Origin of the sequence: Noviherbaspirillum pedocola (genome assembly GCF_016632335.1) — a bacterium.
Classification (GTDB): Bacteria; Pseudomonadota; Gammaproteobacteria; order Burkholderiales; family Burkholderiaceae_D; genus Noviherbaspirillum_A; species Noviherbaspirillum_A pedocola.
In genome coordinates this window covers 169298-224293 of sequence record NZ_JAEPBG010000005.1, presented here as the reverse complement: position 1 = coordinate 224293, position 54996 = coordinate 169298, and the positions used below count along the sequence as shown (strand labels likewise).

Below are 54996 nucleotides of genomic sequence, written 5' to 3'. Positions count from 1 at the left end.
CGCTGATCGAGGCCATCCATGCCAGCGGCCTGCCGGCGCAGTATCCGCAGCTTGCGCTTGACGCGTGCAAGCTCGGCATTTTCGGCAAGCTGCGCGAAGCGTCGACAGTGCTGCGTGAAGGTGACCGGGTGGAAATCTACCGGCCGTTGCTGGCCGATCCCAAGGAAGCGCGTCGGCGACGCGTGGAGAAGAAGCGCGCCGGCGCGTGATGCGACCTCAGTTGCAGGCTTCGAGCGTGCGCTGTATGTCACGAAGCTGGGCGGCGCGATCGGCATCCTCAAGGTAACGTCGTTCGCCGTTTGCGTCGATGCGCCACAGTCTTTCGCCGGAGTCCAGCGCCCGCTTCTGCGCGCGGGCGGCTTCGCACACCGATTTTTTCGTCGTTTCCAGTTTTGCCTGCTGCTCCTCGGCGCGGCGCTTTTCCTCTTCGGCGGCGCGGCGTTTCTGAAACTCCGCTTCGCGTTCGGCGACGCTGGGTGTCGCTGAAGGGGAGGCATCCGGCGCCGGCGCCGCTGGCTGGGCGGCCGCGGCGCCAGGCGTCTTCAGAATGCGGGAAGCGGGCACAGAGGATGGCGGCGGCATGTCGGAATACTGCTTCACGCCGTTCGCGTCCATCCACACGTATTGGGCGAAGGCGGCGCAGCACGCGCTGGAAAGCAGCATGGCAAGGGCAAGGCGAACGAGGGACGGGCACATGGCGGGCTCTACATAGTGACGAAGGGCAACAGTTTCCCCATGGCTGCCTATAGATGTCAACTGCAAGCGGTGTGACGGGAACTTCGACGCAACGTCGCCCATGACGATTTCTGTATAATTCGCTTTTGCGCCTACAGGAATCCCCATGCGTCTACTGCAAAAAGCACTCACGTTCGATGATGTGCTCCTCGTTCCCGCCTTCTCGGACATCCTGCCCCGGGACACTTCCCTGAACACTCGCTTGACCCGCAACATCTCGCTGTCGATCCCGCTGCTTTCGGCCGCGATGGATACCGTCACCGAAGCGCGGCTGGCGATTGCGATGGCGCAGGAAGGCGGCATCGGCATCGTGCACAAGAACCTGACCGCGAAAGAGCAGGCGCGCGAAGTCGCCAAGGTCAAGCGTTTCGAATCCGGCGTGGTGCGCGATCCGATCACGATTCCGCCGACGATGAAGATCCGCGACGTAATTGCGCTGTCGCAGCAGCATGGCATCTCGGGCTTTCCGGTGGTGCAGGGGCGCGAAGTCATCGGCATCATCACCAACCGCGATCTGCGCTTCGAAGAAGACCTGGAAGCGGAAGTGCGCGCGAAGATGACGCCGCGCGAAAAGCTGGTCTATGTGCGCGAGGGCGCGGACCTGTCCGAAGCCAAGCGGCTGATGAACAAGCACCGCCTGGAGCGGGTGATCGTGGTCAACGAGGCCTTCGAGCTGCGCGGCCTGATCACGGTGAAAGATATCCAGAAGGCGACCGAGCATCCGCTGGCTTCCAAGGATGAGCATGGCAAGCTGCGCGTAGGCGCGGCCGTCGGCGTAGGCGCCGACAATGAGGAGCGCATCGATCTGCTGGTGCAGGCCGGCGTCGACGTGATCGTGGTCGACACCGCCCACGGCCATTCGAAGGGCGTGCTGGACCGGGTGCGCTGGGTCAAGGACCGTTATCCGCAGGTCGAAGTCATCGGCGGCAACATCGCCACCGCGGCCGCGGCCAAGGCGCTGGTGGATCATGGCGCCGACGGCGTGAAGGTCGGCATCGGCCCCGGCTCGATCTGCACCACCCGCATCGTCGCCGGCGTCGGCGTGCCGCAGATCACCGCAATCTCCAACGTGGCCGCGGCGCTGGAAGGCACCGGCGTGCCCTGCATCGCCGACGGCGGCATTCGCTTCTCCGGCGACATTTCCAAGGCGCTGGCCGCCGGCGCCTCGAGCGTGATGATGGGCAGCATGTTCGCCGGCACCGAGGAAGCGCCGGGCGAAGTGATCCTGTTCCAGGGCCGCAGCTACAAGTCCTATCGCGGCATGGGCAGCCTGGGCGCGATGTCCGAGGGTTCGGCCGACCGCTATTTCCAGGACGCGGCCAACAACGCCGACAAGTTCGTGCCCGAAGGCATCGAAGGACGGGTGCCTTATAAGGGCAGCGTGATCGCGATCCTGTATCAACTGGTCGGCGGCGTGCGTTCCTCGATGGGTTACTGCGGTTGCGCCACGATCGACGAGCTGCGCCAAAAGGCCGAGTTCGTTGAAATCACCTCGGCCGGCATGCGCGAATCGCATGTGCATGACGTGCAGATCACCAAGGAGGCGCCGAACTACCGGGCCGAGTGATCGCAGGCGTACGCATGACTGGCCGCCAAGCATCGCCTGGCGGCCTTTCTCATTTCTTCCATCCCACCAATCCCACCATTTCCACGGCACCCAACCATGCATGCCAACCATTCCAAGATACTGATCCTGGATTTCGGATCCCAGGTCACCCAGCTGATCGCGCGCCGCGTGCGCGAAGCGGGTGTGTTTTCCGAGGTTTTCCCTTACGACGTCAGCGATGAATTCCTGCGCGGCTACGGCGCGGCCGGCATCATCCTGTCCGGCGGTCCGGCCTCGGTGACCGAAGGCGACACGCCGCGCGCTCCGGCAGCGGTATTCGAGCTCGGCGTGCCGGTGCTGGGCATCTGTTACGGCATGCAGACCATGGCGGCGCAGCTGGGCGGACGCGTCGAGAATGGCGCAGTGCGTGAATTCGGCTACGCCGAGCTGCGCGCCCGCGGCCATACCGCGCTGCTGAACGGCATCAACGACTTCGTCACCAGCGAAGGCCACGGCATGCTGAAGGTGTGGATGAGCCATGGCGACAAGGTCCTGGACATGCCGCCCGGCTTCAAGCTGATGGCGTCCACCGACAATTGCCCGATCGCCGGCATGGCCGACGAGGATCGTCGTTTCTACGCGCTGCAATTTCACCCGGAAGTCACGCACACGCTGCAGGGCAAGGCGATCCTCACCCGCTTCGTGCACGAGATCTGCGGCTGCAAATCGGACTGGAACATGCCGGACTACATCGCCGAGGCGGTCGAAGCCATCCGCGCGCAGGTCGGCAAGGAGGAAGTCATTCTCGGCCTGTCCGGCGGCGTCGATTCCAGCGTCGCGGCGGCGCTGATCCATCGCGCCATCGGCGACCAGCTCACCTGCGTGTTTGTCGACCATGGCCTCTTGCGCCTGAACGAAGGCAAGATGGTGATGGACATGTTCGCCAAGAACCTCGGCGTGAAGGTGATCCAGGTCGACGCCAGCGAACAGTTCATGGGCAAGCTTGCCGGCGTGACCGATCCGGAAGCCAAGCGCAAGATCATCGGCGCTGAATTCGTCGAAGTGTTCCAGCGTGAAGCCGGCCGGCTGACGAATGCGCGTTGGCTGGCACAGGGCACGATCTATCCGGACGTGATCGAAAGCGCCGGCAAGGGCAAGAAGGGCGCGCACACGATCAAGAGTCATCACAACGTCGGCGGCCTGCCGGAAACCCTGAACCTGAAGCTGCTGGAGCCGCTGCGCGAACTGTTCAAGGATGAAGTGCGCGAACTCGGTGTGGCGCTCGGCCTGCCGCATGACATGGTCTACCGTCATCCGTTCCCGGGTCCGGGGCTGGGCGTGCGCATCCTTGGCGAGGTCAAGCGCGAATACGCGGACCTGCTGCGCCGCGCCGACGCGATCTTCATCGAGGAACTGCGCAACACGGCCATCCCGCTGCCGGCGGAGCTGGCTGAAGGCCGCGAGGTCGGCTACTTTCACAAGAACTGGTACGACGCCACCAGCCAGGCTTTCGCGGTGTTCCTACCGGTGAAATCGGTCGGCGTCATGGGCGACGGCCGCACTTATGAATACGTGGTGGCGCTGCGCGCGGTGCAGACCCAGGACTTCATGACGGCGCACTGGGCGCATCTGCCGCATGATCTGCTGGGCCGAGTGTCGAACCGGATCATCAATGAAGTGCGCGGCATCAACCGCGTCGTGTACGACATCTCGGGCAAGCCGCCGGCGACGATCGAGTGGGAATGATCCTTCCCTGAACCATGCCAAAAAGGGCCGGCCTTATCGCCGGCCCTTTTTTCATCGCTAGCTGCGTTGACCCAGCAAGCTGGCGAGCTTCAGAAAATTGCCGTCGCGCGCCATGTCGGCGGCGGTCTTGCCGCGATTATCCTGCAGGCGCGCATCCGCGCCCCGGTCCAGCAGGAAGCGCACCGTATCTTCCCTGCCGTAGCCGGCGGCCCACATCAGCAGCGTCAGATCATTGGCGCCGCGCGCATTCAGCTGCACGCCATGCTCCATCATCAGGCGCAGGCATTCGGTGCAACCGCTGCCGGCGGCGTAGACCGCCGCGCTCTTCTTCACCCGGTCGACCGGATCAATGCGCGCGCCCGCGGCCAGGAGCTTGGCGACGATGGCCGGCTTGCCGTTGAAAGCCGCGCCCATCAGTGGAGTGACGCCGGCGATATTGGCCAGGTTCACGTCCGCGCCATGCTGCAGCAGCAGATCCACCAGCGCTTCATTGCCCTTGGCCGCCGCCATGTTCAGTGGCGAGTCGCCGAGACGGTCGCGTGAATTGACGGCCGCGCCTTCGGCCAGCAGCGCCGCGGCGCGCTGGGTCTGGCCGGCCTTGGCCGCAAGCACGAATTGTCCGTTGGTGTTGATCAGTCCGGCGCCTTGCTGCGCAAGGGCGGCGGGGATGGCGGGAAGCTGCAACAGGGCGACAAGCATGGCTTTGCTAATCGTCGCTTTCATCATGAAGGTGTCTCCGGGAAAGAAATAGAGCAGTTATCGGGCCAGGCATTGCGCAATGCGAGTAAACAATGCCAATCGTTATGTGTGGAACAAAAAATTAAGTATCAATGATTGCTGAGTATCCGTACTGAAAATTATACTAATTAAGTATTTGCATGGGCTCAGTCATGCAGATCGAAAAAAAGAATGTTGGCCCACCCACAGGAAGAGGAGTCGAGACATGGACAGGCATCATCGCAGTCTTATACTGGCGGCCGCTATTGCCGCTTGCTATGCCGGCAGCGCCTACAGCGCGGATGAAATTCAAAACCAGGACAAGGCGGACAACGTCGGCATCGTCGGCAAGGAAATCAGCGTCAACCAGAAGGCGCTCAACGGCGCCGACGGCCAGTCCAAGGACTGGCTGCACACCAATGGCGGCTATGCGCAGACGCGCTTCTATCCGGGCAGTCAGATCAACACCGGCAATGTTTCCAAACTGCGTCCGGAATTCACCTTCCAGACCGAAGTGCGCGAATCGATGGAAACCGCGCCGATCGTCGTCGATGGCGTGATGTTCATGACCACCGCCTACAACCATGTGTATGCGCTCGACGCCGCCACCGGCAAGGAGTTCTGGCATTACAAGCACAAGATGGGGCCGATCACCACCTTCTGCTGCGGACCGAACAACCGCGGCGTGGCCATCGAGGGCGGCAAGCTGTTCATGGGCACGCTGGACGCCAAGCTCGTGGCGCTGGATGCCAAGACCGGCAAGCTGCTGTGGGAAACCGAGATCGCCGATCCCGAGAAGGGCTACAGCGAAACCATGTCGCCGACCGTCATCGACGGCAAGGTATTGATCGGCACCAATGGCGGCGAATACGGCATCCGCGGCTTCGTCAAGGCATTCGACGCGGCCAACGGCAAGGAATTGTGGACCTTCTACACGATCCCCGAAAAGGGACATGAAGGCGTCTGGGCCGAGAAGGATGCGACAGGTCGTGACATGCATCGGGACATCAAGGCCGAGAAGGAACAGTTCGCCAGGAACCCCGACTTCTATCAGACCCTGGGCGGCGGTGTCTGGATGAATCCCGCGGTGGACCTGAACACCCGCACCATCTATTTCGTGGTCGGCAATCCGTCTCCCGACCTGTACGGCGTAGAGCGCCCGGGCGACAACCTGTACACCGACTCGCTGGTCGCAGTCGACCTCGACAGCGGCAAGTACAAGTGGCACTACCAGTACATCGCGCATGATGTGTGGGATCTGGATGCGGTCAGCCCGCCGATCCTGGTCGATGTGAAGGACAAGAGCGGCAAGACCATCCCCGGCATCATCCATGGCGGCAAGACCGGCCATGTGTATGTGCACGACCGTCGCGATGGCAGCCTGATCCGCTACTCCGAAGCGATGATCCCGCAGGAAAACATGTGGACCCTGCCAACCCCGCAGGGCGCGCGCATGCTGCCCGGCGCGAACGGCGGCGTCGAATGGTCGCCGATGGCGGTGAACCCGAAGACGCATGTGGCTTTTGCGCTGAACCTGCACCAGCCGATGACTTACCAGTACGAAGCGGCGCAATACCCGGGCGGCAAGCTGTGGCTGGGCGGCGCGTTCAAGACCATCGCCAGTGAAAAGCAGTGGGGCCGTGTTGCGGCGGTGAACTGGGATACCGGCAAGATGGTGTGGAAGCACGATACCCCGGAACCGCTGATCGGCGGCGCCATGGCTACCGGCGGCAACCTGCTGTTCTACGGCGAAGGCAACGGCGAAATCCGCGCGCTCGATACCAGGAACGGCAAATCGCTGTGGCAGTACAACTGCGGCGCCGGCGCGAATGCGATGCCGGTGTCCTATACCGTGGCCGGTCGCCAGTATGTGGCCATGGGCTGCGGCGGCAATACGCAGCTCGACTTCAAGCGCGGCAATTCCCTCGTGGTCTTTGCGCTGCCGAAGTCCGACGCAAAGTGAAATCCTAAGCATAAGCAGCCAAGCGCCGGGCTGTCCGATGTCGGGCAGCCCGGCGGTATCCGGGAGACGTACACATGAAGCGGTATCTATTGGGCATGGCGCTGCTGGCAGCGTCGTTCACAGCAACAGCGCAAGACGCAGGACAGGATGTTTCGGCCGGCAAGCAGAAGGCTGAGGCTTGCGCCGCCTGCCATGGCGCCGACGGCAATTCGACCGCGCCGAACTTCCCGAACCTCGCAGGCCAGAACTGGCGCTACATCTACATGCAGCTCAAGGACTTCAAGGAAGGTCGGCGCAAGGACCCGGTGATGAGCCCGATGGCGGCGAACCTGAGCCGGCAGGACATGATCGACCTCGGCAATTATTTCGCCGCGCAGAAACCCAAGCCGAGCGATTTCAAGGTCGATGATGCCAAGGTCAGGCTCGGCAAGGCCAAGGCCGACGAAGTGCTGTGCGCGATGTGCCATCTTGCCGGCTTTGCCGGGCAGAACGAAATTCCGAGCGTGGCCGGGCAGAAGTATGACTACGTGGTCAAGCAATTGAAGGACTTCCGCGCGAAGAACCGCACCAATGATGCCGGCAACATGACCAGCGTCAGTGCGAATCTGACCGACGCCGACATCGATAACCTGGCGCAGTACATCACCAGCCTGCGCTGAAAATGCGTTTCCGGATGTCATGCCTCGTGGCGGCATCCGGGCGCAAATTGCGCTAAAGTCCGGTTGCCGAAAATATGTGCGCTATTCGTAGCAGGCCTTGCTGCTTTGCGCCCGGCAACTTTTCCGGATTTGCATGGATATACGTCGCCTCCCGATTTCCCCGGTACTGCCTGGTCTGCTGGCGCTGCTGCTCGGACTGAGCGCCACCGCGACGCTTTATCTCTGGACCCGCAGCCAGGAACGGGCGAATGAGCAGCTGCTGTTCGAGCGCCGCGCCGGCTTTCGCGTGCAGACGATACGTCAAGGTCTCGATGACGTGATGGAAGCGCTCGACATGGTGAACCGCGTCGTCGTGACCTTTCACCCGGTGAGCCGCGAGCAATTCGTTGGCTTTACCGATCCGGTGTTGCAGCGCCATCCCTTCATCAATGCCATTTCCTTCCTGCGCATCGTTCCCGGCGCGCAGCGCGTTGCCTACGAGCGGGATATCCGGCGCCGTCTGCCGCGCTTTGTAATCAGCGAATTCATTGACGGCAAGATCCGCCCGGCGCCGCCGCGTCCCGAATACCTGGTCGCCGAGATCATGGCGCCGCAGCACGACTGGGATCCGCTGCTTGGTTTTAATGCGACATCCGAGCCGGCAATCGCACGCACGCTCGAGCGCGCGCGGGATACCGGACTTGCTGCTTCCACCGGACTGTTCCGCCATGCCAGCGACCAATCGCAGCCCTTGCGCTTGGTGATCGTCAAGCCGGTGTTCCGGGCTGGTGCGCCAACGACTACGACGCCAGAGCGCCGCGCCGCGCTGATCGGCTATACCAGCGTCGGCATGCCGGCGGAAATGCTGGTGGAGCGCATCCTCAGCGACGCGCAGCTGCTGCCAGCGCCGGGGCTGCACCTTGCTGTGCATGTCGGCGCGAGCGGCACGCCGCAGAACCTGGTGTACCGGGACGCTGAAAATTTTCCGTCGGCAGGCAAGCCTGACTGGCTGGCATGGCTGCCCGGGCCCGCTACGCTGCGCTTTGTGCAGAGCTTCGAACTGGCCGGTGTGCCGTGGACGGTCCAGGCTACGCAGGACGCGCCTTCGGCCATCGGCCTGGAGTCCGGTTCGCTGCTGGTGGCCGTATTCGGCACACTGCTGAGTCTGTTGGCCACCGGCTATCTGCGCCTGCTCGGCACCCGCACCGTGCGCATACAGAGCCTCGTGCGCGAACGCACGGCGGCGCTGCACGCTGCGAACAGCCGGCTATCCGCCGACATCGATGTGCGCGAGCGTATCGAGGCAACGCTGCGCCGCACGCAACAGAGCCTGACCAATGCACAACGCATCGCCCATGTCGGCAGCTGGGAGCTTGATATCGACAGCGGCGTGCAGTACTGGTCGGAAGAGTGTTTCCGCATTTTCGGTCTGCAGTACGACGCGAGCGCCGTTCCGGCGCTGGGGCAATTGCCGCAGGCCACGCTCATCGCCTGGCGCCAGGCCTTGTCCTGTCTGGTCGCGGGCATTGCGAGTGCGGGCATCGAATGCCGCATCCTGCGCGCAGACGGTTCGGAGCGTCATCTCCAGGTCCACGGCGAAATCCTGCCGGAAACCGCCGGGCAGACGCCTATGCTTGCCGGTACTGTGCTCGATATCAGCGACTTCAAACGGGTCGAAACCGAGCTCCGGCAATCGCAGGCCTCGCTGCGGGACCTGGCATCGCACCAGGAGCGCATCAAGGAGAGCGAGCGCAAGCGCATTGCGCGCGAAATCCATGACGAGCTTGGCGGCTTGCTGACCGGCATCAAGGCCTATGTCTCGGTCGCCGCCGACAAGACCCGCGGCAAGCCGGCCGAGGCGCTGCTGTCCGAGGCCGCCAGCCTGGCCGATACCGCGCTGGACACGGTGCGTCGCGTGATTTCGGATTTGCGCCCAAGCGTACTCGACCAGCTCGGCGTATGGGAGGCGATCGCATGGCAGGCCAGCCAGGTTGAGGCGCAGACCGGCATTCCCTGTCGTTGCGTCCTCGACCCCGAGTTGCCATCGGTGGATGGCGACGATGGCGCGATGCTGTTTCGCATCGTGCAGGAAGCACTGACCAATATTGCCCGCCATGCACAGGCTACCTCGGTGGAAATCCGCGCGTGGCAGGCGGGGCGACAGCTTGTGCTCGAAGTGGAGGACGATGGCGTGGGTTTCGGCGCCGAGGCCGAAGATGCCGGTCCGTCGTGGGGCTTGCGTGGCATGGAGGAAAGGGCGCGTTATCTCGACGGCACGCTGGCGTTTTGCGCACGCCCGGAAGGCGGCACCCTGATTCGCCTGGCGATGCCGGCTCCTGCCTCGCGGGAATTAACAGAAACCTGAAGTCTGGTATATCGGAAACCGCTTCTTCCTCGTGTAGGGGATCCACTACATAAAATTTCCAATTTCACCGATATCCGCACGCGCCTGAGTTCCGGATACTTGTCAGGCGTCAAGAATGCATCGTCCTGATCACCGCTGACGCCGCCTACGACAGGGGGCTGAATCATGGCCAATGCCCAAACTGTGAATGCCCGCAACCCGGGTTTATGGATTTCCATCAAGATCAATGCCGACGAATTCGTCGTGCTGCTGTCCGATGAGGCGCTGCGCAAGCGTTTCATGGATCAATCGGTCGGTGCAACGCCGCGCGCCGCCTACCGCAAACACCGCAAGCTGATCGATGAAGTGGCTCGCCGCAAGTTCCTGCAGGGCTGCCCGCGACCGATCACCGTTGGCGTCGACGATTTCAATTAAGCGCGCTTTGTACTTCTGTCGGGCGGCGGCAACAGCCGCCCGTCTTTTATTCCACTGCAAATACCGCATCCTCGGCGGTAACGAACAGCCGGTCACCCGGTTTCGGCCGTACCGGATGTCCGCCGGTGAAAGCGCCGAAGGAGGGCAGCAGCCCGACCCGTGCACCGAAAAGAAAGCATGGCAGGCGCAGTGCGTCGCCGCCCGCAGCAAGCCGGTAAACCGGGTGCACATGCCCGGCGAACACGTAGGCGTCGGCTTGAGGTTCCGGATGGTGAGCGAAGGCGAACGGACCAATGCGATGCGGTTCGTCCACGACCGCAATGTTCAGTTCGGTGGGCGGATCGCCGGCATGACGGTCGTGATTGCCGCGTACCAGCGTCAGCGCAAGCTCGGCGTGCGACGCGCGCCACTTGGCCAGATCGTCCAGGGTCTCCCGCGCGCGGCCAGTGCGGTGATGCAGAAAGTCCCCGAGAAACAGCAATTCGCGCGGCCCATGATGCGTAATCAGGCGATCCATGGCATCCAGGTTTTCCATTGTCGTGCCGCGTGGCACCGGGATGCCGTGGGCGCGAAAAGTGGCCGCTTTGCCGAAATGCACATCGGCCACGACCAGGAGCGACTGACGCGGCCAGAACAGCGCGCGCGGCGCCAGCAACAAGGTTTCTCCAGCGACGTCCACGGCCAGGGTATGCATGTTCAGGCTCCGCGGGTTTTCGCTGCCGCGCCTTCGAGTCCGCGCAGCATGCGCGCAATGCGATCGGCAAGTTTCTCGGTGGAGAGGCGTTCGCGGTAACGCTCGACCATCAACGCAAAGCCGAAAGGCGTGACCCGTGCCGGACTGCACAGCCGCAGCCGCCAATCCTGCAGCGCCGCAAGCGTGGCCGCCAGGCGCGGCAGATCCAGTTCCTGCTCCAGCACCTCGCGCCGCGCCTGCGCCAGCAGCAGGTTGCCCGGGTCGTGCTTCTTGAACACTTCGAAGAACAGGCTTGACGACGCCTGCAGCTGGCGGTTGCTTTTCTTCTGCCCTGGATAGCCAGTGAACAATAGCCCGGCGATGCGGGCGACTTCGCGAAAGCGCCGTTGCGCCAGTTCGCCGGCATTCAGGCTCGCCGCCAGGTCGATTTCCAGGTCGGCCGGTGACAGCAGCGCGGCGACGCCGGCCGTGCCCGCAACGGGATCACCCAGTAGCGCGGCGTAGTCGATGTCGTCTGGCGAGACGAGTTCGATGCCGTAATCGTTTACCGCGATGGAAAACGTCGCCGGCCGCTGCCGCGCAATGCGCCAGGCCAGAAGCGACGCGAGGCCAAGATGCACCGAGCGACCGGCGAACGGATACAGGAACAAGTGCCAGCCGTCGCGGCTCTTCAGGGTTTCGACCACCAGCTCCCCCGGCTGCGGCAACGCCGACCAGCGCTGCTGCAGCCGCAACAGCGGCGCGATCGCCGCGAGCTCGGGCGCGTCGGCAGCATCGGCGCGACCTGCGGCGAACTCGGCAAGCTGCTCCAGCATGGCCGCGCCGAGCTGCGGCGACAGCGGCGTGCGTATGCCTTGCCAGCGCGGCGCCGCGCCGCGGCCATTCTGCGCACGCCGCACCCAGGCCGTCATGTCATGCAGCCGCACGAATTCCAGCAGGCGTCCGCCGAACAGGAAACGGTCGCCGGGAGACAGCCGCGCGACAAAGGATTCGTCAACCGTACCGATCGCGCCGCCTTGCAGGAACTGCACCCGTACGCCGGCTTCCGAGACGATGGTGCCGATATTCATCCGGTGCCGCCGCGCCAGCGTGGCATCGCTCATGCGCCACACACCGTGCTCATCCGGCGCCACGCGGCGGTATTCCGGGTAGGCGGTCAGGCTGGCGCCGCCGCGGTTGAGGAAATCCAGCGCCCACTGCCATTCGATCCGGGACAGGTCGCGATAGGCCGGCGCGCGCCGCACTTCCTCAAACATGGCATCCGGCAGGAAGCCGCCACCGAGCGCCGCCGTAGCCAGGTGCTGCACCAGCACATCGAGCGGCTTGTTCGGCGGCAGCCGCGGCTCGATCGCGCGCTCCGCCACCGCCTCGCGCGCCGCCGCGGCTTCGAGCAGTTCCAGGCTGTTGGTCGGCACCAGCGTGACCCGTGAGCTGCGCCCGGGGGCATGGCCACTGCGTCCGGCGCGTTGCAACAGCCGCGCTACGCCCTTGGCGCTGCCGATCTGCAGCACCCGCTCGACCGGCGCGAAATCCACGCCCAGGTCCAGGCTCGAGGTGCAGACCACTGCCTTGAGCGAACCATCACCGATGCCGGCTTCGACCCAGTCACGCACCGAGCGGTCCAGCGAGCCGTGATGCAGCGCGATGAGCCCGGCCCAGTCCGGCCGCGCTTCCAGCAGCGCCTGGTACCACAGCTCGGATTGCGCACGGGTGTTGGTGAATACCAGGGTGGAGCGGCTGGCATCGATCTCGGCGGCCACCTGCGGCAGCATGCGCAGGCCGAGCTGGCCGGACCAGGGAAAGCGGCCCGGCTCATCGGGAATCAGGGTGTCGATGGCGATGCGCCGCTCCGAGCGGCTTTCGATCAGCACGCCATCGGCCGCGCCGGGCAGCCACGCCTGCGCCTGCTGCAGATTGCCGATCGTCGCCGACAAGCCCCACACCAGCAACTGCGGCCGCCAGGTCAACAGGCGCGCCAGCGCCAGCTGGGTCTGCACGCCGCGCTTGCTACCCAGCAGTTCATGCCATTCATCGACGATGACCGCGTCCAGCCGGGCGAAGCGCTCGGCCGCGTCGGCCATCGACAACAGCAGCGACAGGCTTTCCGGCGTCGTGACCAGGAACTGCGGCAGCGACTTGCTCTGGCGCGCGCGTTCGGCCGAGCCGGTGTCGCCGCTGCGCAGCGCGCCGTTCCATGCCGGCAGCAGATCGCGCGCCGGCGCCTGCAGCGCGCGCAGGGTGTCGGCGGCCAGCGCGCGCATCGGTGTGATCCACAGCACCCGCAGCCCGGCACCGGGCGCGGACTGGCCGCGCATGCCGCGCAGCAGCGCGCCCAGCCACAGCGCATAAGTCTTGCCGGCGCCGGTCGGCGCATGCAGCAGACCCGATTTGCCGTCGGCAAAGGCTTGCCAGACTTCACGCTGGAACGGGAAGGGCGCCATGCCGCGTGCATCGAACCAGGCGTCGACACGCGACTCCGGAGCCTCTTGCACCGCGCTCATGCGAGCATGCCTTTCAGTGTGTCCAGGGTGTCTGCTTCCTCGATGGGCTTGTCATCGCGGATGCGCAGCATGCGCGGGAAGCGCACCGCGATGCCAGCCTTGTGCCGGCTGCTGGCGGCAATGCCTTCGAAACCGATCTCGAACACCATCGTCGGCCGCACGCTGCGCACCGGGCCGAATTTCTCGACCGTAGTGCGGCGAATGATCGCATCCACGCGCGCGATCTCGGCATCGGTCAGGCCCGAATAAGCCTTGGCGAAAGGCACCAGGCGGCGCTCGCCATCCGGGCCTTCGTCCCAGACGGCGAAGGTGTAGTCGGTATAAAGGGAAGCGCGGCGACCATGGCCGGCCTGCGCATAGATCAGCACCGCATCCACGCTGAACGGGTCGATTTTCCACTTCCACCAGGTGCCGACATCGCGGGTGCGGCCCACGCCGTATTGGGCCTCGGCGCCCTTGAGCATCATGCCTTCGACCGCGCGGCTGCGCGATTCGGCGCGTATCGTCTCCAGGCTTTCCCAGTCGGGCGCTTCGATCAGCGGCGACAGCACCAGCTGCGGCGCGCTTGTCGCCGCAGTCAGCGTTTCCAGTCGCGCGCGGCGCTCGCGCTGCGGCAGCTGGCGCAGGTCCACGCCATCCTGCTCCAGCAGGTCGTAAGCCACCAGCGAGGCGGGAAGTTCCGCCAGCAATTTCGCCGACAGCGTCTTGCGGCCGATGCGTTTCTGCAGCTCGGAAAACGGCGCCGGGCGGCCGTCGCGCCAGATCAGCACTTCGCCATCGACCACGGTGCCTTCGGGCAGCGCGATGCCGGAAATTTCCGGGAAACGGTCGGTGATCAAGTCTTCGCCGCGCGACCACAGCCAGGTTTGCCCGTGGCGCCGCACCAGCTGCGCGCGGATGCCGTCGTACTTCCATTCGGCGAGCCAGTTGCCGATGTCGCCGAGCGTGTCCGGCGCGGCTTGCAGCGGATGCGCAAGAAAAAATGGATAAGGCTGTCCGCCGCGCTCCGCGACATCGGCGTCCACGTCGGTTGCGATCAAGGCCAGGTAGCGCTCGGCGCTCGGGCGCTTGCGGCCATCGGTCCAGCCCATGAGGCGCTGCGCGATGTGCTTGGCATCGATGCCGGCCACCGCGCCCAGCGCCCGGGTCACCAGCAGGCGCGACACGCCGACGCGAAAGCCGCCGCCGATGAGCTTCATCAGCAGGAAGCGCTCGCGCCACGCGGTTTCCTCCCACCAGGTGAACAGCGCCGCGCGTACCGCTTCAGGCTCCGCGCCGCGCAGCGGCAGGATGCGTTCGTCCATCCAGGTCGCCAGCCCGATGTCCGATTCGCGCAGCGGCGGCGGCAGGATGTGGGCGACGGTTTCGGCGAAGTCGCCGACGGCATCATGGCATTCGTCGAACAGCCATTCATCCAGCGCCGCGCGCTCGATCGCGAACTGCCGCAACAGCCGGTTCGGCACCGCCTGGCGCGGCTTGCCGCCGGCGAGAAAGTACACCGCCCAGGCCGCATCGGCCGGCGGCGCCGCGCCGAAATAGGCTTCGAGCGCGGCGAGCTTGCGGTTGGTAGCGGTGGTGGAATCGAGCTCGGTGTAGAGGCGGGCGAATTCACGCATGCTTCGCATCCTCCGGCGCGCCTTCGGCTGTTTGTTCCGGCGCGGCCGTCACGGCTTCATCGTCGTCGCCGTATTCGGTGTTGAAGGAGCCGGCTTCCAGGCCGTTCTGCCGCAGCCAGCGCACCAGCACGCCGACCTGGCCATGGGTGACAATGACGCGTTCCGCGCCGGTGGCAGCGATGGCCGACATCAGGCCGGGCCAGTCCGCATGGTCAGACAGGATGAAACCACGGTCGACCGCGCGCCGCCTTCTCGCGCCGCGCAGCTGCATCCAGCCACTCGCGAAGGCGTCGCTGTAATCGCCGAAGCGGCGCATCCAGGTGCTGCCGGCGGCCGAAGGCGGCGCCAGCACGATCGCGTCGGAGAAAACGCTCTTGCCCTTGCCGGCCTCGGATACCAGCAGCGTTTCCGGCAGCGCTACGCCGCTGGCGCGATAGGCGCGATTGAGCGGCTCGACCGCGCCATGGCAGAAGATCGGACCGATCGACGGATCGAGCCCGGACAGCATGCGCTGCGCCTTGCCGAAGGAATAGCCGAACAGCACGCTGGCGCGGCCTTCCTCGGCGTTGGCGCGCCACCAGTCATTGATCTCGGCATAAATCTCTTCCTGCGGCTGCCAGCGGTAGATGGGCAGGCCGAAGGTAGATTCGGTGATGAAGGTATGGCAGCGCACCGGCTCGAAGGGCGTGCAGGTGGCATCCGGTTCGACCTTGTAATCGCCGGAAGCGACCCAGACTTCGCCGCCGCATTCCAGCCGCACTTGGGCCGAGCCGAGCACATGGCCAGCGGGATGCAGCGAGATGGTGACGCCGTTGTGGATGATGCGTTCGCCATAGTCGAGTGTATCGAGGCGGATCTCGCCAAGGCGTGCGCGCAGCACATTCTCGCCGGCGCTGCTGGCGAGGTAGTGGCCATGGCCGACGCGGGCATGGTCGGCATGGGCATGGGTGATGACGGCGCGTTCCACCGGCCGCCACGGGTCGATATAAAAATCGCCTGGCACGCAATACAGGCCTTCCCTTCTCGCCACCACCATGTCCGGCATCGTCTGTCCTCGCTGTGGATTGAATATTGCAGATGAGGATGGTAGCCGCAAAGGCAACGCCTCGCGCTTTGATCGGATCGGTATCCGCGGGCAGCGCGTGAAAGCGACGCCGGAAACCAAAAAATGCGAAAATAATGGCCCTTTGCGAGCCAAGCGCCGCGATCCTTCTCCCATCTGATTCCGGAATCCCCGTTTTGACTTACAGCGTCAAGGAAATTTTCTACACCCTGCAGGGCGAGGGCGCGCAGGCCGGCCGGCCGGCGGTGTTCTGCCGCTTCTCGGGCTGCAACCTGTGGTCCGGCCGCGAAAGCGACCGCGCCTCGGCGGTCTGCCAGTTCTGCGACACCGATTTCGTCGGCACCGATGGCGAACGCGGCGGCAAGTTTGCCGAAGCCGCGCAGCTCGCCGATGTAATCGATAGCCTGTGGCCGGCGAGCCATGCGCCGAGCAAGTATGTGGTCTTCACCGGCGGCGAGCCGCTGCTGCAGCTCGATGCTGCGCTGATCGATGCGATGCATGCGCGCGGCTTTGAGATTGCCATCGAAACCAATGGCACCATTCCCGTGCCCGATGGCGTGGACTGGATCTGCGTGAGCCCGAAGTTCGGCTCCGAGCTGAAGGTGAAAAAGGGCAGCGAGCTCAAGCTGGTGATACCGCAGCTGGGCCAGCGCCTGTCCGACTATGAAGGCCTGGACTTCCGGCATTTCTTCCTGCAGGCGATGGATGGCCCGCAGGCCGAAGCCAACACCCGGCTCGCGATCGAAACCTGCAAGGCCAATCCGAAATGGCGGCTGAGCCTGCAAACCCACAAACTGCTGCAGATACCGTAACCACTATGCTGACCATCACCCGCAAGCTGGAGTTCGACGCCGGCCACCGCATCCCCGATCACAAGAGCCAGTGCCGTAACCTGCATGGTCACCGCTACACCGTGGAAATCACCTTGACCGGCGCGGTCATCGATGTCGAAGGCAGTTCCGACAACGGCATGATCATGGACTTTTCCGATGTAAAGACGCTGGCCAAAGAGCACCTGGTCGATGTCTGGGACCATGCCTTTCTGGTTTATGAGAAGGACCATGCGGTGCGCGAATTCCTGCAATCGCTGCCCGGGCACAAGACCGTGGTGATCGATCGCATCCCCACCGTGGAAAATCTTGCGCAGACCGCGTTCGACATCCTGAAGGCTGCCTTCCATGACCGTTACGGCACTGGATTGAAACTCGCACGCCTAGTACTGCACGAAACGCCTAATTGCTGGGCCGAGATCACGGCCGAGGCATGAGCGCAGCGGACCGCGACATCGACTTGCAAGCTATCGACGCGCAGCACATGGCGCAGGCCATCGCGCAGGCGCGCAATGCCGAAGCGCTCGGTGAAGTGCCGGTGGGCGCGGTCGTGGTCAAGGATGGGCAGATCATCGCCACCGGCTATAACCATCCGATCGGCGCGCATGACCCGACGCTGCATGCCGAGATCGTTGCGCTGCGCAATGCCGCGCGCGCGCTTGGCAATTACCGCCTGCCGGGCTGCGAGCTGTACGTGACGCTGGAGCCCTGCGCAATGTGCGCCGGCGCGATGATGCATGCGCGCATTGCGCGCGTGGTGTATGGCGCTGCCGATCCGAAGACCGGTGCCTGCGGCTCGGTGCTGGATCTGTTCGCGCAGGAAAAGCTCAATCACCATACGGCCGTGGCCGGCGGCGTCATGGCCGAGGAATGCGGCATCTTGCTGAAGGAATTCTTTGCCGCGCGGCGACTTGCAGCGCGCGGCAAGCGGCAGGCCGTCGTGGCCGAGACCGAAGCCTCTGCGAACACGCTCATCGAGCCCGATCCCCGCGTTCCACCGATGGAGTCCTGATGCAGTCATCCACAATCAGCCCCGGCATTGCCATCGTGGCGCTTGGCGGCTACGCGCCCGACGAAGTCGCGTACCGCCGGGCACTCTCTGTACTGGAGTCGCGCGGCTTTGCGGTGCATGCGTATTACGACCCGGCGCGCAAACACCAGCGCTTCGGCGCGAGCGATGCACAGCGCCTGGCGATGCTGCATGCGGCCGCGCGCAATCCGGATGTGTCCATCGTGCTGGCGCTGCGCGGCGGCTATGGCATGTCGCGGCTGCTGTCGCGCATCGATTACACGCTGCTTGCGCACAGCGGCAAGCTCTTTGTCGGCCACAGCGATTTCACCGCGCTGCAGATGGGTCTGCTGGCGACGACCGGTGCGGCCAGCTTTGCCGGACCGATGGTCTGCGATGACTTCACGCGTGAGGACTTGAGCGACTACACGCTCGATCATTTCTTCGGCTGCATCGGCGCGCCGGAATGCGTTGTGCGCGGAGCCGCGCCGGGCAATCCCGCCATCGACGCGAGCGGCACGCTGTGGGGCGGCAACCTGGCGATGCTTACGCACCTGGCCGGCACACCGTATCTGCCACACATCGACGGCGGCATCCTGTTCGTCGAGGATGTGAACGAGCATCCGTACCGCGTCGAGCGCATGCTGCTGCAATTGCATCACGCTGGCGTGCTCAAGCGGCAGCGCGCGCTGCTGCTGGGCGACTTCTCGGCCTATCGGCTTTCCGACTATGACAACGGCTATGACTTCGACGCGATGCTGTCCTGGCTGCGCGCCGAACTGCCAATCCCGGTGCTGACCGGTCTGCCGTTCGGGCATGTGCGCGACAAGGTCACGCTTGCGGTGGGCGCGCATGCTCGACTCGTGTCGGATGGCGAAGGGTGGAGCCTGACGATGCGGGAATATCCGCATCTGTAATGTGAATGCGGTAACCATATTTCACGCGTTATACTTGGCCCCTTTCCCGATATCGTTTTCCGTGGAGGCTCGTCATGCTAGCCATACAACTGCCCAAAGACGTTGAAGCGCGGCTGGATGAGGTTGCGCAGCGTACCGGGCAGAGCAAGGAATTCCATGCCAGAGAAGCGATCATGGCGCACCTTGCAGACCTGGAAGACCTGTATCAAGCCGAGCAGATCGCTTTGAGGATACGCAGCGGAGAAGAAACAAGCTCGACACTGGACGACGTGGAGTCGCGGCTTGGCCTGGCGGATTGAGATTTCGGCCACTGCGGAAAAGCAGCTTGCCAGGCTTGACCGTCAGGTGGCAAAACGCATCATCGGTTTCCTGCGCGAACGTATCGCTCCCCTGGAGGACCCGCGCAGCATCGGACAGGCGCTCAGGGGCAGCGAGCTCGGTGAATTCTGGAAGTATCGGGTCGGCGACTGGCGCTTGATCTGCGAAATTCGTGACAGCCAAATCCTGATTACAGTGCTCAGCGCCGGCAACCGGCGCGATGTCTATCGCTAATCGTTGTGCAGATGGGGCCAGTCCCTGTCCGTCAAAGCACATCCGTAACGTCTTGTCGCGGGGCTGCGCCCTCATCCGTTGGCAGAACCCCACCCCCGCGCGTGATAAAATCCGCGCCTTCCTTTCAATCTCCCCCATTAGGATTTTCCCGTGCTGTCCACTGCGAATATCACCATGCAGTTCGGCCCCAAGCCGCTGTTTGAAAACGTTTCCGTCAAATTCGGCGAAGGCAACCGTTATGGCCTGATCGGCGCGAACGGTTGTGGCAAGTCGACCTTCATGAAGATCCTCGGCGGCGACCTCGAGCCCAGCTCCGGCAATGTGATGCTCGACGCCAACGAGCGCCTGGGCAAGCTGCGCCAGGACCAGTTCGCGTTCGAGGACATGCGCGTGCTCGACGTGGTCATGATGGGCCACACCGAGATGTGGGCCGCGATGGCCGAGCGCGACGCCATCTACGCCAATGCGGAAGCCACGGATGACGATTACATGCGCGCCGCCGACCTGGAGGCGAAGTTCGCCGAGTACGACGGCTACACCGCCGAAGCGCGCGCCGGCGAACTGCTGCTCGGCGTAGGCGTGCCGATCGAGCAGCACCAGGGACCAATGAGCAATGTCGCGCCGGGCTGGAAGTTGCGCGTGCTGCTGGCGCAGGCGCTGTTCTCGAATCCGGACATCCTGCTGCTCGATGAGCCGACCAACAACCTCGACATCAACACCATCCGCTGGCTCGAGGATGTGCTGAACCAGCGCAACTCGACGATGATCATCATCTCGCACGATCGTCACTTCCTGAACCAGGTCTGCACCCACATGGCCGACATGGATTACGGCACGCTGAAGATCTATCCGGGCAATTACGACGACTACATGCTGGCGTCGTCGCAGGCGCGCGCGCAGCAGTTGGCCGCCAATACCAAGGCCAAGGAAAAGGTCGCCGAGCTGCAGGACTTCGTGCGCCGCTTCTCAGCCAACAAGTCGAAGGCGCGCCAGGCGACGTCGCGCGCCAAGCAGATCGAGAAGATCAAGGTCGAGGACATCAAGCCGTCCAGCCGCGCCTATCCGTTCATCCGTTTCGAAGGCGAGAAGAAGCTGCATCGCCTCGCGGTGGAAGTGCAGGGCATCTCGAAGGCCTATGACCGCCAGCTGTTCAAGGACTTCAGCGTCAATGTCGAAGCCGGCGAGAAGATCGCCATCATCGGCGCCAACGGCGCGGGTAAGACGACTCTGCTGCGCTGCATAGGCGGCGAGGAAGTGTGCGGCGTGGCTGCGGATCGCGGCAACGTGAAGTGGGCCGAGAATGCCAATGTCGGCTACATGGCGCAGGACTTGAACGAGCAGTTCGACACCGACCGCACCCTTACCGAATGGATGGAGCTGTGCACCGGTGAAGGCGACGACGACCAGGCGGTGCGCTCCATACTCGGCCGGCTGCTGTTCTCCGGCGACGATGTGAAGAAGCCGGTGCGGGTGCTGTCCGGCGGCGAGAAGGGTCGCATGATGTACGGCAAGCTGATGCTGGGCCGGCACAATGTGCTGCTGATGGACGAGCCGACCAACCACATGGACATGGAATCGATCGAGGCGCTCAACATCGCCTTGCAGAAGTATGCGGGCACGCTGATCTTCGTTTCGCATGACCGCGAGTTCGTGTCTTCGCTGGCCACGCGCATCCTCGAAGTGAAGGATGGCGAAGTCATCGACTTCCAGGGCTCTTACGAGGACTATCTCTCCAGCCAGGGCATCGAGTAATATCGCTCCTTTCGCACGCCCCGGTAATGCCATTTCGAAACGGCATGCCGGGGCGGTTTCATGTCCACGGCCACTACCGCATCAATGAAGCCGCTATTCAAATTCATCCTTTCCCTGCTTCTCGCCGTCGTGCTGCTGCTCGTCGGCGTTTTCTTCTGGTATCGCGGCGCAACGCAGCCGCAGCTCTCGGGCCGCATGCAATTACCCGGCCTCGAGCAGCCGGTCGATGTCGTGCGCGATGCCGAGGGCGTGCCGCATATCTATGCGAAGTCGGCGCATGACGCTTACTTTGCGCTGGGCGTGGTCCATGCGCAGGACCGGCTGTGGCAGATGGAAATGAACCGGCGCATCGCGGCCGGCACGCTGTCCGAAGTGCTGGGCCCGAAGGCGCTCGACACCGACCGTTTCCTGCGCACGCTGGGCGTGCGCCGCAACGCCGCGGCGATCGTGCGCCATCTTGCGCCGGATTCGCGCGCGGCGCTGGAAGCCTATGCCGATGGCGTGAACCGCTACCTGGAGCAGCGCAGCGGCCCGCTGCCGCCGGAATTCCTGCTGACGGGCGCGCCGGCGCCGGCGCGCTGGGAACCGGCCGATTCAATCGCCTGGCAAACGATGATGGCCTGGGACCTGTCGGCAAACTGGACTCAGGAATTGCTGCGCATGCGCCTGGCGCAGCGCATGGACATGCAGCACATCGAAGCCTTCCTGCCGCCGTATCCGGGCGATGCGCCATTGAAGACGCGCGACCTCACCGAGCTGTATCGCTCAATGGCAGGCGCCACCGAGCAACTGGAAAAGGTCTCGCGCATCGCGCCGCCGTCGCTGGTGGAAGGCATGGGATCGAATAACTGGGTCGTTGGCGGCGCGCGCAGCAAGACCGGTAAGCCACTCCTGGCCAACGATCCGCATCTCGGCCTGTCAGCGCCGGCCCTGTGGTACTTCGCACATCTATCGGCGCCGGGCCTGAACGTGATCGGCGCGACGCTGCCCGGCCTGCCGCTGGTGGTGCTCGGCCACAATGACCGCATCGCCTGGGGCTTTACCAATACCGCGCCGGATGTGCAGGACTTGTTCATCGAAGCGGTCGACGAAGACAATCCGGCGCGCTACCGCACTCCGGAAGGCTGGGCCAATTTCAACACTCGCAATGAAACCATCCGCGTCAAGGGCCAGCCGGACGTGCAGATGACGGTGCGCGAATCGCGCCATGGCCCGATCATTTCCGGCGCGCTGCCGCTGGTGGATCGCGCGCCTGTCGACGCGCGCCGCAACGTGATCGCCTTCTCCTGGACCGCGCTGCGCCCGGACGACATGAGCTTCCAGGCCGGGCTGCGGCTGGACCGCGCCCATAACTGGGATGAGTTCGTCGGCGCGCTGCGCGACTTCGGCGCGCCGGAACAGAACATGGTGTATGCGGACGTGGACGGCAACATCGGTTTCATCGCGCCCGGCAAGGTGCCGGTGCGCCGCGCCGACAATGATCTGAAGGGCCTCGCGCCGGCGCCCGGCTGGGACGAGCGCTACGACTGGCAGGGCTTCATCCCCTTCGATGAACTGCCGCGTGAGTTCAATCCGAAGTCGCAGCAGGTGGTGACTGCCAACCAGAAGATCGTCGGCCCGGCCTATCCGCATTTCCTGACCAGCGAATGGACGCTGCCTTACCGCGCCACCCGCATCACCGACCTGCTTGATGCAAAGCCGCAGCATGACCTCGACAGCTTTGCCGCGATCCAGAAGGACACGCTGTCGCTGGCGGCGACGCAATTGCTGCCCTTCCTGCTGAAGACCCAGCCGCGCTCGGATGCCGCGCGCGATGCGCTTGCGGCGCTGTCGAAGTGGCATGGCGAGATGGCGGCCGACCGTTTCGAGCCTCTGATCTACAACGCCTGGACCCGTGAGCTGTCACGCGCCTTGTTTGCGCGGCCGCTGGGCGACGCATTGATGAAGGATTTCTGGGACCACCGCAATGTGCACCAGCCGATGGTCGACGCGATGAAGACCATGGATGCGGGCAATCTGTGGTGTTCCGGCGCCCAGGCGCCGAAAGGCAATCTGCCGCGCTGCGCAGAGGTGCTGTCGGCATCGCTCGATGCTGCGCTGGCGGATATGCAAAAGCGTTATGGCGCCGACATGCATGCCTGGCGCTGGGGCGAGGCACATATTGCCCTGTCGGAGCATCGGCCGTTCGACAAAGTGCCGGCGCTGGCGAAGTATTTCGATATCGCCGTGCCGTCGCCGGGCGACACCTACACCGTCGATGTCGGTCGCAACAATTTCCGCGACGACGCGGCGCCCTTCGTCAACCACCATGCTCCGAGCCTGCGCGCTTTATACGACCTGTCGAACCTGGAGAATTCGCGCTTCATGCATTCGACCGGGCAATCAGGCAACCTGTTTTCGCCGCTGTACCGCAACCTGAGTCAGCGCTGGGTCGATGTGCAATACCTGCCCATGCGCACCGTGCGTGCCGAGGTCGAACGCGGCGGGCTGGGCACGCTGACACTGGCGCCCTGAGCGCCTGGCCGCGGCCTGCCGTGCAGGGCCGCCGCGCCCGAATGCTTCAGCCATGCTCCTTTTCCCGCAGCGCGCCTCGCGGGCTTGGCGGCGCGACGCCATGCTGGCGCGGCGATGCGGCGCTGGCGACCGGCGACGGCGCCGCTGCCGAAGCACTGTCTGCGTTGCGCGTCGCGGCGGTCGATTGTGGCACGGGGGTTGAGCTTGCTGGAGTGTCGTTGCCGCGTTTGCCGCGCGATGCCTCGCGTGCGAGCTTGCGCGGCGTGCGCGCATTCGCCGAGAAGTGACGAATGCGCTTGGCCGCAAGCGTAGGTTCCGATTCGTGCGGCGAGCCCAGCGGCGCGGCGATCTCGGATTTCGGTCTTTGCGGCGACATCGGACTGGAGGTGGCGCGCTCGCGGCCAGTGTGGGGGCTGGCTGCGCCAGGATCATCGACCAGCGCGTCGATTCGGGATGCCAAGTCGCGCAGCTTTTCCTTGAATGCGCGTTCGATTCGGCAAGGGATTGGACTGTCGGCGCCGGGGAAAAGTCGGACGATCCGCGACAGGTGCTGGGCGCGAAATTCCGCAAGCGCACTTGCGGCTCGCCGTAGCGCCGATTGGCATCCGATTCCATCGCCAGCGTTGGCACAACGCGAAGCCTGCATCAGTTGCTCGGAAATGCGCGCAAAGGAAGCGAGCGCCTTTGTGCACGAGGACTCGCCGTAATTGGTACGGTGTTTCGGCTTATCCAACATGCCTTTCAACTCCTTCAGCAATGGACCGAACTGCTCGGTGATGATGGTCGCGACCTCGCTCCTTACCTTCGACAAGAAAATCTGCTCCGGGCCGGATGAACCGGGCGTCCGAGCGGTCGCATTCCTTGGCGAAGCAGGGGGCGTAGATGGCAGCGTGAGCGTATGGCTGCCTGTCGTCGTAAAGAATGCGGCTGATGAACCGATTGCGGTGCTTGTGCCCGCAGCGCCGACGCAAGCTGTCGCGGTCGCCGAAGCGCTTGGCGCAGCGTCATTCCGCGCGAGCAGTGCCGACAGGTGCTGCTGAATCGTCTGCAGACAGGCTGCAATGAGCGCCTGCCGCTTGTCCTTATCCTGGCCCGCAGCCTGCGCGTCGGTTTGCCCGGAAGCGGCAAGGCGCGCCAGGGCTTTGTCCAGCACGAGCAAGCTTTCGCAGGCGGCGCTGACAAATTCGGGGTTGTCCATCGATGCCACCGTTGCGGACAAGCCTGGCCTCGGCTGCTCTGACTTGGCATCCGGGTCACTGAAGCTTTCATCGGGTGACCAGAAGATGAAAGAGAACTTCTGCTCGGTTTCGCGCTTGGCATATTCAGCGCGCCTCTCTTGCGGGTTTGCATACGGCGAATCCGGCGCATCCTTTTCCATGGACGAGGGCATGAAACCCGTCGTTGCCGTCGGACCGGATCGCAATGTCGGAGGTGGATACGGCGATGGCGAGGCTGATGCCGATGTGGACACGGCGTTTGAAGTCACTTGTTTGAACGAGGACGATACAGGAGGCGTTTCTGACGAATTCATGGTTGTTGCGCCTGGTTGTGGCATGCCGTGAGCGGCATGCCCGTCAAGAGGGATGTGGCAATGCCATTCCGCCGCTGCCGGACGGCTTGCCATGAGGTCGTTAATGGAAGTCGGCAAGGGGCCGCGAGCCTTCTGCGGGCAGACGGCGCAGAAATACATCGCAGCGCCCTGCAAACCATGCCCTGCGGCTTCGGGGGCATCATGAGCTGGCGGCGATCGTGCAGGCTCTACCGCTTGGCCGGCTTGCCACGCCAGGCTGGTGGCAGTTGATGCAGCCAGTACTGGAGCTTGCCTGGTCACGATTTAGCGCTGGCCTTTTTCCTTTTCCGTGCGCGGTCTGCTTCCGAACGAACGCTGCCGGACTGCCTCCGCCTCCGCCAGCAGCCTGTCGATTTCCGCTGTCGCCGAGTAAGCAGAGGCTTCACCACTCGGCACCGAAGAACCGCTGCCGGATGACGCCGTCAAGGCCACGGGCTGGGTATATCGATCCGGCACGTTGCGGATATCAATTCCCAGTTCGTCGGCACGCGTCCTGCGCACATGTCCTGCGTCCTGAGGCTGACTGCTGGCGGATGAGCTGCGCCCCTTGCCCGGCGTCGGATCGGTGGCATTCACGGGGCCGGACGCGTTACTGCTGACGGTTGTCACACTGACCCTGAATTTTCGAGGGCTTTGCGGGCGTCCTCCGCGAGGCTGCGAAAGTCCAAGCAGCACAGAGCCGCTGCGACGACTGGAGGTGGGCGCATCATCGGCGTCCGAACCCGGCGCTGCTGGCATGCGCGGCGACCGTTCATGCGTATGCGCGGTCGACGATGCAGTCGACGACAACGCGGCCGTGGTGCCGACGATGGGTGTCGAAGCGCTTGGCATGCCCGAAGTGCTTGAAGTGCTTGAAGTGCTTGAAGTGCTTGAAGTGCTTGAAGTGCTCGAAGCGCTTGTATTGGAAGGGCTTGCGGAGGAAAGCTGCGCTTTCTCAAGGTTCAGCAGAGGAACCCTGGACGACGAAGATTGTGACCTGTGATGCTCGAAACGGGGCGAGTGCCCACTCTGGCGGGAAGGACGATGCGTTTTCCAAGTGCCCTGCGGCTCCTGCTTTTCCATGCCGGCATTTTTCGATGCTTGCCCCGGAGACAGCGTATCGGTCTTGCGCGCCGCCTTGGCTGGCTTCTCTTCGAGATCCGGGCCATTTTTGCCACCGGGCGTGCGCTTCATGCCTCGGCTTTCCCCATCGGCGTCGACGCTCTCTGACACTGAACTTTCTTCGTCGCAAAAAAGCTCAGCGTAAGCGGGGGGCGGGGAGGAGGGAGACTGCGTTGTACTCGTTGCCAAGGATGAACCGCATGCGCCGGATTTTTCAGCATCGTCATTGCCAGGCGCATCGTGTCGCCCAACCTGCGCGTCTGCGCCTCCCTGCGGGCTCATGCCCTCGGAGGCGCTGTTGCGGCGACTTGCCAATGTGACCTTTCCTGTCGCCGATCCTCTGGGTGTGGTGGCGGTATTCCAGCGCGGGGATTCATTTCCGGAAGTGGCTTCCGACGAGGAAGGCTGGGGCCCATGGTTATTGCTGCGTGGCGAGGCCGGTGCGACCATGCCCGGTCTGGCCTCGGGCGTTTTCAGGGTAGGCACCTGGCCCTGGCCCGAGGAGGAGGGCAATGCCTGCTGATCGATTGGGCCGGCCTTCGGTACGACGCCACCTTGAGGCGGTGGTGCGCCGGTAAGTTGCGTGGAAAGCATTACCCTCGAACCCGACGGAGTCTGGGTGGCAGAAGTGAAGCTGCTTGCCATTTTTGGTGTCCTTTACTGTGAGGAAATGATCAAAAGTTAAACGCATGTGGATGTGACAAACCGGGGGCTATGTAACCCGACTTCGATCAGGGTTCCTGAGCTTGGAGCAGTGAATTCGAGCGCCGCACGATTCGCGGGCTTCTTGAAATTGCGCAAAACGAAGGAGAAGCGCTGTACTGACGGGTTCGGCGTGGCAGCCTTGAGCCACGCTTGCGAATACGGGCTAGTGTCGCAAGCTGTGGTTCAAGCCATCTCGGCCAGCAAGACCCGGTAGCGGCTGTTTTCGCGCAGCAATGCCTCGGCATCGGCAGCAGACAGCGCGGTGGAGAAGTAAAAGCCCTGGCCGAGGCGGCAGCCGAGATTGCGCAAGGCCAGCATTTGCTGGCGCGACTCGATGCCTTCAGCAACCGTGTCCAGACCGAGCATGCGCGCCAGTGTCAGGATAAGCTGCACGATCTCGACATCGTTGCGATCGCGTCCCAGGCCGCGCACGAAGGCGCGGTCTATTTTCAGCACATCGATGGGCAGGCGCTGCAGATAGGCCAGTGAGGAATAGCCGGTGCCAAAATCGTCGAGCGCCAGCCGCAAGCCCAGGCTCTTGAGCATGGCCAGGTTTTCGATGGTCTGCGTCGGGTTGGCCATGGCCGAGGTCTCGGTCAGCTCGAGCTCGATGCAAGCGGGATCAACTCCGGTGCGCTGCAGAATCTGCGCCACCTCCTGCAGGAAGGAAGCGTGCATTAACTGGCGCATCGACACGTTCACGCCGAGGTGCAGCGGCGTCTCGCGCGGATAAGCCTGGTGCCAGGCCTTGAGCTGCATGCAGGCCTGTTCCAGCGCCCACATGCCGATCGGCACCACCATGCCCGAGTTCTCGGCGATGGGTATGAAGTCATCGGGCGAAATCTGCCCGTACTGCGGGCTGTTCCAGCGCATCAGTAATTCAAAGCCGGTCAGCGTGCCGTCGGCAAGCGAGACCTGAGGCTGATACACCAGCGCCAGTTCATGCCGTTCAAGCGCAAAGCGCAGCGCCACGTCCATTTGCGCGCGCCGCGTGGCCGAGCGCTGCAGCGCCGCGTCGAAGACTTCGATACGGTTGCGGCCCCGATCCTTGGCCTGATACATCGCTGCGTCGGCATCGCGGATCAGTTCGGACGGGCTGCGTTGCTCGGGCAGCAGTCCGGCAATGCCGATGCTGGCGTGAATCCTGACCTCGATATCCTCGACCACGATTGGCTGCTCGATGCGTTGCAGCAGATCATCGGCGCGCCGGCGCGCCTCTTCCAGCGGCGCGTACACCAGGATGGCGAATTCATCGCTGCCGAAGCGCGAGACCACGTCCGGCGGCGGGAACAGTTCGGCAACACGCCGCGTGATTTCGAGCAGGCAGCGGTCGCCGACATCATGGCCGTGGATATCGTTGACGTTCTTGAAGGAATCGAGGTCGCAGTACAGCACCGTGAGCTTCTCGTCGGGCTCGCCGGCGGCGATATGGTCGGCGATCAGCTTGAGCAGATAGCGCCGGTTTGGCAGGCCGGTGAGCGGGTCGTGCAGTGCGAGATGCTCCAGGCGCATCTCGTACTCCTTGCTTTCGGTGACATCGCGGGTGATGCCGAGCATGCCCGAAGTCGCGCCGGTGGCATCGCGCAGCGGGTACTTGAAAGTGCGATACCAGCGTTCGGCTGCGCCGTCGGCCGCGTCGCGCACTTCGAGGTTTTCGATCGGCACGCCGGTGCGAATCACCTGCATGTCCTGATTATGGAAGCGTTGCGCCATCTCGAGCGGGCCGAGGTCGCGCCCTTTGCGCTTTTGCGCTTCGAACACATCCTTGACCGTCCTGCCCTTCAACTGCGCATCGGAAAGGTTGCCGACTCCCTTCTGGAAACTGGCATTGCTGATCGTGAAGCGGCCGTCGCGGTCCTTCGCATAAATCATCGCCGGGTTCAAATCGAGCACCGCGCGCAGCAGCTCATGCTCCTGCTGCAGCTTGTGCTCGGCTTCGATGCGGGCTGACACATCCTCCATCGAAAACACCATGCCGTTGATGGCCGGATCCTGCAGCATGTTGTAGCCGCGTACTTCCATCCACACCCAATGGCCATCTTTGTGCCTGACGCGCAGCATCATGCGCGCGCTGTTGATGCGACCGCGGCGCAACAGGCGCAGCTTGCGATTGCGTTCGGCCAGGTCTTCGGGATGGATTTCCGGCATGCGGCCCTGTTCCATCTCGCGCGGCGTGTAGCCGAGCACATCGGCAATGACCGGGTTGGCGAACTGCACTTCGAATCGCTTGCTGGTGATCAGAAACACATGACGCGCCGCGCGCGCGATCACATTGAAGCGGCGCTCGTTCAAGAGCGCCTGCTCCAGATGCGCGACATTCGTCGCCAGCGCATTCGATAGCCAGACCGACAGCAGGCCGACGAAGACCGTCACGAAAAAGCCGGGCAGCCAAAGCTCGGGCTGCACAGGATTCGTCGCGCTGGCCAGCGATCCGACCGAGGCCAGCACGAGCACCGACACCATCGACAGCCGTGCTTCCAGCACCAGCGGAAACACGCCGGCCAGCGCGATCCACCACGGCAGGTCCTGCAGCGGCACCTCGGACTGCAGCGACAGCAGCCCGAGCGCGCCGCAGGTGGCCAGCAGTTCGAGCAGGATATGGCGCGGGCTCATCAGCAGCAGCTTCGGCCGCAGATAGCGCATCAGCGCAGAGACGGTCAGCGGCGCCAGTACGCACAACGCGATCCACACCGGGCGCCCGGGAGGGTGGCCGCCGATGAGCACGACGACGGCGATCTGAAACAGCAGCGATACATACAGGAACAGCGAGGCGGCCCGGAAGATATCCAGGCCGGTGCCGATCGCGCCGATTCTTCCCAGCTTCGCTTTCATTGGCTTGCCGTCACCGGCCGCACCCTGGCGGCCGCCTCCCTGGCGCGTTCACGCGCGGCGTTCACATCGCCTGCCGCGGCCAGCGCCACGCCCATGCGCCGTCGCGCGAAGGACTGCGGCTTGCCGAACAGCCGCACATCGGCGCCGGGCACGCGCAGCGCCTCGGCCACGCCTTCGAAAGCAATGCCGGCCGCGTCATGCTGGCCATAGATGACCGCCGAAGCCGCGCTCGTGCGCAGGCTCGTATCCACTGGCAGCCCGAGTATGGCGCGCGCATGCAGTTCGAATTCGGACAAGACCTGGCTGGCCATGGTAACCATGCCGGTGTCATGGGGCCGCGGGCTGACTTCCGAAAACCAGACTTCATCGTCCCTGACAAACAATTCCACGCCAAAGATGCCCAGGCCGCCGAGCTCATCGGTGACCTTCTTCGCGATTTCCTGCGCGCGGTGCAGCGCCTGCGAGGACATCGGCTGCGGCTGCCAGGACTCCACGTAATCGCCGCGCACCTGCAGATGGCCGATCGGTTCACAGAAGCTGGTGACCGGGACGTCGTTCTCATCGATGGAACGCACCGTCAGCAGCGTGATCTCGAAATCGAAATCGATGGCGCCCTCAACGATCACTCGGCCGGCATCGACCCTGCCTCCGGCGGCGGCATAGGCCCAGGCATCCTCGATGCCGCTGGCGTCATCCAGTCGCGACTGGCCCTTGCCGGACGAAGACATTACCGGCTTGATGAAGCACGGAAAGCCAATTTCCGCGCAGGCATCCTTCAATTCCTGGAGGCTGCCGGCGAAGCGGTATGGCGAAGTCGGCAGGCCAAGCTGCTCGGCGGCCAGGCGGCGTATGCCTTCGCGATTCATGGTCAACCACGCGGCGCGCGCGGTCGGGATCACCGTGGCTCGGCCTTCGGCTTCCAGCTCAAGCAGCGTTTCGGTGGCGATGGCTTCGATTTCCGGAACGATCAGGTCCGGGTTTTCCTGCTCGATCAGCGCGGCCAGCGCGACGCCGTCGGTCATGTTGATCACATGGGCCCGGTGCGCGACCTGCTGCCCGGGCGCATCGGCATAACGGTCGACCGCGATGGTTTCCACGCCGAGGCGTTGCAACGCGATGATGACTTCCTTGCCGAGTTCGCCCGCACCCAGCAGCATGACGCGGGTGGCGGATGCGGACAGCGGAGTACCGATGCGGTGAATGATTTTCATGGCGAAATGGTGCGAGAGAAGATGAGCGTTTCAACCCTGGATTGTAGAGCGAATGGCCGCATTGCCCTTGCGGCATCTCCATGGTGATAGGCACGCGGACAATAGCAAAGCAGCGACCGCATTGACAGGCGTGCGAGTGGGGGTGTGTCGAAGCGCGCAAAGGAAAACGCCGGCCCGAGGGCCGGCGTTGCAGTCCGGGCATGAACCTTCGGCGCGTACTAGTCGTTGGCGTAGATATCGCGGTCGCGGGTTTCGCGGATGAACAGCATGCCGATGACGAAGGTCGCCAGCGCAATCACGATCGGATACCACAGGCCGTAATAGATGTCGCCCTTGTAGGCAACCAGCGCGAACGCCGTCGTCGGCAACAGGCCGCCAAACCAGCCGTTGCCGATGTGATAGGGCAGCGACATCGAGGTGTAGCGGATGCGGGTCGGGAACATTTCCACCAGCATCGCCGCGATCGGGCCGTAGACCATCGTGACGTAGATCACCAGAAGGACCAGCAGCAACAGCACCATGCCCTTGTTCATCTGCGCAGGATCCGCCTTGCTCGGATAGCCGGCGGCCTTGATCGCATCGCCAATTTCCTTCTTGAACGCGGCATCCTTGGCGGCGGCTTCTTCCTTGGACAGGCCGCTGGCGTCATAGCCATTGATCACCTTGTCGCCGACCTTGATCTGCGCTACCGAACCGGTCGGGCCGGCTTCATTGGTGTAGGCCACCGAGGCGTTGGCAAGGAAAGTGCGGGCGATGTCGCAGGAAGAATTGAACTTCTTGGTGCCGGTCGGGTTGAACAGGAACTGGCATTTCGCCGGGTCGGCGGTGACGGTGACCGGGGAGTTCTTGATCGCGGTTTCCAGCGCCGGGTTGGCGTAATGGGTCAGCGCCTGGAAGATCGGGAAGTAGGTCAGTGCAGCAATCAGGCAGCCGCCGAGGATGATGGGCTTGCGTCCGATGCGGTCGGCCAGCGAGCCGAAGATGATGAAAAAGGGCGTGCCGATCAGGAGAGCGGCGGCGATCAGGAAGTTGGCGGTGGTGGCATCGACCTTCAGCGTTTGCGTCAGGAAGAACAGCGCATAGAACTGGCCGGTGTACCAGACCACGGCCTGGCCGGCGGTCAGACCGACCAGGGCCAGAATGACTACCTTCAGGTTGCGCCATTGGCCGAAAGCCTCGGACAGCGGCGCCTTCGAGGTCTTGCCCTCGGCCTTCATCTTGGCGAAAGCCGGCGATTCATTCATCGACATGCGGATCCACACGGAGACCGCCAGCAGGAACACCGACACCAGGAAAGGCACGCGCCAGCCCCAGGCATTGAACGCTTCTTCGCCGACGGCGGTGCGGGTGCCCAGGATCACCATCAGCGACAGGAACAGGCCCAGGGTCGCGGTGGTCTGGATCCAGGAAGTGAAGAAGCCGCGCTTGCGGTCCGGCGAATGCTCGGCCACATACGTTGCCGCGCCGCCGTACTCGCCGCCCAGGGCCAGACCCTGCAGGATGCGCAACGCGATCAGGATGATCGGCGCAGTGATGCCAATGGAGGCATAGCCGGGCAGGAGGCCGACGATGAAGGTCGACGCGCCCATGATCAGGATGGTGACCAGGAAGGTGTACTTGCGGCCGATCATGTCGCCGAGGCGGCCGAACACCAGCGCGCCGAAGGGCCGCACGATGAAGCCGGCGGCAAACGCGAGCAGCGCGAAGATGAAGGCGGTATTGGGATCGGTGCCGGCGAAGAACTGCTTGGCGATGATGGCGGCCAAGGATCCGTACAGGTAGAAGTCATACCATTCGAATACGGTGCCGAGGGAGGAAGCGAATATGACCTTGCGTTCTTCCGCGGTCATACCGCGTGCTGCGGTCTGAACAGTGCCCATGTTGTCTCCATTGTGTTTGTTTAAGGGGCGGATAAGACGTCGATGAGTCTAGGAGTGCTACCTTACGGAAAACTTGCAAAAACTTACACGTAACTTACTGAAATGCCGATAAGCGATCATTAAGGACATGGCAGCCCCTTTTTCTGTGTCCGCTTCGTGCAGCAAATCGCGCATCAGGCGGCGCGTCAACCGGATCGCCGAGCGAGATATCGCAAACAGTCGCGCTGCAGCCTGTCTTTTAGCGCGACGATACGCCGGCGGAAGCGGTGCAAAAGTTTGCGAACGACCGTACTTAATTGTGCTATTCTCAAGCCCACAAACAAAACGCCGGTGACCGACGCGGACCCTCCGGCAACTAGAGACATCATCCTTAACGGCTACACATCGCCACTGCAATCCCTTCGCCAATACCAACAGGAACCACAGGAGACTCACATGACTGACGCCGTCATCGTTTCGACCGCACGCACCGGCCTTGCCAAATCGTGGAAGGGCGCCTTCAACATGACCCATGGCGCGACCTTGGGCGGCCACGTGCTGGCAGCCGCCATCCAGCGTGCCGGCATCGAACCGGGTGAGGTCGAGGACGTGATCATGGGCTGCGCCACGCCGGAAGGCGCGACCGGCAGCAACATCGCGCGCCAGATCGCCATTCGCGGCGGCTGCCCGGTGACCACCGCCGGCATGACCATCAACCGCTTCTGCTCGTCGGGTCTGCAAACCATCGCCACTGCGGCCCAGCGCGTGATCGCCGGCGAAGGCGATATCTTTGCCGCCGGCGGCGTCGAATCGATCTCCTGCGTGCAGCAGGAAGCCAATCGCCACATGATCGTCGAGACCTGGCTGAAGGAGCACAAGCCCGAGATCTACTGGCCGATGCTGCAGACCGCCGAGAACGTTGCCAAGCGCTACAAGATCTCCAAGGAACGCCAGGACGAATACGGCGTGCGCAGCCAGCAGCGCGCTTTCGCCGCGCAGAACGAAGGCAAGTTCAAGGATGAGATCGTGCCGATGACCACGATCATGGGCGTGGCCGACAAGGCATCCGGCATGCTGATGACCCGCGAAGTGACGATCGACTCGGACGAAGGCATCCGCGGCGACACCACGATTGAAGGCGTATCGAAGATCCGTACCGCGATTCCGGGCGGCGTGATTTCCGCCGGCAACGCCAGCCAATTCTCCGATGGCGCCTCCTGCGCCATCGTGATGAGCAGCAAGCTCGCCGAGCAGCGCGGCCTGAAGCCACTGGGCATCTTCCGCGGCTTCGCCATCGCCGGCTGCGAGCCGGATGAAATGGGCATCGGCCCGGTGTTCGCGATTCCGAAGCTGCTGCAGAAGACGGGCCTGAAGGTCGAGGACATCGGCCTGTGGGAATTGAATGAAGCCTTCGCAGTGCAGGTACTGTACTGCGCCGACAAGCTCGGCATCCCGATGGATCGCCTGAACGTCAACGGCGGCGCAATTGCAGTCGGCCATCCGTACGGCGTATCCGGCGCGCGCCTGACCGGCCATGCGCTGATCGAAGGCAAGCGCCGTGGCGCCAAGTACGTCGTGGTGACGATGTGCATCGGCGGCGGCCAGGGCGCTGCCGGCCTGTTCGAAGTCGTCTGATACACGTTGCAACAGGGCCCGCCGCATGCGGGCCTTTTTTTCGCCAGCAAACATCAAGCGCGCCGCCTGCCTGCCGGCGCGTCGGAGACCAGCATGCAATCGATGTTACTTTCCCGCCGCGATCTCGACTTCCTGCTCTATGAGTGGCTGGATGTGGAATCGCTCACCAAGCGCTCGCGCTACGCCGACCACAGCCGCGAAACCTTCAACGCCGCGATGGATACCTGCGAGCAGGTCGCCACCGATCTCTTTGCCCCGCACAACAAGAAGAGCGACCAGCAGGAACCGCATTTCGATGGCGAGCGGGTGCACATGATTCCCGAGGTCGGCGCCGCGTTGAAGGTGTTCTGCGAAGCCGGCCTGATGGCCGCCGGACAGGACTATGAACTCGGCGGCATGCAATTGCCCTGCGTGGTCGAGAAGGCCGGCTTTTCCTATTTCAAGGCGGCCAACGTCGGCACCTCGTCCTATCCGTTCCTGACCATCGGCAATGCCAACACGCTGCTCAAGTGCGGCACGCCCGAGCAGATCGAGAAGTTCGTCAAGCCGATGCTCGAAGGCCGTTTCTTCGGCACGATGTGTTTGTCGGAGCCGCAGGCCGGCTCGAGCCTGTCGGACATCGTGACCCGCGCCGAGCCGCAGGAAGACGGCACCTATCGCCTGACCGGCAACAAGATGTGGATCTCGGCCGGCGAGCATGAGCTGTCGGAAAACATCGTGCACCTGGTGCTGGCCAAGGTGCCGGGCCCGGACGGCAAGCTGATCCCGGGCGTGAAAGGCATCTCGCTGTTCATCGTGCCGAAGAAGCTGGTCAACGATGACGGCAGCATCGGCGAGCGCAACGATGTGGTGCTGGCCGGACTGAATCACAAGATGGGCTATCGCGGCACTACCAACTGCCTGCTCAACTTCGGCGAAGGCAAGTTCAAGCCGGGCGGCCGTGCCGGCGCCGTCGGCTACCTGGTCGGCGAAGTGCACAAGGGCCTGGCCAACATGTTCCACATGATGAACGAAGCGCGCATCGGCGTGGGCCTGGGCGCGGTGGTGCTTGGCTACACCGGCTATCTGCATGCGCTGGACTATGCGCGCAATCGTCCGCAGGGTCGCCATCCCTTGAACAAGGATGCATCCAAGCCGCAGGTGAGGATCATCGAGCACACCGATGTGAAACGCATGCTGCTGGCGCAGAAGTCTTACGTCGAAGGCGGCATGGCGCTGGCGCTGTATTGTGCGCGCCTGGTCGACGAGCAGCGCACCGGCGAATCCGAGGACGTCATCCGCGAAGCCTCGCTGCTGCTGGACATGTTGACGCCGATCGCCAAGTCCTGGCCGTCGCAATGGTGCCTCGAGGCCAACAACCTGGCGATCCAGGTCCATGGCGGCTACGGCTATACCCGCGAATACAACGTCGAGCAGTTCTACCGCGACAACCGCCTGAACCCGATCCATGAAGGCACTCACGGCATCCAGGGCCTGGACCTGCTGGGCCGCAAGGTGGTGATGCAGGAAGGCGCGGCCTTCAAGGCCTTTCAGCGCGCGGCGCGGAAAAGCATCGAGCGTGCGATGGCGGTCGATGGTCTGGCCGGCGACGCCCATGCGCTGGAGGCAGCGCTGCAACGCATCGAAGCGGTGACCCGAGTGCTGTATGCGGCCGGCGACATGAACAAGACGCTGGCCAACGCCTCGACCTATCTTGAAGCCTTCGGCCACACGGTGCTGGCCTGGATCTGGCTCGAGCAGGCGCTGGTGGCCACGGGCAAGGAAGAGGCGCACGACGCCGACTTCTATCGCGGCAAGCTGCAGGCGCAGAAGTACTTCTTCCGCTGGGAACTGCCGAAGGTGCATCAGCAGCTCGATCTGCTGGAGACCGTGGATACCACGACGCTGGACATGCAGGATGCGTGGTTCTGAAAACGCGGTGATGAAGCGCGGCATCCGCTAATCAAGTGCGTAGGGTGGGCGCAGCCCACGCGTCTGCATGCGCAACGCTCGGGCAACGCGTGGGCTGCGCCCACCCTACGCAACGCCATGACGGCCTAAAGGCTGCGATCAATACAGCATTCAAGGAGACACAATGCGTACCACCCAACAACTCTTCGACCTGGCCGGCAAGACGGCCCTGGTCACCGGCGGCTCGCGCGGCCTTGGCCTGCAGATCGCCGAAGCGCTCGGCGAGCAGGGCGCGAAAATCGTTTTGTCCTCGCGCAAGCAGAGCGATCTCGATGAAGCCGTCGCGCACCTGAAGTCGCGCGGCATCGAAGCCTCGGCCATTGCCGCCGATCTGTCGAAACAGGAAGCGGTCGCGCCGCTGGTCGAGGAAGCGATGCGCCGCCTCGGTCACATCGACATCCTGGTCAACAATGCCGGCGCCACCTGGGGCGCGCCGGCCGAAGACTATCCGGTCGAAGCCTGGGACAAGGTGATGAACCTGAACATTCGCAGCATCTTTCTGCTGTCGCAGGCAGTGGCCAAGGCATCGATGATCCCGCGCGGTTATGGACGCATCGTCAATGTCGCCTCGATCGCCGGCCTGTCCGGCAACGGCCCGGAATCGATGCAGACCATTGCCTACAACACCTCCAAGGGCGCGGTCGTCAACTTCACCCGCACGCTGGCCGGCGAATGGGGCCGCCACGGCATCACGGTCAATGCGCTCGCGCCGGGCTTCTTCCCGTCGAAGATGACGCGCGGCACGCTCGAAGCAGTGGGCGAGGAAAAGCTCAAGCGGCGCGCGCCGCTGCAGCGCATCGGCGACGATGAGGATCTGAAAGGCGCGGCGCTGCTGTTCGCCTCCGATGCCGGCAAGCACATCACCGGCCAGATCCTCGCGGTGGACGGTGGCGTGTCGGCGGTGCATTGATGGACACGCCGACCGCCAAACCCTTTCCGACGGAAATCCCGTTCCTGCATGAGCTCGGCGTCGAATTCCTCGGTATGGCCGATGGCCGCGCGCAGGTAGCGCTGACGCTGGAGCCGCGCCACATGAACAGCTGGCATGTGGCGCATGGCGGCGTGGTGATGACGCTGCTGGACGTGGTGATGTCCATGGCCGGCCGCTCGCTCGATGCGGAAGCGCGTGGCGGCGTCACCATCGAAATGAAGACTAGCTTCATGGAGCCGGGCGGCCGCGTCGGTTCGCGCATCGTCGCCAAGGGTCATGCCTTTCATCGCTCGACCAGCATGTGCTTTTGCGAGGGCGAGCTCTGGAATGACGACCGCATGGTAGCCAAGTCCATGGGCACGTTCAAGTTCATGAAGCGCGCCGCGCCGCGCGCATGAGCGCATGGGTCGCGCTGTCATGCGCGGTCCGCGGCTTTTAATGCAGCACCCATTTTGCAAAGGAGTTGTCATGAATACCTATCAGCAGATCGTGCTTGCCTCCCGTCCGCAGGGCCATGTGAGCCCGGACAATTTTCGTCTCGAGTCCGTGCCGGTGCCCAGCGTGGTCGAAGGCCAGGTGCTGGTGCGCAACCACTTCCTGTCGCTCGATCCGTACATGCGCATGCGCATGGAAGACATCAAGAGCTATGCCGCGCCGCAGGCCTTGAATGCCGTGATGGTCGGCGGCACCGCCGGCGAAGTGGTGGAATCGAAGAACCCCAAGTTCAAGCCTGGCGACAAGGTCGTGGGCATGTTCGGTTGGGCCGAGATGGGCCTGTCCGACGGCGCCGGTTTGAAGAAGGTGGATACCGCGCAGATTCCGCTGTCGGCCTATCTCGGCTCGGTCGGCATGCCGGGCATGACCGCCTGGTATGGCCTCACGCAGATCATCGCGCCCAAGGCTGGCGAGACGGTGGTGGTATCGGCCGCCAGCGGCGCGGTCGGCAGCGTGGTCGGCCAGCTGGCGAAAGCGCGCGGCTGCCGCGCGGTCGGCATTGCCGGCGGGCCGGAGAAGTGTGCGTATGTGGTCAATGAGCTCGGCTTCGACGACTGCATCGATTACAAGGCCGGCAATTTGAAAGCCGACCTGGCCGCTGCTACGCCGGACGGCATCGATGGCGTGTTCGAGAATGTCGGCGGCGAGATCCTCGATGCCTGCGTGGCGCGCATGAACCCGTTCGGCCGCATCGCGCTGTGCGGCCTCATCGCCGGCTATGACGGCGAGCCGATGGTGCTCAACAACCTGCGCACGCTGTTGACGATGCGCCTGACGGTGCGCGGCTTCATCGTGTCCGAGCATCCGGAACTGTGGCCGCAGGGCTTGACGGAACTGGGACAGATGGTCGCGGCCGGCAAGCTCAAGTTCCGCGAATCGATCGCCGAGGGACTGGCCGCCGCGCCCGAAGCCTTCATCGGCATGCTCAAGGGGAAGAACTTCGGCAAGCAACTGGTCAAGCTGATCTGAGGAGGCATCATGCCGGACATCATCCTGCATCACTACGAGAGCTCGCCGTTTTCCGAGAAGGTGCGCCGCATCCTCGCGTACAAGAAGCTGGACTGGCTGTCGGTGCATATTCCGCGCGTCATGCCCAAGCCGGACCTGATGCCGCTGACCGGCGGCTACCGCCGCACTCCGGTACTGCAGATCGGCGCGGATGTGTATTGCGACACCGCGCTGATCGCCGACGTGCTCGATCGCCTGCAACCCGAGCCGTCGCTGTATCCGGCGCCTGTGGGCGGCATGTCGCGCATCCTGGCGCAATGGGCGGATGCGACGCTGTTTTGGACCGCCGTGCCGTATGTGTTTCAACCGGCCGGCGCAAAGAGCCTGCTCGCTGGCCTGAGCCCGGAGGAAGCAAAGGCGTTTGGCGCCGACCGCGCTGCCATGCGCGGCAGCTTCGCGACGCTGCCGGTGCCGGACGCGATGATTGCGCTGGCCGAGTACCTGCGTCGACTCGACGACATGCTTGCCGGTGGTAGTCCATATCTGTGCGGCGCGCAGGCCTCGATTGCCGACTTCTCGGTTTATCACTCGCTGTGGTTCATCGCGCGGGCCAAGGACCTGGCCGACATTCTCGACGACACGCCGCGCCTGCTGGCATGGATGGAGCGCATCGCCGAGATGCAGCATGGCGCGCCGCGGCAGATCAGCGCCGACGAGGCGCTGCAGATGGCGCATGGCGTAGAACCGGCGCCGTTCGACGATGCCGGTTTCGTCGATGCGCATGGCGTGGTGCTGGGCGATACGGTAGCGATCACGCCGACCGACTATGCGCTGGATCCGGTCGTCGGCGAACTGGTGATGGCCACCGAGAATGAATATGCGGTGCGCCGCGGCGATGCGCGTGCGGGCAGCGTCATCGTGCATTTCCCGCGCGTCGGCTTCGCATTGAAGCGCATCGACAATCAATAAGACCGAAGGGTCGGAGGAGACAACATGGACAAGTTTGAAAACCGCGTTGCGGTCATCACCGGCGCGGCCAGCGGCTTCGGCCGCGAATTCGCGCGCATCGGCGCGCGCCTGGGCATGCGCCTGGTGCTGGCCGATGTGCAGGCCGATGCGTTGGCCGAAACCCGCGCCGAACTCGAAGGGCAGGGCGCGCAAGTGACCTCGCTGCGCTGCGATGTGCGTCACAGCGAGGAAGTGCAGGCGCTGGCCGATGAAGCGATGCGCGCTTTCGGCGCGGTGCACCTGGTGTTCAACAATGCCGGCGTCGGCGCCGGCGGACTGGTGTGGGAAAACACGCAGGCCGACTGGGAATGGGTGCTTGGCGTGAACCTGTGGGGCGTGATCCATGGCGTGCGCATCTTCACGCCGCTGATGCTGGAGTGCGCGCGGCGCGATCCGGACTTCGAAGGCCATATCGTCAACACCGCATCGATGGCTGGCCTGCTGAATCCGCCGACCATGGGCATCTACAACGTCTCCAAGCACGCGGTGGTGTCGCTGTCCGAGACGCTGTATCAGGATCTGAAGCTGGTGGACGCGCCGATCGGTGCCTCGGTGCTGTGCCCGTATTTCGTGCCGACCGGGATCTCGGCCTCGCATCGTAACCGGCCGGAAGATGTGAAATCCGATGCGCCGCCGACCCCCAGCCAGCGCGCCGCGCAGGCGATGTCGGACAAGGCGGTCGGCTCGGGCAAGGTGACTGCAGCGGAAGTCGCCGAGAAAACCTTCGACGCCATCCGCGACAGCCGCTTCTACATCTATTCGCATCCCGAGGCGCTGGGCAATGTGCAGCACCGCATGGAAGACATCGTCGCCGGACGCAATCCGGGCGACCCGTATGAAGCGGTGCCGCATGTGCGCGAGATGCTGCGCGCCAAGCTGCAGCAGGGCTGATCGAAACGATCCATCCACCGGAGAAGGCAATGGCTGTCGATATCACCGAAGGGCAGTACGCGCAGCTTCCGAACGGCACCCGGCTGCATTATGCCAGCGCCGGGGAGCGCGGCAAGCCGCTGATGCTGTTCCTGCATGGTTTCCCGGAGTTCTGGTACGAGTGGCATGAGCAGCTCGCGGAGTTTGGCGCGGACCACTACGCGGTGGCGCCGGATCTGCGCGGCTTCAATCTGTCGGACATGCCCGCTGATCCTGCTGCCTACAAGGCCAAGCTGCTGATCGAGGATATTGCGCAGCTGATCGCGCATCTCGGCTACGAGCGCTGTGTGCTGATTGCGCATGACTGGGGCGGCGCGCTGGCATGGAGCTTTGCGATCGCGCGGCCGGCGTTGCTGGATAAGCTCGTCATCATCAATGCGCCGCATCCGTACTTGTTCATGCGCGCGCTGGCCGAAGATCCGGCGCAGCAGAAGGCCAGCGCCTACATGAACTGGCTGCGCTCGCCGGGTTCGGAGACGGCGCTGGCCAAGGACGAGTTCGCGATGATGGATGGCTTCCTGTCCGGTATGGGCCAGCCGCCGGCGCCGTGGTTCGTCGGCGAAACCCGGGCGAAATACCATGCTGCCTGGTCGCATGGACTCACCGGTGGCGTCAACTACTATCGTGCCTCGCCGCTGTATCCGCCCACCGAGGCCGATCCGGGCGCACAGCGCCTCTTGGCGCAGATGCAGCCCGCTGACTTCCGGGTCAAGGTGCCGACGCGGGTGATCTGGGGCGAAAGCGATGTCGCGCTGCCCAAGAGCCTGCTCGACGGGCTGGATGGCTTCGTCGATGCGCTGGAGGTGGTGCGCATACCCGAGGGTACGCACTGGGTGGTGCATGAGCAGCCAAAGCGTATCAATCGGCTGATCCGGGAAGCCTTGCCGGACTGACAGCACGGTGTTGCATGCCGTGCCACGGCCTGCGTGCACAGGGGGCGGCGAAGCGCGTGAAAGCGCCGAGTTACGCCCGGCTCGGTGTAACATACCGCTTTTTTCCGCGCCCCCGACCCGATGAGCTTCACGCGTTTCCGACTGCGCCGCACGCGGCTGTTTCTCTTGCCCGTCTTCGCGGCAACGCTCATTTCCGGGGTCGCGCATGCCGACGAGGCTGCGGAAATCAGTAAGCTCATGCGCGCCGGCCAGCAGGCCGAGGCCCTCAAGCGCGCCGATGCCTGGCTGGCGCGGGTGCCGCGTGATGCACAGGTGCGCTTTATGAAGGGCGTGATGCTGGCGGAGACCAAGCCGAATGAAGCGATCGCCATCTTCACCGCATTGACCCAGGACTATCCGCGCCTGCCCGAGCCCTATAACAATCTCGCCGTGCTGTATGCCGCGGCCGGCCAGTATGAAAAAGCCAGCGCTGCCCTGGACAAGGCGATCCGTACCAATCCGGCCTATGCGACCGCCTTCCAGAATCTCGGCGATGTCCACGCGCGTCTGGCTAGTCTGGAATATGAAAAGGCGCTGCAGGTCGATCCACGCGCCAGCGACAAGGTAAAGCTCACGCTGATGCAAAGCCTCGGCGGCGCGGCGCCATCTGCACCATCCGCACCAGCCATTTCCGCCACGCCGCAGGATGCGCGCGCCGCGCCGGTGCAGATTCCGGCGCAGGCGAAAGCCGATATCCGCTCGCCCGAACCGAAACCGGCGCCCACCAAGGCGGCTGACATGGCGCATACCCCGGCTCAGTCCGCACCGGCCACACCAGCGCCGCAGGCCAAGCCATCCGCCTTGCCGCCGCTGGCGAAGCTAGACACCGCCACGCGTCCACTGGCTGATACCAAACCTGAGCCAAGGGCCGAGCCGAAGCCTTCGGCTCCGGCCAAGCCCGAAACCAAGGTCGCCGCGCCTGCCAAGGCTGATGCAAAGCCGGCCGCGCCAGGCAAGCCTGCCTTGAAGTCTGAACCGGTGAAGGCGGAGACGCCGGCCCTCCGGGTGGCGAAGGTGGAGAAGTCTGAGAAGGTAGAGAAGGCAGAAAGGGCGGAGAAGGCAGAGAAGGCACGCCTCGCGCAGGAAGCCGCAGCCGAACGCGGTGCCGTCATGAATGCGGTTACCGCTTGGGCGCACGCTTGGAGCGAGCGTGATGTGCCAGCCTATCTCGCGCACTATGCGTCCGACTTCGAACCGGGCAAGGGCTTGACACGCAAGGCCTGGGCCGAGGAGCGCCATGCGCGCATTACCGGCAAGGGCCGCATCGAGGTACGTGTCGAGAAGCCGCAGGTCGAGGTCAATGGCGCGCTCGCCACCGTGCGCTTTCACCAGGTTTATGTGTCGGATCGCCTGTCGGCCTCGAGCCGCAAGACCCTGACGCTGGAACGCCAGCGCAACGGCAAATGGCAGATTACGCGGGAGAGCACGGGCTGATGGCGCGACGCTTTCGTATTGCGCATGTCGCGCGCTGCCTGATCCTGGCCGCATCGTTCGGTGCCACTTGTGCCGCCGATGCCGCGCTGCCGCGTCCGGATCCGGACGGCCTCCTGATCGCGGTGTACAAGGACCTGGCCGCCAGCCGCCTGCAGGATGCGATGGCCAAGGCGAATGCCTTGGTGAAGGCGTATCCGAACTTCCAGCTTGGCCACCTGATCCGCGGCGATCTGTTGCTGATGCAGACCCGCAAGGTCGAACGTCTCGGCGCGGTCGATGGCGCGCCGCCCGATGCGCTGGACAATTTGCGCGAGGAAGCGGCGGCGCGGCTGAAGGCCTTGTACGAGCGTCCGAATCCGGATGCGGTGCCGCGCGCGGTGCTGCAGCTGCGGCGCGATCAGAAGAATGTGCTGGTGGTCGATGCCAGCCGCTCGCGGCTGTATGTGTACGAGAACCGCGGCGGCGAATTGCATTTCGCGCGCGACTTCTATATCAGCCAGGGCAAGCTCGGCGTGGACAAGCGCAAGGAAGGCGACGGCAAGACGCCGCTGGGCGTGTACTACATCACCAGCCGCCTGGCCGGCGCGCGCCTGCCCGACTTCTATGGCACCGGCGCCTTGCCGATCAGTTATCCGAATGAATGGGATCGCCTGCATGGGCGCGATGGCTATGGCATCTGGCTGCATGGCACGCCGGCTTCCAATTACAGCCGGCCGCCCCTGTCTTCGGACGGTTGCGTGGTGCTGACCAATCCGGACCTGAACCAGCTGTATGCATCGGTCGAGGTAGGCAAGACGCCGGTGGTGATCAGCCGGCAGATGCAGTTCGTCAGCCGCAAGCAGCTTGCCACCGAGCGCGATGCGTTCGCCGCGGTCATCGAGAAATGGCGCGGCGATGTCGAAAGCCTGGATGCGCAAAGGCTGCGCGGCAATTATTCGTCGAGCTTCCGCTCAGATCACGGCGAGGATGCCGATGCCTGGCTGTCGCGCTTCGGTCAGGACCTGCTGCGGCGGCCCGGCGCGGTAAAGCTGACAGTGCGCGACATGAGCCTGTTCCTGTATCCGGGGCAGGACAACCTGATGGTGGCCACCTTCACCCAGGATGCGGCGATCGGCAAATTCCGGCGCAGCACCCGGCGCCGGCAATACTGGGCGCGTGAAGGCGCGTCCTGGAAAATCGTTTCGGAAAGCGCCTGGCAGTCCTGAGCGCTGACAACAAGACAAGCGGGAGACATGCGGATGGCGCGCGAAGACTTTTCCTTTTTTCATAGCCTGCGGGTGCGCTGGGCCGAAGTGGACATGCAGGGCATCGTGTTCAACGGCCATTACCTGACTTATTTCGACGTCGCCTTCACCGAATACTGGCGCGCCACCGGTTTGCCGGATGTGCTGGCGCAGGCGGCGGCTGGCCAGGAAATGTTTGCGCGCAAGGCGACAGTTGAATATCAGGCGCCGGCGCGTTTCGACGATGTGCTCGAGATTGGCGTGCGCTGCGCCGCGCTCGGTCGCAGCTCGATGCGCTTTCTGCTGGAAATCCATCGCGGCGATGCGCACCTGGTGTCGGGCGAACTGGTTTATGTGTATGCCGACGCCGCCGCGCGCCGCGGCGTGCCGGTGCCGCCGGATTGGCGCGAGCGGCTGATGGCGATGGAAAAGCTGGCGCCGGAGACGGCATGACAGTGCATGTCGTCACCGGTTCCTGGCATGCGTTGTCCGACGCGGCTGGCGCGATTCGCTTCGAAGTCTTCGTCGACGAACAGCGGGTGCCGCCCGAGATGGAGCTTGACGAGATGGACGCGGTCAGCCTTCATGCGCTGGCGCTGGACGGCGATAGGCCTGTGGGCACGGGCCGGCTGCTGCCGGATGGGCATATCGGTCGCATGGCGGTACGGCGGGAAGCGCGCGGTCACGGCATCGGCAGCCTGATTTTGAATACGCTATTGGCTGCGGCGAAGGCGCGCGGCGATGCCTCGGTGCTGCTGCATGCGCAGCTGCATGCGCGCCCGTTTTATGAACGGCATGGATTTGCCGTGGAAGGCGATGTGTTCATGGAGGCCGGGATAGCGCATGTGCTGATGCGTTATCGGTTTTGATGTGTTCGCACCCGCTAGATCAGGTGTCTGAACACGTAGGAAAGGGCGTCGGGTAGGGCCTGCTCCGCCCACGCGGTTCTCCGCTGGCCGAGTTACTCCGCTGGCCGAGTTACTCCGCTGGCCGCGTGGACGGAGCAGGCCTAACGGAAACATTGAAAGCTGAATGCCCCCAGTCCTACAGGGGGCGCCCTCTACGGTTGCCGGCTACGGGGATCTGCCGGATTCCCCCACTTCGCGCCCGGCTGCGCACTTTGCTAACGATGAAGTCACGCGGTGCAGGTCCGGCCTTTCTGTTCCCAAGCCTTCTTGCGAAGGGGCCGGATACTCGGTGAATGACAACGGCTATTAGGCCGTCATCCGTTCACATGCGTCGTTGACGGGACCAGCGAAACGGCTGCCGATGTCCTTGCCTTCGACGTAAACGTTGTTGACGTTTATGGAGTTTGCGCTATTTACGTCAGGCGCCTGACGTGTTGTGACTCCGGGTACTCATTCAGCCTGTCGAAACCAGGTCACCCCCGGCAGATGGCGACGGCGTTGTGTTACCGGCTTGCCCGCCATCGGCATCTGGTGGAGGTGGGGAGAATCGAACTCCCGTCCAGACCGCCTTTCGCCTTCGCTTTCCACGGGGCTCGAACGGACGACTTACGCCTTCAGCCCGAATCCCGCCTACAACAATTCGTGAGATCTGTGTGTTTCGTACGGAGCGTCGCGCCGCTGCAAATCGTGGGCTTGACGGAGGCTTGAGTGACGAGAACAGGAATCCGGTTCCTTCAGGGCACGCAATGTGTTGCGCGTTGAAAGCTCCGGATCGCGATGCAGTAGCTTGCTGCATAGGAAGAGACAAGGCTGACGCGCCGGCTAGCCGCTGCCGGCGCGCCGAAAAGTGCTAACCGAATTCAGGCACAGTCGACTTCCGGCCCGGTCAGCCGCTCGGTGAGTTTGGCGCTGCCGTCGGCGCGTAATTCCACCAGCGTCGAACAGCGGGTGCCGTAGTTCGGCGAAACGATGAATGCCGGCGACAGCAGCCGCTCCCATTCAATAGCCATGCCGGTTTTCGGCAGCCGGCAATCGCCTGCGGGCGTGGTGTCGCTGAGCATTTCGAAATAGGCGTCGCTAGGCGCGCCCTGGCACACCAGGCTGCACAGCTGCGCCTTGGTGCGCACGACCTTCGGCCAGGGTGTGTCTAGCATCGCATTCGACAGGCCGTAGATGCCCGGGGCGAGCGGCTTACCGTTGCGCTCGTCGTCGGTCGGGCCGTTGGTGTACCAGACCAATTCCTCGCGATCGCCAACCAGCAGATTGAAGCCGTTGAAATGCGCGACGTCGCCAGCGAGCGCGGCAATGTAATCGGCGGGGCGCTGGCTGCCGGTCAGAAAGTTCGACACCAGCGCGCCGCGCGACGGCGCCTCCCGGCCGATGTATTGCGGCGCGCGGATATTGGTCAGCGCGGCGAAACGGCCATCGCGGGTAATGCCCATCCAGGTACCGCCGGCGCGCAGGTCGCGCCCGGCATAGACCTGCGGATGGTCCGGCCACCAGTCGGCTGGCTGGGTCGGGCGTTCATAGAACTCATCGCGGTTGGCGGCGGCCAGCAGCGGCAGGCCGGGCACGGTTTTCCAGGCAAAGACGATCAGGCACATCAGCAGATATCCACGAAAGTTTCGGTATGGCGGCCGCCATCGATCAGAGCGGCGATGCCGTTCGCCTCGGCAGCTCGCGCCAGCGCGGCGGCAAAGCCCTCAGGCACGTTCGCGTAGACCTCCATCCAGGTTTGCCGGCCGTCGCGAGTTTCAGGCCGGCGCTTCAATGCGGCGCCTACCGCATGCCGCTCGGCGAGCTCGCGCTGCATGCGCTTGACAAGCGGCAGCAGCGCAACGGCGCCAGCCTCGGGCACCTTGTAATAAACGTACAAATCCATCGTCAGGTCGGATCGATCAGCGCATACGGCAGGCTGCCGATGTCGAGCAGCGGCCCGTTCGCCGCGCCGAGGTGCAAGCCGCCACCGCTTTCGAGCGCGGCGGTCTTGAGCTCGACCAGGCAGCGTGTCGCGCCATCGATCGTCTCGGCATTCACAATCTGGCCGCAGGGCTGGTCCGGCTCGTTCGCCGCAAACACTTCCATGCCGGGCGCGACCCCGACCGTCGCAATCGTAGCCGGCAGCATGCGCCGCTTGAGCTTGCCCAGGTATTGGCTGCGGGCGACGATTTCCTGGCCCGGATAGCAACCCTTGCGGAAATTCACGCCGCCGACGACTTCAAAATTCACCATCTGCGGCACGAACTGTTCCTGCGTCGCCTTGACCACGGTCGGCATGCCGGCGGCGATATCGGTCAGGCGCCAGGCGGACGGCGGCGCCGGCGGCAGACGGCGCGCGAGCGTTGGCCAGGCATCCTTCGCCACCGCCAGCGGCGCAATCCACTGAAAACGTGGCCGGCCATCGGCGTCGGCGACGCGAATCAGGCTGCCGGCATCCGTATCGACCTTGGCATAGGGCGCGTTCGGCAAAACCGGGAACCAGGGGGCAAGCAGCTCGGCATCCGCGCCGACCAGGCCGAGCGCGACGAAGTCGTCGCTGAGGTCGGCGAGTTTCGCCTTTGCGCGCAGGATGAACATTTGCAGCCGCGTCTGCACCACCGGCTGAAGCTCGCGCGGCAATTGCAGATAAATCGTGTCGCCGCTCTTCCACGTCAGCATCGTCGCCAGCAGCCGGCCCTTGGCGGTGCAATAGCCGGCCAGGCGCGCTTCACCCGGCCCGAGATGCTCGATGTCATTGGTCAGCTGGTTGTGCAGAAAGCTCGCGGCGTCCTCGCCGGTGGCGGCGATCAGTCCGAGGTGGGTCAGCGGGGCGATGAATCCGGCGTTGATCGGCGCGGCATCGGTGAAACCGATCGGCTCCGGCGTTGTCGATTCGGACAGGCGGGCGCCTTGCTCGGCGAGAAAGCTTAGCCAGGTTGCTTGATTTTCATTCATGAGATTGGGAAATAAGCGGGTGCAGCGATTATCATGGCGGCCTCTGGAAATATTGGACGCGTGGGCCGCAACGAGCCCCGATTATAGTGGCGTCGGAAAAACCGCGTCCGACCCACCTCGGCACAGACAGGCAAGGAAGCAGTGAAAAAGTTTTTGATCGCGGTATGCATGCTGGCAGCGATTGCCGTCGGCGCATTCCAGTTCTGGGCGATGCAGCCCATCATTCCGAAAAATGCGGAGCCGATTCCCTTCGGCGTGGCTCCCGGCAGCGGCGTGCGCGGCGCGACCGAGCAGATCGCCAAGGCCGGCGTGCCGGTGCAGCCTTTTCTGCTCGAACTGCTGGCCCGCACCTCGGGCAAGGGCGGCCGGCTCAAGGCCGGCAGTTATGAGCTCGCTCCCGGCGCCACGCCGCGGCGCCTGGTCGAGCAACTGGCACGCGGTGAGTTCGCGCAGCATGCACTGGTGGTCATCGAAGGCTGGACCTTCCGCCAGATGCGCGAGGCGATCGCCGCCAACCCGATGCTCAAGCACGATTCTGCGGCGCTTTCCGACGAGGAATTGCTGACCAAGGTCGCGCCCGGCTACAGCAAGCCCGAGGGCCTGTTCTTTCCCGATACCTATCTGTTCGCCCGCGGCGCCAGCGATTTGCAGATCTACCGGCAAGCGCACGCGCTGCTGATGAAGCGGCTGGAGGATGCTTGGGCCGCACGCGCGCCCGATTTGCCGTACCGCACGCCCTACGAGGCGCTGACGATGGCTTCGCTGATCGAAAAGGAAACCGGTCACAAGGCTGACCGCGAACTGGTCGCCGGCGTGTTCGTGAACCGGCTCAGGCAAGGCATGCTGCTGCAGACGGATCCGAGCGTGATCTACGGCATGGGCGAGCGCTATCAGGGCAACATCCGAAAGCGCGATCTGCAGACCGACAGCCCCTACAATACCTACCTGCGCGCCGGCCTGCCGCCGACGCCGATCGCGCTGCCGGGCGCGGCATCGATCGCTGCGGCGCTGAATCCGGCCCGTACCGATGCGCTGTATTTCGTGGCGCGCGGCGACGGCAGCAGCGAATTCTCCAACACGCTGTCCGACCATAACCGGGCGGTCAACAAATACCAACGCTAAGCATTCCAGGAGCCCCATGAGCCGAGGCAAATTCATTACCTTCGAAGGCATCGACGGCGCCGGCAAGTCCACGCATATCTCCTTCGTCGCTTCGCTGCTGCACGACCTCGGGCACACGGTAGTCACCACTCGCGAGCCGGGAGGTACGCCCCTGGGTGAAAAACTGCGCGAACTGCTGCTGTCGGAAAACATGCATCTCGAGACCGAGGCGCTCCTGATGTTCGCCTCGCGGCGCGAGCATCTGGCGCAGGTGATCGAGCCGGCGCTGGCGCGCGGCGATTGGGTCGTCTGCGACCGCTTCACCGACGCCACCTTCGCCTACCAGGGCGGCGGCCGCAAGCTCGAACGCGCCAAGCTCGAAGCCCTGGAAGCCTGGGTGCATCCGCATCTGCAACCGGATCTGACGCTGCTGTTCGATGTGCCGCTGGAAGTGGCGCGCGAGCGGCTGGCGCGCTCGCGCAACCTCGACCGCTTCGAGCAGGAAAAGGCAGACTTTTTCGCAGCGACCCGCGACGAATACCACCGCCGCGCGCAGCAATTCCCGCAGCGCTTCCGCATCATCGAGACGATCCGGCCGGTCGCCGAGGTCAATGCGCTGATCGACGGCCTCATTCGCGAGTTCGCGCGGGCATGAGCGGCGCAATCTTTCCCTGGCAGGCCGACGCCTGGGCGCGCATGGCGGCAATGCGTGAGCGCATGCCGCACGCGGTGCTGCTGCACGGACCGCAGGGCATCGGCAAGACCGCCTTCGCCGAGCGGCTTGCGCAGGCGCTGCTGTGCGAGGCGCCATTGCAGGATGGTCAACCCTGCGATGCCTGCGCCGCCTGCGGCTGGTTCGCGCAGTATGCGCATCCGGATTACCGCCGGGTGCGGCCGGAAGCGCTCGAGGAGGGCGACGCTGGCGAGGAAGGCGAAGCGGACAAGGCTGAAAAGGGCGGCAAGACCAGCAAGACGCCGTCGCGCGAAATCCGCATTGAGCAGATACGCGCCCTGTCCGATTTCATGAATGTGTCGACGCATCGCAGCGGCCGGCGCGTGGTGCTGCTGTATCCAGCCGAGGCGCTGAATACGGTTTCGGCCAATTCGCTGCTGAAGACTTTGGAAGAGCCGCCGCCGGGAACCGTATTTCTGCTGGTATCGCACCGGCCTGACCGGCTGCTGCCGACCATTCTTTCCCGCTGCCGCCAGATTGCGCTGACTATGCCGCCGCGCGATGCGGCCGAACGCTGGCTTGCCGAGCAGGGCGTGGACGATGGCACGACCTGGCTCGCGGAGGCTGGCGGTGCGCCGCTGGCCGCACTGGACGCGGCACAGGGTGGATCGCGCGAGGGCATCGACGCATTGCTGGCACACCTGGCGCGGCCGGAAGCGGAATCGCCGTTGCGCGTGGCGGACCGGCTGCAGAAAATCGCCCCGGTGGAACTGGTGGCTACGCTCCAGCGCTGGCTGTACGACTTGTTTTCTGTAAAGTTTTCCGGCAGCGTCCGTTATTATCCAAAGTACCGCAGCCAGCTCGAGGCGCTTGCGGCCCGCGCCGGCGCCGACCGACTGCTGGCGGCACAGAAAAGCGCAGCGGAACGGCGTGCGATCGCAGAGCATCCGCTGTCGGCCAAGCTGTTCATCGAAGACATGCTGCTCGATTACTCATCACTCTTTGCATAGGAACCACCATGGCAGAAACCGCCGGTGCACCGCTTGCCCGCCCCTCGGTACTGTCGCTGGCCGTGAAGGAAAAGGCGGCCCTGTATGCCGCCTACATGCCATTCCTGGCCAACGGCGGCATCTTCGTTCCCACCGCCAGGACCGCGCGCCTTGGCGACGATATCTACCTCATCCTGTCGCTGATGGACGATGCCAGCAAATATCCGATCGCCGGCAAGGTGGTCTGGGTGACGCCGGCCGGCGCCAACAATGGCAAGACTCAGGGTATAGGCGTGCACTTCCCGGCGGATGAAAGCGGCCAGCGGCTGAAGATGCGCATCGAGGAAATCCTCGGCGCGGCCATCGGTTCGTCGCGCGCTACCCATACTCTGTAGCCGCACCGCCGACGAACCGCGCTCAGCACCGTTCTGCGGTCGCGGAACGCCTGCCGTCATCCGGGTACAATGGCGCGCTATGTTTATCGACTCCCACTGCCACATCAATTTCCCGGAGCTGGCGCAACGCCTGCCGGAAATCTTTCAGAAAATGCAGGAAAACCGGGTCAGCCACGCGCTGTGCGTGTCGGTAGACCTGCCGGATTTTCCGCAGGTGCTCGCGCTCGCCGAGCAGTATCCAAATATTTACGCTTCGGTTGGCGTGCATCCGGACTATCCGGATACGCCCGAACCGACGGTCGAGGACCTGGTTCGCCTGGCTGCGCATCCGCGCATCGTCGCCATCGGTGAAACCGGGCTCGACTACTACCGTCTCGAAGGCGACCTCGAATGGCAGCGCGAGCGTTTTCGCCGCCATATCCGCGCTTCTCGCACGACCGGCAAACCGCTGATCATCCACACCCGCGCCGCTGCCGAAGACACCTTGCGCATCATGCGTGAAGAAGGCGCCGGCACCGACGCCGGTGGCGCGGCTGGCGTCATGCACTGTTTCACCGAGTCCCTGGAAGTGGCCGAGGCCGCGATCGCCATGGGCTTCTACATCTCTTTTTCCGGCATCGTCAGCTTCAAGAGCGCGCGCGATCTGCAGCAGGTGGCAAAGACCATACCGCTGGAGCGCATGCTGATCGAAACCGATTCACCGTACCTGGCGCCCGTGCCATTCCGCGGCAAGACCAACGAGCCCGGTTATGTGCGGCATGTCGCCGAATGCATCGCCACCTTGCGCGGCGAACCGCTGGAGCGCATCGCCGCGCAAACCACCGAAAATTTCTTCCAGCTCTTTTCCCTGGCCCGCTGACATGAGCAACGACATCCATCGCGGCGCGCGCCGCCATTTCCTGCGCCTCGGCACCGCGCTTGCCGCGCTGGCCTGCCTGCCCGAACTGGCATTTGCCGGCGCCTATGACGATTACTTCAAGGCGGTCAAGCTGGATCTCGACCGCCAGGTCGCCGACCTGCTCAAGCGCGGCTTCGATCCGAACACGATCGAAGCCGAGCGCGGCGACACCGGCTTGATCCTGGCGCTGCGCGAAGACTCGATGAAGGTGTTCCGCGTGCTGCTCAATACAGGCGGCGTGAACCTGGAAGCGCATGCGCGCAATGGCGACACCGCGCTGATGATCGCCGCCTGGCGCGGCAACCTCGATGCAGTCCGCGCGCTGATCGAAAAGGGCGCCGAAGTCAACCAGACCGGCTGGACCGCGCTGCATTACGCGGCCGCGAACGGCCACAACGACATCGTGTCGCTGCTGCTGGAGCACTTCGCTTACATCGATGCGGAATCACCGAACGGCACCACGCCGATCATGATGGCTTCACGTGGCGGTCACATCATGACGGTCAAGCTGCTGCTCGACGAAGGAGCCGACGCGACCTTGAAGAATGGCGCGGGCATGACGGCGATTGACTTCGCCAGGAGCGGCAATCACAACGATATCGCCGACGGCCTGACCTATCGGCTGAAGAAGGCCGGGAAGCTGTAAAGGCGGCCCGTGCGCTGCGTACTCGGCGGCATGGAATTCATGCGGACATGCCAAACCGGCCGTCCTGATAAAGCTTGCGCAATGCTTTCAGCGCCTTGCTGTGGAGTTGCGACACCCTGGCCGGGGTAACGCTGAGCATTTGCGCAATGGTTCGAAAGTCGATGCCGAAGAAATAGTGATAGCGCACGATGCGCGCCAACTCGGGCGCAAGCTTGGGCACCATCCAGGCGAAGAGATTGGCGAGTTCCCGGCGCTCTGCATCCTCATAGGCACTCAGATCGACTTCGTCGGCCGATACCTTGGTTTCTTCCTCGTCGTCCAGCATGAAGCCGATGCTGAGTTCCACGGTGAAGTCCGCCAACTCCTCCAGCGATAACAGCGGGTTTTCCTTGTCATCGTCGCGCTCGATCAAACTCTCGACGCGATCGGCGAAGCTTGCCGAGCGGTCTTGCGGTCCACCCGGCGTCAGAACCCGGGTATGAAATTCGCTCAGCGATGGCAGCGCATCCAGCACAGCGCCTCGTATGCGTCTGACCGCGTAGTGCCGGAATGGAATGCCGCGTCCGGGGTCGAAGCGGTCGACGGCTTCCATCAGGCCAAGTACCGCCGTTTGCAGATAATCGGCAAACTCCGCCGGTAGTCCGCCACGCCGGGAATACATCTGGGCGGCATGCATGCGCGCAAAGGGCAGGTGCGCGTCGATAATCTGCAGACGCAAAGCCTGGTCGCGGCTGGCGACGAAGCGCAACCAGAGTTCACGCTCCTCGTCGGCAGCGGGCGTCGCATCCATTGCGGCATTTAATGGAAACTTCCCAACAGCGAGCGTGCGACCAGATTCCAGCCGTCGATCAGCACGAAGGTCAACAGCTTCAGCGGCAGCGAGATCATCACCGGTGGCACCATCATCATGCCGAGCGACATCAGCACGCTCGAGACCACCAGGTCAATCATCACGAAGGGCAGGAAAATCATGAAGCCGATCTGGAACGCGCTGCGCAGCTCGCCGAGCATGAAGGCGGGCACCAGCTGCGCCAGGCTGATGTCCTCGATGCGCTGCGGTGGCTGCGCATGCGCGAGTTCGACCATCAGCGCCAGATCGGCCTCACGCGTCTGCCGCACCATGAATTCGCGCATCTCGCCAGATGCGATATCCACCGCCTGCTCCAGCCGTAGCTGACCCTTGGTATAGGGCTGCAAAGCCTTGTCATTGATGTGGGCAAGCACCGGCATCATCGCAAAGATGGACAGGAACAGCGCCAGGCTCACCAGCACCTGGTTCGGCGGCGTCTCCTGCATGCCGATTGCATGCCTGAGCATGGATAGCACCACGACGATACGGGTGAAGGCTGTCATCGTGATGAGGATCGCCGGCGCCAGGCTGAGCAGGGTCAGCAGCAACAGCATGCGGATCGGCAGCGCCAGATCGCCTCCGGTGGGCGATGCGGGTATGCGCAGTTCCAGCACGCTGGCCGCGGGCGCCGCGATTGCCGTCGTCTTCGCTGTCGCTGCCATGACGGGCATGGCGCAGCAAGAGCCGATGAGCAGCGCTAACGTGACGGCAAACCATCGCAAGTGCGGCGTCTTCGCGCGGTTCCGGCTTTGGCGAGTTGTTGCGCTCATTCGGCATCCCATGACGGCGGGTGTTCCATCGGGGGCGCAGTGGCGGGCAGGCATTGCAGGTTGGCACCTGCCTGAATCAGCAACCATTCCCGGTCGCGATAGGCGATCACATGTATGCGCGTCTGGGGCGGCAGGCGCAGACTGGCAATGCTGCGCAGCGCCGCGCCATCGCCAGACGAATTTGTCAACGCGAAGCGCCGTCTGAGCACAAGAAGTGCCGCCGAGGCCAGCGCCAGCAGCAACAGGGTGACGCCAATCGCAAGCCCGGCCTGCTGTCCCAGGCCTGTATCCGGAGCGCGAAACGGAATGGCCGCCGCCTCGTCGGCTGCCAGTACCTTGGTCAGCATCGTTGTGTTCGCCACCAGTGCGCCACCAACACGCGCTGGCCAGCGCTGCCGGCAAACGCGCGCAACGGATTGTCCCGGCATTTCAGGCTCCCACACTGCCGACTTCCGTAATGCGTACGCCCAACTTGTCCTCGACCACAACAAGCTCA

At 64.0% G+C, this 54996-nt stretch carries 55 protein-coding genes and 1 other RNA gene (2 of these 56 only partly in view); 37 read left to right on the top strand and 19 right to left on the bottom strand.

Annotation, left to right across the window (positions count from 1 at the left end; genetic code table 11):
• A protein-coding gene (locus tag JJB74_RS14150) for an RnfH family protein (protein ID WP_200592530.1) crosses the window boundary here: on the top strand, positions 1–209 show its 3' portion. Its footprint begins 88 nt before the window's first position; only the last 209 of its 297 coding nucleotides appear in the window; the start codon falls outside the window, past its left edge; it ends in the stop codon at positions 207–209.
• Positions 210–216: 7 nt separating this feature from the next.
• On the opposite strand, the gene JJB74_RS14145 is transcribed toward JJB74_RS14150, so the two are convergent.
• On the bottom strand, positions 217–843 hold the full coding sequence (locus JJB74_RS14145; RefSeq protein WP_234484175.1) for a DUF4124 domain-containing protein: 627 nt from the start codon (positions 841–843) through the stop codon (positions 217–219).
• Here JJB74_RS14145 and guaB point away from each other — a divergent pair.
• Both guaB and guaA read left to right on the top strand, forming a co-directional pair.
• Positions 842–2302, top strand: coding sequence for an IMP dehydrogenase (gene guaB, locus JJB74_RS14140; protein WP_200592529.1), 1461 nt, complete (start codon positions 842–844; stop codon positions 2300–2302). The genes JJB74_RS14145 and guaB overlap by 2 nt on opposite strands.
• A 96-nt stretch (positions 2303–2398) precedes the next feature.
• On the top strand, positions 2399–4027 hold the full coding sequence (guaA, locus tag JJB74_RS14135; RefSeq protein ID WP_200592528.1) for a glutamine-hydrolyzing GMP synthase: 1629 nt from the start codon (positions 2399–2401) through the stop codon (positions 4025–4027).
• Positions 4028–4084: 57 nt separating this feature from the next.
• Here the strand turns inward: guaA and JJB74_RS14130 are convergent, their stop codons facing one another.
• Positions 4085–4753, bottom strand: a complete 669-nt coding sequence (locus tag JJB74_RS14130) for an ankyrin repeat domain-containing protein (RefSeq protein ID WP_200592527.1) — start codon at positions 4751–4753, stop codon at positions 4085–4087.
• A 217-nt stretch (positions 4754–4970) separates the two neighbouring features.
• Between JJB74_RS14130 and JJB74_RS14125 the strand changes: the two genes are divergently transcribed.
• The 4 genes from JJB74_RS14125 (at position 4971) to JJB74_RS14110 (ending at position 10124) form a co-directional block, all read left to right on the top strand.
• The gene (locus tag JJB74_RS14125; RefSeq protein ID WP_200592526.1) at positions 4971–6707 is read left to right on the top strand and encodes a pyrroloquinoline quinone-dependent dehydrogenase; all 1737 of its coding nucleotides are present in this window, start codon (positions 4971–4973) and stop codon (positions 6705–6707) included.
• A 74-nt stretch (positions 6708–6781) separates the two neighbouring features.
• Positions 6782–7366 (top strand): cytochrome c4, encoded by a 585-nt coding sequence (locus JJB74_RS14120; RefSeq protein ID WP_200592525.1) that lies wholly within the window; start codon positions 6782–6784, stop codon positions 7364–7366.
• 133 nt (positions 7367–7499) lie between these two features.
• A complete protein-coding gene (locus JJB74_RS14115; RefSeq protein WP_200592524.1) occupies positions 7500–9710 on the top strand; it encodes a sensor histidine kinase in 2211 nt (736 codons plus the stop codon).
• A 165-nt stretch (positions 9711–9875) separates the two neighbouring features.
• Positions 9876–10124 (top strand): DUF1488 family protein, encoded by a 249-nt coding sequence (locus JJB74_RS14110; RefSeq protein WP_200592523.1) that lies wholly within the window; start codon positions 9876–9878, stop codon positions 10122–10124.
• Positions 10125–10170: 46 nt separating this feature from the next.
• Here JJB74_RS14110 and pdeM read toward each other — a convergent pair whose 3' ends face one another.
• The 4 genes from pdeM to JJB74_RS14090 are packed head-to-tail and all read right to left on the bottom strand — an operon-like array spanning position 10171 to position 15980.
• On the bottom strand, positions 10171–10818 hold the full coding sequence (gene pdeM, locus JJB74_RS14105; RefSeq protein WP_200592522.1) for a ligase-associated DNA damage response endonuclease PdeM: 648 nt from the start codon (positions 10816–10818) through the stop codon (positions 10171–10173).
• A 2-nt stretch (positions 10819–10820) separates the two neighbouring features.
• Positions 10821–13319, bottom strand: a complete 2499-nt coding sequence (locus JJB74_RS14100) for a ligase-associated DNA damage response DEXH box helicase (RefSeq protein ID WP_200592521.1) — start codon at positions 13317–13319, stop codon at positions 10821–10823.
• Complete coding sequence (locus tag JJB74_RS14095; RefSeq protein WP_200592520.1) at positions 13316–14935, bottom strand: ATP-dependent DNA ligase; 1620 nt, start codon at positions 14933–14935, stop codon at positions 13316–13318. The genes JJB74_RS14100 and JJB74_RS14095 overlap by 4 nt, the downstream gene beginning before the upstream one ends.
• Positions 14928–15980, bottom strand: coding sequence for a ligase-associated DNA damage response exonuclease (locus tag JJB74_RS14090; RefSeq protein WP_200592519.1), 1053 nt, complete (start codon positions 15978–15980; stop codon positions 14928–14930). Before JJB74_RS14090 ends, JJB74_RS14095 begins: the two co-directional genes overlap by 8 nt.
• On the opposite strand from JJB74_RS14090, the gene JJB74_RS14085 reads away from it, so the two are divergent.
• From JJB74_RS14085 to JJB74_RS14045, 9 genes are all read left to right on the top strand, one after another.
• Complete coding sequence (locus JJB74_RS14085; protein ID WP_200592518.1) at positions 15970–16158, top strand: hypothetical protein; 189 nt, start codon at positions 15970–15972, stop codon at positions 16156–16158. The genes JJB74_RS14090 and JJB74_RS14085 overlap by 11 nt on opposite strands.
• A gap of 16 nt (positions 16159–16174) precedes the next feature.
• Positions 16175–16810, top strand: coding sequence for a 7-carboxy-7-deazaguanine synthase (queE, locus tag JJB74_RS14080; RefSeq protein ID WP_200592517.1), 636 nt, complete (start codon positions 16175–16177; stop codon positions 16808–16810).
• Between the two features lie 5 nt (positions 16811–16815).
• Positions 16816–17265 (top strand): 6-carboxytetrahydropterin synthase QueD, encoded by a 450-nt coding sequence (gene queD, locus JJB74_RS14075; protein WP_200592516.1) that lies wholly within the window; start codon positions 16816–16818, stop codon positions 17263–17265.
• The gene (gene tadA, locus JJB74_RS14070) at positions 17262–17840 is read left to right on the top strand and encodes a tRNA adenosine(34) deaminase TadA (protein WP_200592515.1); all 579 of its coding nucleotides are present in this window, start codon (positions 17262–17264) and stop codon (positions 17838–17840) included. The genes queD and tadA overlap by 4 nt, the downstream gene beginning before the upstream one ends.
• Positions 17840–18754, top strand: coding sequence for a muramoyltetrapeptide carboxypeptidase (gene ldcA, locus JJB74_RS14065; RefSeq protein ID WP_200592514.1), 915 nt, complete (start codon positions 17840–17842; stop codon positions 18752–18754). The genes tadA and ldcA overlap by 1 nt, the downstream gene beginning before the upstream one ends.
• Before the next feature lie 74 nt (positions 18755–18828).
• Complete coding sequence (relB, locus tag JJB74_RS14060) at positions 18829–19053, top strand: type II toxin-antitoxin system RelB family antitoxin (RefSeq protein WP_200592513.1); 225 nt, start codon at positions 18829–18831, stop codon at positions 19051–19053.
• Positions 19037–19306, top strand: coding sequence for a type II toxin-antitoxin system RelE family toxin (locus JJB74_RS14055; RefSeq protein ID WP_200592512.1), 270 nt, complete (start codon positions 19037–19039; stop codon positions 19304–19306). Before relB ends, JJB74_RS14055 begins: the two co-directional genes overlap by 17 nt.
• Positions 19307–19456: 150 nt before the next feature.
• Positions 19457–21058 carry an ABC-F family ATPase gene (locus JJB74_RS14050; RefSeq protein ID WP_200592511.1) on the top strand — a complete coding sequence of 534 codons (1602 nt, stop codon included), beginning with the start codon at positions 19457–19459 and terminating at the stop codon, positions 21056–21058.
• Between the two features lie 60 nt (positions 21059–21118).
• Complete coding sequence (locus tag JJB74_RS14045) at positions 21119–23572, top strand: penicillin acylase family protein (protein WP_234484174.1); 2454 nt, start codon at positions 21119–21121, stop codon at positions 23570–23572.
• A 46-nt stretch (positions 23573–23618) separates the two neighbouring features.
• Here the strand turns inward: JJB74_RS14045 and JJB74_RS14040 are convergent, their stop codons facing one another.
• Positions 23619–24962: a hypothetical protein gene (locus tag JJB74_RS14040; protein ID WP_200592510.1), complete on the bottom strand. Its 1344-nt coding sequence runs from the start codon at positions 24960–24962 to the stop codon at positions 23619–23621.
• Between JJB74_RS14040 and JJB74_RS14035 the strand changes: the two genes are divergently transcribed.
• Complete coding sequence (locus tag JJB74_RS14035; RefSeq protein WP_200592509.1) at positions 24961–25134, top strand: hypothetical protein; 174 nt, start codon at positions 24961–24963, stop codon at positions 25132–25134. The two genes, JJB74_RS14040 and JJB74_RS14035, sit on opposite strands and share 2 nt — an antisense overlap.
• Before the next feature lie 272 nt (positions 25135–25406).
• Here the strand turns inward: JJB74_RS14035 and JJB74_RS14030 are convergent, their stop codons facing one another.
• A complete protein-coding gene (locus tag JJB74_RS14030) occupies positions 25407–25718 on the bottom strand; it encodes a hypothetical protein (protein WP_200592508.1) in 312 nt (103 codons plus the stop codon).
• A gap of 160 nt (positions 25719–25878) precedes the next feature.
• Here JJB74_RS14030 and JJB74_RS14025 point away from each other — a divergent pair, with 160 nt between their 5' ends.
• The gene (locus JJB74_RS14025) at positions 25879–26124 is read left to right on the top strand and encodes a hypothetical protein (protein ID WP_200592507.1); all 246 of its coding nucleotides are present in this window, start codon (positions 25879–25881) and stop codon (positions 26122–26124) included.
• Between the two features lie 417 nt (positions 26125–26541).
• Positions 26542–26766: a hypothetical protein gene (locus JJB74_RS14020; RefSeq protein ID WP_200592506.1), complete on the top strand. Its 225-nt coding sequence runs from the start codon at positions 26542–26544 to the stop codon at positions 26764–26766.
• 365 nt (positions 26767–27131) lie between these two features.
• Here the strand turns inward: JJB74_RS14020 and JJB74_RS14015 are convergent, their stop codons facing one another.
• The 3 genes from JJB74_RS14015 to JJB74_RS14005 all read right to left on the bottom strand — a co-directional run bounded on the left by JJB74_RS14015 (position 27132) and on the right by JJB74_RS14005 (position 32871).
• The gene (locus JJB74_RS14015) at positions 27132–29780 is read right to left on the bottom strand and encodes a putative bifunctional diguanylate cyclase/phosphodiesterase (protein ID WP_200592505.1); all 2649 of its coding nucleotides are present in this window, start codon (positions 29778–29780) and stop codon (positions 27132–27134) included.
• Positions 29777–30991, bottom strand: a complete 1215-nt coding sequence (purT, locus tag JJB74_RS14010; RefSeq protein WP_200592504.1) for a formate-dependent phosphoribosylglycinamide formyltransferase — start codon at positions 30989–30991, stop codon at positions 29777–29779. The genes JJB74_RS14015 and purT overlap by 4 nt, the downstream gene beginning before the upstream one ends.
• Positions 30992–31209: 218 nt before the next feature.
• Entirely contained in the window at positions 31210–32871 is a 1662-nt protein-coding gene (locus JJB74_RS14005; RefSeq protein WP_200592503.1) for an MFS transporter, read from the bottom strand.
• A gap of 435 nt (positions 32872–33306) precedes the next feature.
• Between JJB74_RS14005 and JJB74_RS14000 the strand changes: the two genes are divergently transcribed.
• The 12 genes from JJB74_RS14000 (at position 33307) to JJB74_RS13945 (ending at position 45205) form a co-directional block, all read left to right on the top strand.
• A complete protein-coding gene (locus JJB74_RS14000; RefSeq protein WP_200592502.1) occupies positions 33307–34485 on the top strand; it encodes an acetyl-CoA C-acyltransferase in 1179 nt (392 codons plus the stop codon).
• A gap of 93 nt (positions 34486–34578) precedes the next feature.
• Positions 34579–36396: an acyl-CoA dehydrogenase gene (locus JJB74_RS13995; protein WP_200592501.1), complete on the top strand. Its 1818-nt coding sequence runs from the start codon at positions 34579–34581 to the stop codon at positions 36394–36396.
• Positions 36397–36559: 163 nt separating this feature from the next.
• Positions 36560–37345, top strand: a complete 786-nt coding sequence (locus tag JJB74_RS13990; RefSeq protein ID WP_200592500.1) for an SDR family oxidoreductase — start codon at positions 36560–36562, stop codon at positions 37343–37345.
• Positions 37345–37764: a PaaI family thioesterase gene (locus JJB74_RS13985; RefSeq protein WP_200592499.1), complete on the top strand. Its 420-nt coding sequence runs from the start codon at positions 37345–37347 to the stop codon at positions 37762–37764. Before JJB74_RS13990 ends, JJB74_RS13985 begins: the two co-directional genes overlap by 1 nt.
• A 70-nt stretch (positions 37765–37834) precedes the next feature.
• Entirely contained in the window at positions 37835–38830 is a 996-nt protein-coding gene (locus JJB74_RS13980; RefSeq protein ID WP_200592498.1) for an NADP-dependent oxidoreductase, read from the top strand.
• A 9-nt stretch (positions 38831–38839) separates the two neighbouring features.
• Complete coding sequence (locus tag JJB74_RS13975) at positions 38840–39778, top strand: glutathione S-transferase family protein (protein ID WP_200592497.1); 939 nt, start codon at positions 38840–38842, stop codon at positions 39776–39778.
• Positions 39779–39802: 24 nt separating this feature from the next.
• On the top strand, positions 39803–40708 hold the full coding sequence (locus JJB74_RS13970; RefSeq protein ID WP_200592496.1) for an SDR family oxidoreductase: 906 nt from the start codon (positions 39803–39805) through the stop codon (positions 40706–40708).
• A gap of 29 nt (positions 40709–40737) precedes the next feature.
• Positions 40738–41640, top strand: coding sequence for an alpha/beta fold hydrolase (locus tag JJB74_RS13965; RefSeq protein WP_200592495.1), 903 nt, complete (start codon positions 40738–40740; stop codon positions 41638–41640).
• 120 nt (positions 41641–41760) lie between these two features.
• Complete coding sequence (locus JJB74_RS33255) at positions 41761–43113, top strand: L,D-transpeptidase Cds6 family protein (RefSeq protein WP_234484173.1); 1353 nt, start codon at positions 41761–41763, stop codon at positions 43111–43113.
• Positions 43083–44318: a L,D-transpeptidase family protein gene (locus JJB74_RS13955; RefSeq protein ID WP_200592494.1), complete on the top strand. Its 1236-nt coding sequence runs from the start codon at positions 43083–43085 to the stop codon at positions 44316–44318. Before JJB74_RS33255 ends, JJB74_RS13955 begins: the two co-directional genes overlap by 31 nt.
• Before the next feature lie 33 nt (positions 44319–44351).
• A complete protein-coding gene (locus tag JJB74_RS13950; protein WP_407672346.1) occupies positions 44352–44789 on the top strand; it encodes an acyl-CoA thioesterase in 438 nt (145 codons plus the stop codon).
• Positions 44786–45205 (top strand): GNAT family N-acetyltransferase, encoded by a 420-nt coding sequence (locus JJB74_RS13945; protein ID WP_200592492.1) that lies wholly within the window; start codon positions 44786–44788, stop codon positions 45203–45205. The genes JJB74_RS13950 and JJB74_RS13945 overlap by 4 nt, the downstream gene beginning before the upstream one ends.
• A 333-nt stretch (positions 45206–45538) precedes the next feature.
• On the opposite strand, the gene ssrA is transcribed toward JJB74_RS13945, so the two are convergent.
• The 4 genes from ssrA to ygfZ form a co-directional block, all read right to left on the bottom strand.
• Positions 45539–45882: a transfer-messenger RNA gene (gene ssrA, locus JJB74_RS13940) on the bottom strand.
• 222 nt (positions 45883–46104) lie between these two features.
• Complete coding sequence (locus JJB74_RS13935; protein WP_200592491.1) at positions 46105–46848, bottom strand: NRDE family protein; 744 nt, start codon at positions 46846–46848, stop codon at positions 46105–46107.
• Positions 46848–47126, bottom strand: coding sequence for a DUF4936 family protein (locus JJB74_RS13930; protein WP_200592490.1), 279 nt, complete (start codon positions 47124–47126; stop codon positions 46848–46850). Before JJB74_RS13930 ends, JJB74_RS13935 begins: the two co-directional genes overlap by 1 nt.
• A gap of 2 nt (positions 47127–47128) precedes the next feature.
• Positions 47129–48178 (bottom strand): CAF17-like 4Fe-4S cluster assembly/insertion protein YgfZ, encoded by a 1050-nt coding sequence (gene ygfZ / locus JJB74_RS13925; RefSeq protein ID WP_200592489.1) that lies wholly within the window; start codon positions 48176–48178, stop codon positions 47129–47131.
• Between the two features lie 141 nt (positions 48179–48319).
• On the opposite strand from ygfZ, the gene mltG reads away from it, so the two are divergent.
• The 6 genes from mltG (at position 48320) to JJB74_RS13895 (ending at position 52880) form a co-directional block, all read left to right on the top strand.
• Positions 48320–49300, top strand: coding sequence for an endolytic transglycosylase MltG (gene mltG, locus JJB74_RS13920; protein ID WP_200592488.1), 981 nt, complete (start codon positions 48320–48322; stop codon positions 49298–49300).
• Positions 49301–49316: 16 nt separating this feature from the next.
• On the top strand, positions 49317–49934 hold the full coding sequence (gene tmk / locus JJB74_RS13915) for a dTMP kinase (protein WP_200592487.1): 618 nt from the start codon (positions 49317–49319) through the stop codon (positions 49932–49934).
• A complete protein-coding gene (locus JJB74_RS13910) occupies positions 49931–50962 on the top strand; it encodes a DNA polymerase III subunit delta' (RefSeq protein WP_200592486.1) in 1032 nt (343 codons plus the stop codon). Before tmk ends, JJB74_RS13910 begins: the two co-directional genes overlap by 4 nt.
• Before the next feature lie 8 nt (positions 50963–50970).
• Positions 50971–51336 (top strand): PilZ domain-containing protein, encoded by a 366-nt coding sequence (locus tag JJB74_RS13905; RefSeq protein ID WP_200592485.1) that lies wholly within the window; start codon positions 50971–50973, stop codon positions 51334–51336.
• A 79-nt stretch (positions 51337–51415) separates the two neighbouring features.
• Positions 51416–52195, top strand: coding sequence for a TatD family hydrolase (locus JJB74_RS13900; protein WP_200592484.1), 780 nt, complete (start codon positions 51416–51418; stop codon positions 52193–52195).
• Position 52196: 1 nt separating this feature from the next.
• Complete coding sequence (locus JJB74_RS13895; RefSeq protein WP_200592483.1) at positions 52197–52880, top strand: ankyrin repeat domain-containing protein; 684 nt, start codon at positions 52197–52199, stop codon at positions 52878–52880.
• Between the two features lie 37 nt (positions 52881–52917).
• Here the strand turns inward: JJB74_RS13895 and JJB74_RS13890 are convergent, their stop codons facing one another.
• From JJB74_RS13890 to JJB74_RS13875, 4 genes are all read right to left on the bottom strand, one after another.
• Positions 52918–53670 carry a sigma-70 family RNA polymerase sigma factor gene (locus JJB74_RS13890; RefSeq protein WP_200592482.1) on the bottom strand — a complete coding sequence of 251 codons (753 nt, stop codon included), beginning with the start codon at positions 53668–53670 and terminating at the stop codon, positions 52918–52920.
• A gap of 8 nt (positions 53671–53678) precedes the next feature.
• Positions 53679–54392, bottom strand: a complete 714-nt coding sequence (fliP, locus tag JJB74_RS13885; protein ID WP_234484172.1) for a flagellar type III secretion system pore protein FliP — start codon at positions 54390–54392, stop codon at positions 53679–53681.
• A gap of 104 nt (positions 54393–54496) precedes the next feature.
• Entirely contained in the window at positions 54497–54928 is a 432-nt protein-coding gene (locus JJB74_RS13880; RefSeq protein WP_200592481.1) for a hypothetical protein, read from the bottom strand.
• A 1-nt stretch (position 54929) separates the two neighbouring features.
• On the bottom strand, positions 54930–54996 hold the final stretch of the coding sequence (locus JJB74_RS13875) for a FliM/FliN family flagellar motor switch protein (RefSeq protein WP_200592480.1). Its footprint extends 302 nt past the window's final position; 67 of the gene's 369 nt are visible here — the last part of the coding sequence; its start codon lies off the right edge, out of view; its stop codon occupies positions 54930–54932.

Excerpts from the sequence above, each read along its gene's own strand:
- guaB (WP_200592529.1), top strand. The coding sequence starts at position 842 with ATGCGTCTACTGCAAAAAGCACTCACGTTCGATGATGTGCTCCTCGTT.
- JJB74_RS14145 (WP_234484175.1), bottom strand. The coding sequence starts at position 843 with ATGGGGATTCCTGTAGGCGCAAAAGCGAATTATACAGAAATCGTCATG.
- guaA (WP_200592528.1), top strand. The coding sequence starts at position 2,399 with ATGCATGCCAACCATTCCAAGATACTGATCCTGGATTTCGGATCCCAG.
- JJB74_RS14130 (WP_200592527.1), bottom strand. The coding sequence starts at position 4,753 with ATGATGAAAGCGACGATTAGCAAAGCCATGCTTGTCGCCCTGTTGCAG.
- JJB74_RS14125 (WP_200592526.1), top strand. The coding sequence starts at position 4,971 with ATGGACAGGCATCATCGCAGTCTTATACTGGCGGCCGCTATTGCCGCT.
- JJB74_RS14120 (WP_200592525.1), top strand. The coding sequence starts at position 6,782 with ATGAAGCGGTATCTATTGGGCATGGCGCTGCTGGCAGCGTCGTTCACA.
- JJB74_RS14115 (WP_200592524.1), top strand. The coding sequence starts at position 7,500 with ATGGATATACGTCGCCTCCCGATTTCCCCGGTACTGCCTGGTCTGCTG.
- JJB74_RS14110 (WP_200592523.1), top strand. The coding sequence starts at position 9,876 with ATGGCCAATGCCCAAACTGTGAATGCCCGCAACCCGGGTTTATGGATT.
- pdeM (WP_200592522.1), bottom strand. The coding sequence starts at position 10,818 with ATGCATACCCTGGCCGTGGACGTCGCTGGAGAAACCTTGTTGCTGGCG.
- JJB74_RS14100 (WP_200592521.1), bottom strand. The coding sequence starts at position 13,319 with ATGAGCGCGGTGCAAGAGGCTCCGGAGTCGCGTGTCGACGCCTGGTTC.
- JJB74_RS14095 (WP_200592520.1), bottom strand. The coding sequence starts at position 14,935 with ATGCGTGAATTCGCCCGCCTCTACACCGAGCTCGATTCCACCACCGCT.
- JJB74_RS14085 (WP_200592518.1), top strand. The coding sequence starts at position 15,970 with ATGTCCGGCATCGTCTGTCCTCGCTGTGGATTGAATATTGCAGATGAG.
- JJB74_RS14090 (WP_200592519.1), bottom strand. The coding sequence starts at position 15,980 with ATGCCGGACATGGTGGTGGCGAGAAGGGAAGGCCTGTATTGCGTGCCA.
- queD (WP_200592516.1), top strand. The coding sequence starts at position 16,816 with ATGCTGACCATCACCCGCAAGCTGGAGTTCGACGCCGGCCACCGCATC.
- tadA (WP_200592515.1), top strand. The coding sequence starts at position 17,262 with ATGAGCGCAGCGGACCGCGACATCGACTTGCAAGCTATCGACGCGCAG.
- ldcA (WP_200592514.1), top strand. The coding sequence starts at position 17,840 with ATGCAGTCATCCACAATCAGCCCCGGCATTGCCATCGTGGCGCTTGGC.
- relB (WP_200592513.1), top strand. The coding sequence starts at position 18,829 with ATGCTAGCCATACAACTGCCCAAAGACGTTGAAGCGCGGCTGGATGAG.
- JJB74_RS14045 (WP_234484174.1), top strand. The coding sequence starts at position 21,119 with ATGTCCACGGCCACTACCGCATCAATGAAGCCGCTATTCAAATTCATC.
- JJB74_RS14035 (WP_200592509.1), top strand. The coding sequence starts at position 24,961 with ATGAAACCCGTCGTTGCCGTCGGACCGGATCGCAATGTCGGAGGTGGA.
- JJB74_RS14040 (WP_200592510.1), bottom strand. The coding sequence starts at position 24,962 with ATGCCCTCGTCCATGGAAAAGGATGCGCCGGATTCGCCGTATGCAAAC.
- JJB74_RS14025 (WP_200592507.1), top strand. The coding sequence starts at position 25,879 with ATGCGCGGCGACCGTTCATGCGTATGCGCGGTCGACGATGCAGTCGAC.
- JJB74_RS14015 (WP_200592505.1), bottom strand. The coding sequence starts at position 29,780 with ATGAAAGCGAAGCTGGGAAGAATCGGCGCGATCGGCACCGGCCTGGAT.
- purT (WP_200592504.1), bottom strand. The coding sequence starts at position 30,991 with ATGAAAATCATTCACCGCATCGGTACTCCGCTGTCCGCATCCGCCACC.
- JJB74_RS14005 (WP_200592503.1), bottom strand. The coding sequence starts at position 32,871 with ATGGGCACTGTTCAGACCGCAGCACGCGGTATGACCGCGGAAGAACGC.
- JJB74_RS14000 (WP_200592502.1), top strand. The coding sequence starts at position 33,307 with ATGACTGACGCCGTCATCGTTTCGACCGCACGCACCGGCCTTGCCAAA.
- JJB74_RS13995 (WP_200592501.1), top strand. The coding sequence starts at position 34,579 with ATGCAATCGATGTTACTTTCCCGCCGCGATCTCGACTTCCTGCTCTAT.
- JJB74_RS13990 (WP_200592500.1), top strand. The coding sequence starts at position 36,560 with ATGCGTACCACCCAACAACTCTTCGACCTGGCCGGCAAGACGGCCCTG.
- JJB74_RS13985 (WP_200592499.1), top strand. The coding sequence starts at position 37,345 with ATGGACACGCCGACCGCCAAACCCTTTCCGACGGAAATCCCGTTCCTG.
- JJB74_RS13980 (WP_200592498.1), top strand. The coding sequence starts at position 37,835 with ATGAATACCTATCAGCAGATCGTGCTTGCCTCCCGTCCGCAGGGCCAT.
- JJB74_RS13975 (WP_200592497.1), top strand. The coding sequence starts at position 38,840 with ATGCCGGACATCATCCTGCATCACTACGAGAGCTCGCCGTTTTCCGAG.
- JJB74_RS13970 (WP_200592496.1), top strand. The coding sequence starts at position 39,803 with ATGGACAAGTTTGAAAACCGCGTTGCGGTCATCACCGGCGCGGCCAGC.
- JJB74_RS13965 (WP_200592495.1), top strand. The coding sequence starts at position 40,738 with ATGGCTGTCGATATCACCGAAGGGCAGTACGCGCAGCTTCCGAACGGC.
- JJB74_RS33255 (WP_234484173.1), top strand. The coding sequence starts at position 41,761 with ATGAGCTTCACGCGTTTCCGACTGCGCCGCACGCGGCTGTTTCTCTTG.
- JJB74_RS13955 (WP_200592494.1), top strand. The coding sequence starts at position 43,083 with ATGGCAGATTACGCGGGAGAGCACGGGCTGATGGCGCGACGCTTTCGT.
- JJB74_RS13950 (WP_407672346.1), top strand. The coding sequence starts at position 44,352 with ATGGCGCGCGAAGACTTTTCCTTTTTTCATAGCCTGCGGGTGCGCTGG.
- JJB74_RS13945 (WP_200592492.1), top strand. The coding sequence starts at position 44,786 with ATGACAGTGCATGTCGTCACCGGTTCCTGGCATGCGTTGTCCGACGCG.
- JJB74_RS13935 (WP_200592491.1), bottom strand. The coding sequence starts at position 46,848 with ATGTGCCTGATCGTCTTTGCCTGGAAAACCGTGCCCGGCCTGCCGCTG.
- JJB74_RS13930 (WP_200592490.1), bottom strand. The coding sequence starts at position 47,126 with ATGGATTTGTACGTTTATTACAAGGTGCCCGAGGCTGGCGCCGTTGCG.
- ygfZ (WP_200592489.1), bottom strand. The coding sequence starts at position 48,178 with ATGAATGAAAATCAAGCAACCTGGCTAAGCTTTCTCGCCGAGCAAGGC.
- tmk (WP_200592487.1), top strand. The coding sequence starts at position 49,317 with ATGAGCCGAGGCAAATTCATTACCTTCGAAGGCATCGACGGCGCCGGC.
- JJB74_RS13910 (WP_200592486.1), top strand. The coding sequence starts at position 49,931 with ATGAGCGGCGCAATCTTTCCCTGGCAGGCCGACGCCTGGGCGCGCATG.
- JJB74_RS13905 (WP_200592485.1), top strand. The coding sequence starts at position 50,971 with ATGGCAGAAACCGCCGGTGCACCGCTTGCCCGCCCCTCGGTACTGTCG.
- JJB74_RS13900 (WP_200592484.1), top strand. The coding sequence starts at position 51,416 with ATGTTTATCGACTCCCACTGCCACATCAATTTCCCGGAGCTGGCGCAA.
- JJB74_RS13895 (WP_200592483.1), top strand. The coding sequence starts at position 52,197 with ATGAGCAACGACATCCATCGCGGCGCGCGCCGCCATTTCCTGCGCCTC.
- JJB74_RS13890 (WP_200592482.1), bottom strand. The coding sequence starts at position 53,670 with ATGGATGCGACGCCCGCTGCCGACGAGGAGCGTGAACTCTGGTTGCGC.
- fliP (WP_234484172.1), bottom strand. The coding sequence starts at position 54,392 with ATGGCAGCGACAGCGAAGACGACGGCAATCGCGGCGCCCGCGGCCAGC.
- JJB74_RS13880 (WP_200592481.1), bottom strand. The coding sequence starts at position 54,928 with ATGCCGGGACAATCCGTTGCGCGCGTTTGCCGGCAGCGCTGGCCAGCG.